Origin of the sequence: uncultured Aliivibrio sp. (assembly GCF_946479765.1) — a bacterium.
GTDB lineage: Bacteria > Pseudomonadota > Gammaproteobacteria > Enterobacterales > Vibrionaceae > Aliivibrio.
The window spans coordinates 1-57,671 of record NZ_CAMLHO010000023.1 but is presented as its reverse complement, the minus strand read 5'-3'; the positions used below and the strand labels follow the sequence as shown (position 1 = coordinate 57,671).

Genomic DNA, 57,671 nt, shown 5'->3' with positions numbered 1-57,671 from the left:
AGTAATAATATGATTTTTTTCATGAGGGTCTCATTCTATAATAGGGTGCCTAAAAGTTGGTTTAATTATAAGAACATGAAAAAAATAAACTAAATAAGTTCCACACTAATAGCAAATATTTGAATTTCATTTGATTATTTGTTGTTATAAAAATCTAAAATGTGCTGATAACTAAATATGTTTACGGGTATAACTTTATGTTTTAAAAAATAAATATATGATTTGATGCCAAATCAATAGTCAGTTATTGATTTGTTTTATAATTGCGGTAAACTTCAAACTCTGGTTGGTAAATGTTTGTTTTTTCAATGTGTTTTTAGTTGTTTATTTAAATAATCAGAACGATTTAACCGAATTATCACTAATCGTTAGGCCTAGATGCAGAAAATCATAATTGCAAATTTGGTGTTAGAACCAGAGACAAGAACATTACGCAATATTACGGGTGAAGTAATTACGCTTAGGCCTCTTCCTTATAGTGTATTTACTCTATTGTTTGAGCAAAAAGGAAATTGTCTAGACCGTGATCATTTGTTTGATGTTTGTTGGGAGGGGGCAGTAGTTACCGATCAAGCCTTAACTAATGTGATTTCAAGTTTAAGGCGCAATTTAGTTAAACTGAAAGCTCAAGGCATCGAAATAAAAACAGTGAGTAAGGTGGGTTATTTACTGCTTGTTGATGATACTTTTTCTATCGCGGATGATCTCATTACACAAGAAATAGATAACACAACGCCATCGATTTTACCATCAGTTGAAAATACACCTACACCTAGTACTGTAACTGAAGACTCTATAGCGACAGATAAAAGAAATCCGCGTTCTCGTCACTTTTGGTTAACTAAACCGTCGTTAATTTCAGTACTACTTTCATTGTGTTTATTATCAATGATTGTATTTGTATATCAATATAAAGCGGTCTCATCGGTGCCTCATTTCCTTGTCAAAGATCACTACCAGCATTTTAAAATAAACAATACCGATATTTATTTACTTAATAAGACCCGAAAATCGGTGAGTGTTGAGGCTATTCAAAAAGAGATCCAAAAATTAAACCCTGTAGAGTGCAATGCTGAAATTTATATTCGGATGTATGATTCTGCTTATGATGATGACGTTTCTTCTTTAAGGGGATACGTTTCAGCCAAAAATAGCAATAGAAATGCGAATTATTCATTGAGTCAATTTTCATATAATGATCTACCAATGATTATTGAAAAATCGTTTAATAGGGCCAAACTTGTATGCGAATAGTCAATTTTATTTTATTGTTATTTTTAGTAGGATTGCTCTCTTACTACTGGTTATTTCAGGACTCAGAATTACAAGGTACTCGTTGGACTTGTAATGAACTTTCTACTAATTTTATATCTGCGCCATATCAAAAATATCAAGAGATTGGCGAACGATATGTGCTTTATTTTGCATCCTCTTCTAACTTAACGATTTTTCAAAAAGGTAAATTAGTTTTTAAAGGCGGAGAACATGAAAAGTATGAAGTCATTATCGATGCGGATTACAAAGTGAAAAAAGACAAGATCTCAGTGAAATCTAAAAAGATTGATTGGCACCTTAAACCAAAAAATGCTCCGATTTTTATTCAAGATCTTGATTCATTAAAAGACTTTGAAACGGATTTGAATTTTATTATTAGTGATGAAAAACTGTATTTCCATAATCGTAAAAATCATGAAAATACCAATTTTGTTTGCTTTGCTTCTTAAATCAGGTTTCAGGTGTAGTATCTGAAGAAGCCAGTTTTTCAAGTTTGACTTACTTTTCTGATCATGGTGAAGATGTTATTAATGGGTTAGGGCATAAAATATTTAAAGAAAACAATACCGATCATTAGATATATATGAACGGCATTAGCATAGGCTTAACTCAATATTAATACAGCTTAAATAATGATAGATCGGATTTTTGTTGTTCAGCTAATATCGCTAATTCTTGACTCACTTGTTGTGTTTGGTGAATCGAGGATACATTTTCATTAACTAAATCAAAAGTACGAGTGGTGTTTCTTGCGATGTCTTCAGTAACAGAATATTGCTCCTGAGATGCGGTAGCTACTAATGTGTTAATATCTGAAATTGCTTGAACTGAGTTTGCAATATCATTAAATGATATTTTCACATCTTCTGATAAAACAACCGATTTTTGAATGAGTGTTACATTCTCTATCATGTTGTTATTTGCTTTCTCAGACTGAGTTTGAAGTTTAGAAATAATATCTTGTATATGCTTTGTTGATTGTTGTGTTTTGGCTGCTAAGTTACGAACTTCATCAGCAACAACGGCAAAACCACGCCCTTGCTCCCCTGCGCGAGCGGCTTCAATGGCTGCATTTAAGGCAAGAAGGTTCGTTTGATCAGAGATCGAACTAATGACACTTGTAACGTCACCAATATCTATTGCATTTACTTTTAACTCTTCAATCATTATCGCCGTTTGTTGAACTGAGATATTTATGCTCTGAGTTAATCGAATCGATTCTTCTAAATGTTTTTTACCGACATTAACATTGTTTATGGCTGATTGAGCTTGTTCTTCAGCTTGTGTCGCATTTAATGTAACTTCTTTTGAAGTGCTTGATAGTTCACTAATCGCTGTTGAAATTTCTTCGATTTGAGCCAGTTCATGTTGTGAGTTTTCAGCGGTAACTCCCATAACTACATTTGACTCTTCAGCGCTTGTTGCTAATTGCGCGCTTCCATTATCCATTTTTTGTAATATAGAATGAAATTCAATTAACATTTCATTTAAATATTTAGTGCTTACACCAAGTTCATCTTCAGATAATACTTTTGCTCTAATTGTTAAATCTTTATTTTTAGAAACTGATTCTACAATGCGTGATAATTGTACAGCTTGAGCGATTAGTAGCTTTGAAATAAAAATAGAAGAGATAATCGTTATAGTTAATATAGATAATATAATGAAAACGGTAGAATAAATAGAGCTATTAATGTTATTGTTTAGTTCAGTAATTATCACATTTATATCAATAACTAACTCATCTTCATATTGTTTAAATGCATTAATTCGATTGGTTGATGCTTGATACCAATCTGTAGCCGAGACAGTATAGTTTCCTTCTTTGTAGTTATTATTTACCATTTCTCTAATATCAGATACTTTTTTTGATACAGGGTCAGAAAGAAGAGTATTTAATTTTTTTACTTGTTGATTACTGGCATATTCTTTAAATGTTGAAAGGTGTGCATTTTGAGTTGAATCCAGAGTAACGAATGTTTTATATAGTGATAAAGAAACAGGACCTGAACTCGACAAAATATTATTTAAGCTTGCACGTTCTTTTCCTGCCGCCTCTTTAATCTCTAAAAATAATGAGTAATTTCTTAAATAAGGGGTCAGTGTTTTTTCTGTTGAATTTTTTACTATCATATTGCTTAATGATAGAAATAACCTGTTAATATCTGTGTAATATTTAGCGACGTTAGAGGATGTCATATTAAATGAATCAGCATTACTTCGATTCATATTAAGACGTTCAAGTTGCGAAAAAACACTTAGCATATCATTGTAAACAGCAGGGTGAGATAGCTGTAACTGCATCGATTTTTCTTTCAATGGTTTCAAGTATTTATTTAATACAGCATCGGTTTCATTTCGTTGGACTAACATTTCTTCTTTAAAATGAGCACCTTTTGAACTAACAAAACCAGCGGTTGCCCCTCGTTCTTTCTGAAGTTCATGAACAATTAGGCTACCTTCAATTGATATATCAGTCATTGAGCTAATATCTTGTAGTTCTGAACGAAGTGATATCGTGGTATGTAATGTACTTAGGGAAAAAAATAACATCCCAACGATTGGGAGTGTGATAATAAATAGAATTTTTTGTTTAAATGTTAATTTTTCAATGAAGTTCATAGTGTCATTCTGCATAAGTTTAAATTCTTTAATTAGTCAAGCTATTTTAATTATTGGGTCGTGCTTTTCTTATGATTTCTTAAGTTTGAGATGATTCTATATTATTGTGATTAGATAATATCTACTACTTTTGAGTATAAATATATATGTAAAAGTAATGATAAAAGAAGTATTTAATAACATGATAGAAGGGGGTTGTTAATTCAGCATTACGTAAATCAACAATTATACCTTTGCGAGTTAAGTTGGTTTGTGTTGATTCCTAAGTAATTGTGAATAAATTAGCTGAATTGTGAGTGAGTTGATTGTAAATACTCGAGTTAACTTGTAACCACTGCTACCTTTTATAGTGAGGTATTAATTTAAAAAGCGCATTAGTCACTTTAAATAGATGTTTTAGTGTATGCGCTGTAAATAGTTGGGGTATGTACTATGTTAGGAGATACAAGTTCTTATTCTCATCATCAATTTTTATCTATTGTGTTTTGTTTTATCTTATGGAGTTTTTCTTCTGTAAGTCATGCTCAGGCTCCATTAAAAGTAGGAACCTACCACTGTCCTCCCTTTATTTTCCACGACAAAGGTCAAGAGTTCGAAGGCCTAAGTATGACACTATGGGATCGTATTGCAGAAATCATGGGCGCGACTTATACCTTACAGAATTACGAACTTGATGATTTGTTATTGGCGACAGAAAAAGGTGATATTGATGTCGGTGTGTCCTGCATTTCGATCACGACTGATCGTGAGGAGCATGTTGACTTCTCTCACTCATTTTATGAAACACACCTTGCGATAGCCGTAAAAAGCCGCAGTTATCTAGATACCTTTATCAGCATCATTACCAATAATACTTTATGGAAAGCCATTGGTGTTTTCTTTGCGGTAGCGATTAGTGTTGGCTGACCACAGTATTGCTCATGAAAATTATCAAACGATGGATGAGTTATTATTAGCGTTAGAAAATGATCAAGTTGATGCTATTGTGGCTGATGATGCGGTATTACGGTACATGATAAAACAAGGTAAAAATAAGCAATTGTTTAACGAATTAGTTGTCCTTCCTTATCAATTAGAAAAGCAAAATTATGGCCTAGTGTTAGTTGAAAATAGTGAGTATGAAGAAGAAATCAACCGAGCTTTATTATAAATTCGTGAAACCACAGAGTGGCATCGGGTCTTGTTAGAATATTTTACAGAGAAGTGATTCATATTAGTGGTGCTTACATTTCAAACATAGTAACAGAACGCTGATAAAGCCATACATGTGCTTGCCCAGCGTTTTTGTTTTTTCCAACGACACGATCGATGTGTAATAACCAATTCTTCTCTTCAGAATCAACATCAATTATTTTTAAAGACGTATTATTCTGAATTATGTGATTTGGAGTAAAGCCCCAACAATGATCTAACTGTAATAAAGATTGTAACGTACTTAAATTATTGGTTGTGGTGACGGATGATGAGAAGTACGTATTCCAAGGGCTATGCATATTAGTAAAGAGTATTTGACGAAACGATTTCAACTCTTGTAATTGAATCGATTTTTGAGAATGTAAAGGATGGTTATGTGCCGCTGCAATAGTGACAGGTAAATAACCTACTAAGCCTAACTCAACGTCTTTTGGAAGAATATCTCCGGACAACATGAACCCAATTGATGCTTTTCCTTTTGACACTTGTTCGCTTATCTCTTGGTTTTCAACGGTATTAATGTGTAACTCAGTGTGTGGGAAATGCAGATAAAATTCATTGATTACATTATAAAAAGAAGGTGTTAACAATAGCTCATTAATTGCGATGGTTAAGGTATCTTCTACGCCTGCGCTGAAAGAGTGGATCATGGTTTCAATGTCTTTTGCTTGCGAGAGTAGATTAAGAGATTGAAGATATAAACGCTTACCGTGTGGCGTTAATGTTGGTATACGAGTGGAACGATCAAATATCTCAATCCCAGCATCTATTTCTAAGTTTGCGATTGCCGTACTAACGGCTGATTGCGCTTTTCCCAATTTTCGAGCAGCCGCAGAGAATGAACCGCATTCGACACAAAGTACAAGAGTTTCAAGTTGTTGGAGATTAAACATATCAAGCCATCTATTATTCAGCTAATCACTAGCTAGAGTGTATCAAAATATCACATGATAATGGATGAACGTAATTAATACTTATAAGGTTATTTTACTTAATAGACTAAGTAGGTGTTATTATCCGCCGCCCATATTCCCTTTGCATAGAAGGACAAGAGAGATGCATGATCGTGCCAGCCAAATGGTGATATTTTACGCCCTAGCCAAAGCGGGTAGCTTTACTGCTGCCGCAAAACAAATGGGCGTGTCTACCTCTCATGTAAGTAAACAACTGGGTATATTAGAAGCAGAGATTAACGTTAAGTTAGTACAACGCACGACACGTTCGTTAACGTTGACTGATGCCGGGCAACAGTTCAATTTGTATTGTGAGAAGATGTACAGTGCGATGACTGAAGCCAGCACTATTATGGATAATGAACGTGATGAAGTTGCGGGTATCTTGCGTTTAGGGCTATCACAGTCTTTTGGTACTATGCATATCATTCCTGCGATCGACAAATTACGTCACCAATATCCAGATCTTCAGGTCGAAGTTCGCTTGTTTGACCACCGTGCAGATATGCTAAAAGACGGTTTAGATCTCTGGGTAACTAACTTTGAAGATTTACCAGAAGGTTACGTAGCGCAGCGATTAGCGGATTCACATTTTGTATTGGCAGCATCGCCTGATTATTTGATTGATAAAGCTGTCCCTCATCATCCTCAAGATTTAACTGAGCATAATTGCTTAACTTATCAAGGCCGTCACCGTGACTACAGTAATTGGGATTTCAGTAAAGGCACTGAAGCATTGTGTGTCAAAGTTTCTGGAAACTATCGTGTTGATTTAGCTGAAGCAGTAAGAGATGCGGCTATTTCAGGGTGGGGCGTAGCGTATTTAGCCAGTTATTTACTTACCAATGAGTTTAATGATGGCAAACTTATTCAGTTATTACCTGATTGGAAAGCGAGCCAAAAAATGCCAATTTATGCGGTTTATCCAAGCCGTAAACACCTGCCAAGAAAGATAAGTGCTGTGATTGATTTCTTACGTGAGCACATTGGTCAACAGCCATATTGGGACAAAGCGTTAATGAAACGGGTTAAGTTATAATCAAAGAATGATGCGTTCAATATAGTCATTGATTAAATTAAATACAGCGCAATGATGTCTTTTTAATCAATGAATTAAGTTCATTGTCAACCTTGAAATAAATATATTTTCCATATGGCAACAATACCAGTCATATATTTCCTTGTTATTTTATAAATCAACGAGTTAAGATATTTACACAAAGCGTGATCTAAGTCTCATTAACGGAGTGTTAGCAAACCCGACTTGCACGCAAACCTTTGCGCATTAAAATGCAAGCTCATTTTCGATAGTACAGGTTTTTATCATGACATCTTTCCTTGGTATTTTTGCCATTTTACTATTTGCTTATTTATGTTCTACTGATCGTCGCAATATTCCTTTAAGAACGGTTTCTTTGGCGTTTGGTCTACAAATTTTATTTGCTCTGTTGGTACTGTATGTTCCAGTAGGTAAAGAAGTTTTAAACTCGCTAACCGCAGGCGTTTCGGGCGTTATTGAATATGGACAAGAGGGCATTGCCTTTTTGTTTGGTGGTTTGGCTACGGGTAAAGTCGGCTTTGTATTTGCCGTTAATGTTCTTGGTATTATCATCTTCTTCTCTGCCCTTATTTCTGCGCTTTACCATCTTGGTATTATGCCTAAAGTGATTAACTTTATTGGTGGTGGCTTACAACGCTTATTGGGTACAGGACGTGCAGAATCACTTGCTGCGACTGCTAACATCTTTGTAAGTATGGTTGAGGCACCACTTGTCGTTAAACCTTACTTGAAGCACATGAGTGATTCTCAGTTCTTCGCGGTAATGACCTGTGGTTTGGCGTCAGTGGCTGGCGGTACGATGGTTGGTTATGCATCGCTAGGTGTGGACCTTAACTTTCTAATCTCAGCGGCATTCATGTCTGCACCTGCCGGTTTATTGATGGCAAAAATGATGGTACCACCGGGTGATGAAGAGAATAATGACGATGAAATTACATCGATAGAAATCGACCACGCAACGAACGTATTTGAAGCACTAGCTGATGGCGCAATGTCAGGTCTTCGCATTGCTGTGGCGGTGGGGACAACGTTATTGGCATTTGTAAGTGTGATTGCACTATTAAATGGCTTATTAGGTCACGTGGGTGATTTATTCGGTTTCAATCTGAGCTTTGAATTGATTCTAGGTTACGTATTCGCACCTGTGGCTTTCTTACTTGGTGTGCCGTGGAACGAAGCGATCCTTGCGGGTTCATTAATTGGTAATAAGATCGTGGTAAATGAGTTTGTTGCCTTTATTCAATTGATGGAAGTAAAAGATCAACTAAGCCCACATTCTATTGCGATTGTTACCTTTGCATTGTGTGGTTTTGCTAATATCTCAACTATGGCTATTTTGATTGGTGGCTTGGGAAGTTTAGTGCCAGAGCGTCGTTCATTCATTGCTAAAATGGGTTTCCGAGCAATCACTGCGGGTGTATTAGCGAACTTAATGAGTGCCGCGATTGCGGGTGTGATTCTTTCTTTATAGAAACGCACAGTAAATTGATTAAGTAGAAAAGAGGCGCTCAATTGAGTGCCTCTTTTTTATTGGAAATAATCTTGAATTACTGAGTGAATTTTATACGCAGTGGTGGTGTTGTATTAAATTCAGCAGTATCAAAACTATCTAATTTATGGTGCTTGATAAGCGCTCGTAAATTATCAACGTAAGCTTGTCCACGCGTAGAGTAGTGAGATAAAGCTTGAACTAATTCACTGCCTGATAATTTGTTATCTTGACGTAATTGCTGACGTAAAGTCCAAAGATCTTTATATGCAGAGGTTGTGTTTAAGTTATACATATAACGAGCAGTACCAGCGAATAGGTTATCGAATGCGGCCACTTTTACATGCCCACCAGGGGTACTTAAATACTTACCGCCTTTAGATGATAGATGCTCACCGTATAAACTATTTCCGTTTACTGCAAAGTAACTGGTTCCCCAACCACTTTCGTCAATCCCTTGCGCTAAAACCATACCAATAGGGATAACATCTAAACGTAGAAGTAACTCGTCAACATTATTTGACTTAACATCATAAGATGCCATTAGGTTTTTCATCCATGCGCTTTCTTCTTGAGTCCACTTCGTTGTCGGCTGCTTAGATAACGAAATCACCTCATTTCTAACTTCTGTTATATGTTTATTTACTTCAATGATGGTCGGCAGCAATAAACGGATAAACCCTGAGGTTTTCTGCTCAACAGGCAATGAATTTAAGTCAGTAGGTAGGTTTTCTACAAAAATAGCAGGAAGACTGTCATTCTTTATTGTGGTGTTTAATTGATACTGCTGTTGCTTAAATTGATTGATAAGTGCTTCTGCTGAGGAGATTATTTGCACTTTTACATCAGGGTAAGGTTGGCTGATTTTTTCCGGAGGAGTAGGAAGGGCAGCGTTTGCAACTGATGTTACGATTAATAATGCAGGTGCAAAAATAGACGTTAGTTTTTTAGACAAAGACATAAATGGCGCTCCATTGTTCAATCAGATTATCACGTTAGATTAATCTGTGGGATCGAAAACGGTGCTAAATTCAGCACCGTTTTTAGTGTTTATGTGGAGTTAACAGTCGCTCTGTTATTCTTCTACAATAGTCACTTTCTCGATCACAATACTCTCTTTTGGAACATCGTCAAACTCACCGATAGATTTAGTTTTAATTTTTGCAATTTTCTTAACTACATCCATACCTATAGTCACTTCACCAAATACCGTATAACCCCAGCCAGCGTTAGTGGTGGCAGTGTGATCAAGAAAAGTATTGTTAGCGATGTTGATAAAGAACTCACTGGTTGCAGAGTGAGGTGCATCAGTACGCGCCATAGCGATAGTGCCGTTTAAGTTTTTCAAACCACGGTTCGCTTCGTTCACAATTGGAGCACGCATTTCTTTTTCTTGCATATCAGCAGTAAAACCACCGCCTTGGATCATAAAACCTTTAATAACACGATGGAAAATGGTGCCTTCATAAAAACCGTCTTGGCAGTATTTTAAGAAGTTTTTTGAGCTTACCGGTGCTTTTTCTTTGTTAAGCTCAATGTGAATGTCGCCAAAATTGGTGGTTAAAATGATCATATAGTTAATGTCTATTTAAAAGTTAATTGAGAAAGATTATACGTAGTTTCTTAGTTTATGTTGAACTCTTTGAATATCGCATTGCCCACTTCCACAATAATTTGGTTGCGTGAGGCCATATCTAAATTTGTTAGCATTTCATTGTATGCCTTAAATATGCATTTTTTGTCGTTTATAAATTAATCAAATTTTCGTTGGTAGCGAGGTAGCATACTTTCATTACCTAACAAACCACCTTGGTGGATGTACAGTAGAGTCTGATTGATGTTGTTGGGTAACCAATCACTCAAGCAGCGCCACATTAGCGGGTCGTATAGAAGTTCAAATTCAACGTCAGTTTGTAAGAGAAGCGTTTTCCACATCTCGTAATCGTGACAATATAACTTCCCAAAATGGTGTTTTTTCGTTGGCGTTAGAATCTCAGGATGATCTGTTTCACCAAGCTCTAAAAATTGCTCGGTAAGATAAGAATTACCACCGACACAAGCACAAGTAATCACTTTTATATCATGAGCTTTTAAGTGCTTATGAAGAAATAAAGCCGTTGTTCCTGTTCCCGATGGTAAGGCAACCGTTAGAGAATTGAGTGCTTGCTTTTTTTTCCATGCTATAAGCTCTGTCGCCAGTTGTTTTACTCCACTTTCAGCTAAACCACAGCGACCCCCTTCAGGCACAAATAACTCATGAGCGTTGGGCTGTCGAACTTGGTGGATGTAGTCGAAACTTGAATAAAGAGTACCGTCACTTTTTATCGCATCGTCACGCTCATTCAATGCAATTATATTTGCCCCTAATGCCAAGGCCGCGCGGTAGTTCCCTTTTGGATTTTCTTGTAGAAAAGAGGGAATATGATCAACGTAAAAGTCTAACTGCCAGCCTTTTAATTGAGCCAGTGCCGCTAATGAGTAAAATGAGTTTGCCTGTGGTGAGCCATAGCCAATAATCGTGGTAATCGCAGGGAAATCACCGTCTAACAATCCCATAAACTTACGAGCTTTGTTGCCAGAAAATTGAGGGTGAAGTTTATCATCGCGCTTTAAATAGAAATCGACACCATTAAATTGATGCTGAGTTACTGGGCTGTTTTGGATTTTCATGATGAGATATAAATATAGACTGTAGGAAAGGAGAAATGACCTTTCAGTGAGGTGAAAGGCCATATAAATCTGTAATGAGAATTACTTTTTCATCATTGATTTTAAAGCAGCAAACGGGTTGTGCGTTGCGCCTTGATGATCATCTTCACCGGCTTTAATTTGAGAGCCGTATTGATCATGCTCTGTGTATTTAGAGTGCTCATGATCGTGACAGAAAAGACAAAGAAGCTCCCAGTTACTGCCATCATTTGGGTTATTAGTATGATCGTGATCTTTATGGTGAACCGTTAATTCACGTAAGTTTGAATAGACAAATTCACGCGCACAATTACCACAAACCCAAGGGTACAGTTTTAATGCTTTTTCACGGTAACCAACTTCTTGACGGGCATAAGTGGCACTAGAGCCATAAAAATCTGATGACATATAAATCTCGACTGCTAAAGTTAATACAATAATTATATGGAAAGAATATACCACGTTTTTAAGGAGAATAAATGCTATCAAAACTAGAACTGAGAATTCCACCGCCGTTAGTCATGCTACTGTTTATGGTAACCGTATTTGGCTTTGATAAAATAATGCCATTTACTCTATTTTATTTACCATGGTTAACTTACGCTTCGGTTATTAGCTTAGTCACGCTTGGTGGTGTCATTGCATTGTGGGGAGTGAAAGAGTTTAAAAATGCCAAAACAACAGTTAATCCACTCAAGCCAGAAAGCAGCTCATCACTTGTTAACTCTGGTATTTATCAATACACCCGTAACCCTATGTACCTTGGTTTATTACTGGCTTTGCTGAGTAGTGTCGTTTATACCCAACATCCATTGGGTTTGGTGAGTGCATTAGGCTTTGTTCTTTATATGAATCGCTTTCAAATTGAACCTGAAGAGAAAATGCTAGTTGCGTTGTTTGGGGACGAATTTGTTGAATATACCAATCGAGTAAAGCGTTGGTTTTAATTAACGAATAATCATGATTTCGTGACAGGTTGAGTGTTTTTGTCTCTGCCATACCGCTTTTATAATGCGTATATAAGAGATCTGATTGTCGATTTTTTAGTGGAGTTTCCACAAATACAAATAGAAGTGAGTTTGTGTGCTTCAATTTCCACTAAGACAATCTTACCTTGTTTATAAGCAGCGAAAGTTTCAACCTAAAGTACTAACCATATTGATTGAACGTATCATGACTAGCATGGCCCGATCTTGACATTTCCCTGACAGAGATTTGCTGTTTTTCGTCTTAGAGGTCACGATTTAATCATAATAAATCAATTAAAATATGCTTATAAATTAAACATCATGGCTGGGTGTATTATGAAAAAGAAAATTAAACTTATTATCAAGATTACATTGTTTTTTGCTTTTTTCGGCATTGTTGGACACGTTTTTGCTGCTGAAACCTTAACTGCAAATACGGTAGTGACAAAGTCAGACCAACAAATGCGTGGAGATTCGAGCTACACCGAGCTAACTATGAATATTATTCGTCAAGATTGGACACGCAGCATGAGCATGAAGAGTTGGACTAAAGATAAAAATCTATCCTTGGTGCTGATTACGGGTCCTGAAAAAGATCGTGGAAGCGCTTCATTAAAGCGTGATAAAGAGATGTGGAGCTGGCTCCCGAGTATTGAACGTGTGATTAAAATTGCGCCGTCAATGTTAGGTCAATCATGGATGGGGTCAGATTTTACTAATGATGATCTGATTAACCAATCCTCTATTGTTGTCGATTATGATCATAAACTGATCAAAGAAGAGATGATTGATGGTGAGAAAGTATGGGTAATTGACGCGATGGCGAAACCAGATGCTCCCGTTGTATGGAGTAAAGTACGTCTATGGATCTCACAGAAGACCTTTATACAACGTAAAGTAGAATCGTACGATGAGTTTGATGAATTAGTCAACACTATGACCACCTATGATATTCAAGATTTTTCAGGACGTATGGTTGCAACAAGAATGGAAATGCTGCCAGCGGATAAGCCTGGTAATAAAACAGAAATGATCACGCATAAAACCCATTTTAATTTCTTGATTAATGAAGAATTTTTCTCTCAAGCGCAGATGAAGTCATTGCGTAATTAATGTAATGATTAGGTGGTAAACATGCTTATTAAGTTAGCTTGGCGAAACCTATGGCGACAAAAACGACGAACCTTATTAACGGCTTCTGCCTTAGCATTAGCCCTAATATTGTCGTTATTGATGCGAAGTATCCAAGAAGGCAGTTATACCGCTAATATTGAAAATGTAGCACGTTTATCGACGGGTCTTATTCAACTGCAAAACCCCAAGTTTAAAGAAAGCCAAAGCATTGATGATTTATTACCCATGAGTGATGAGTTCATTAAGCCTGCCAAGCAACAACCCAATATTGAGTTTACCCTACCAAGAATTGAAACTTTTTCCCTTGCTGCCGCCAACGAGAAATCAAAAGGTGTCATGGTTGTTGGTGTTGCTCCACAAGAAGAAAATGCCTATTCAAAGTTGGCTGATAAAGTGGTTAAAGGGGACTATTTCTCAGAAAACGACAAATCCATTTTACTGTCAGAAGGGCTTGCTCAATTTTTTAATGTGGGTGTTGGAGATGAAGTCGTGCTCTATGGGCAAGGCTACCGTGGGCAAACTGCGGCAGGTCTATATCACATCAAAGGGATTGTGCATTTCCCAATGCCAGAGTTGAATAACCAACTGATTTATTTACCTATCAAAGAAGCCTCAATGTTGTTTAGTACTGAAAATCAAGTGACTGCTTGGGTACTTCATACGCGTGATTTTTCTCAATTACCACAAACAGTAAATGATCTTCAAATAGGTTATGGCTCAACGGTTTCAGTCCGTCCGTGGAATGATCTTAGTCCTGAGATGGAACAACAGATCCAAATCGATAGGGTGAGCGGAATTATCATGATGTATATTTTATATGGCATTGTTGGCTTTGCTCTTTTTGCCACGTTATTGATGATGACATTAGAAAGACAGCGTGAATTTGGTGTTATGTTAGCAACAGGAATGGGGCGAGCACAGCTATTAAAATTGCTCGTTTTTGAGTCCCTATTTATTGCGTTGTTAGGTATAACTATCGGGTTAGTTATGGCATCACCTGTCTTAGGTTATTTATATATTAATCCTATTACGTTAACCGGAGATACCGCCAGTGCGATGCTTGAAATGGGATATGAGCCTATCATTCCAGTACTAATTAGATCATGGCTGTTCATTAACCAAATTATGATTGTCATCGGTTTATTGTTTTTGTGTTTACTCTACCCGTTATGGCGTACCTATCATTTAAATATTGTCTCGGCGTTAAAAGGAGGTTCGCATGCTGCTTAAATTGGCGTGGTGCAATGTATGGCGTAATAAATTACGTACCTCCATCATGATAGGGGCGATGGTATTTGGTATGGTTGGTGTGATATTGATGATGGGGTTTATGAATGGCATTATCGATAATCTTGTAAAAAACGCAATTCAATGGCAAACCAGCCATATTCAAATCCATCAAAAAAACTATGCAATTAATCCCGATATAAATTTAGTCATCGATGATGAGCCTCAAATTACATCCTTGTTAGAACACGCTCCAGAAGTGAAAGCATGGACAAGCCGAACCTTAGTTAACGGCATGATAGCCTCAGCTCGCAGTACCCGAGGCATTCAAGTTAACGACGTTTATTTTCTCAACTCATGATTCGCGGGTATTTAATCGAGCCAAGCGCATTATTGTGTTTGAAGATGGTCAGTTAAAAGAAGATAAATCAGTATAATGTGAGATAGATCTTGACCTTAATCTGATAGGACATAAACTTCACTGATTAGATTTATTCAATAACAGGCGTTTGAGCTCTCTCTTACGCCTGTTTCTATTCATTGACGAGGTTAAGTCATGTCTAAACGTGATTATTATGATGTCCTTGGTGTGCCAAAAAGCAGCACAGAAAAAGAGATCAAAAAAGCATATAAACGTCTTGCGATGAAATACCACCCAGATAAAAATCAGGGTGATGCTCAAGCAGCAGACAAATTCAAAGAAATTAAAGAAGCGTATGAAATCCTAACAAATGCCGATAAGCGGGGTCAGTATGATGACTACGGACATGCAGCATTTAAAAATGGTGGCATGGGCGGCGGCGGCTTTGGTGGTCAAAGCCAAGGTTATGGCGGATTTGAAGATATTTTCGGTGGTGCATTTGGCGGCGGTGGTCGTAGCCATGGCGGATTTGAGGATATGTTCTCTCAGCAACGTCGTCAGCGTTCACAAAAAGGTCAAGATCGTCAATTTAACTTAACGGTTGAATTTGCGGAAGCTATTAATGGTTGTGAGCAAGTAATCGAATTACCCGTTAATGGTGAGAATAAAAAAATCAACGTTAAAGTACCTGCCGGTATTGATGATGGTGAAAAAATCCGTTTCGTTGGTAAAGGTGAAGCTGGGACATTTGGTGGTTCAGCGGGTGATTTATTTATTCAAATTAACACCCGTCCACACTCGCATTTAAAACGTGATGGCAATGACTTAATTTGTCCAGTAACGACTGATTTTGTTACCGCAGCATTGGGTGGTGAAGTTGAGATCCAAACACTAGAAAGTCGCTTCAAGCTTAAAGTGCCAGCAGGAACTCAAAGTGGTCGTAAATTCCGAATGAAAGAAAAAGGCGTGAAAGGCCGTAAAGGAATTACCGGAGACTTAATGGTTGAGATTACCGTGGCAACCCCGACAAATCTGAACGAAAAACAGAAAGAATTATTGATGGAGTTTAAAGAGTTAGCATAAGCTTACTAAATCAATATATTTTAATAGGAGGTATGAACGATGAATAGATTATTCACAACGTTTGTGCCTTTTTTATTGCCTATTAGCGTATTCAGTTACGCTGAAATCCCCGGTTTAACGCCTGAAAAAAATTGGGATTTAGGCGGCAGGGCTAAGAGGTGAATTGCTAGATCGTAACAATAAGCGATACTCGCTTACCGTTTTAAAATGCACTCGGACTCAGATTATTTAGTGCTTTGAATCGAAGATGGGGTGTTTAATTAATTTTATGTTTAGCATCAAATGACATTTCCATAGATAAAGGTCTAATCCAAGATGTTAGATTACATTCAATATTTAGGAAATTAACAATATCAATTGCATTACCGTATGTTGTTAAATCGCTAACCACATAATAAACCATATCTATTTTATATAAGCTTAGTATGTAAGAACTGCACTTCTTGTATTCCTTTTGAGGCTCAGAGAGGGAAGAAAATGCCTGTACTCTATAGGATTCTGAGTGTGGTAAAACTTTACTATTCGCCTCTTCGACGGATGCGATTAATAATAACAATATTAATAATTTATTCATAATTACATATCTTCTTTAGAAAATTTAACCTAAAAACATCAGACTTGAAATTATGCAATTGATATTTTTATCACCAAGACAATTATAATTTATACTATTTAAGGGATCGTTGCAAATAATATGAGTTGGTAAATAAGTCCTAACATTGACTCATTATTATTAGTAAATAACGTCAATATTAAATAATCAATTCATTAATACGGATCTTTCGTATTACGATTTCATGTTTTAGGTTGGTTATCTACATCGTAATATCTCAAGCAACGCCTAAGGAATTGGGTTGCTAGAATTCGTGAGAAAGAAGGTATTTTGAACCTATATTAAATTTTTTGCAACAAGCCCGTATAATAACCTGGTTATTCTTTATGAATTTTAAATTAAATTGGTTTATCTCTTTGTTTGAACGATTTAATATTATCGTGAATTTATCTTTTTCAAAGAGAACCAAATTATGAAAATTGATTTAACTACGTTAGTAACAGAAAGTCGTAATCAAGCCAGTGAGCAAATTGATGTGTTATCAACGATGGATATGCTGACGGTAATCAATAAAGAAGATCAAAAAGTAGCGTTAGCGGTAGAAGCTATTCTTCCTCAAATTGCAGAGGCAGTGGATGCGATTGCTGAAGCATTTCAATCTGGTGGGCGTTTGATTTATACCGGTGCTGGTACTTCTGGTCGTTTAGGTATTTTAGATGCGAGTGAGTGTCCTCCGACTTATGGTTCAAACCCTGACTTAGTGGTTGGCTTAATTGCAGGCGGCCATAAAGCGATTTTAAAAGCTGTCGAAAATGCAGAAGACAACCGAGAGCTTGGTGCTTCTGATCTGCAAGATTTAGGGTTAAATGAGAAAGATGTAGTAGTGGGTATTGCAGCAAGCGGTCGCACACCTTACGTTCTAGGTGCAATGGAATACGCAAAATCGGTTGGTGCGACAGTCGCTACATTAAGCTGTAATCCAAACAGTCCAATGACTGAACTGGCAGACATCAACATGACTCCAGTGGTTGGCCCTGAAGTAGTAACGGGTTCTTCTCGTATGAAAGCCGGAACAGCACAAAAGCTAGTGCTTAATATGCTGACAACAGGCGCGATGATCCGCACAGGTAAAGTATTCGGTAACTTGATGGTTGATGTAGAAGCAACCAACGCCAAATTAGTACAAAGACAAAAGAATATAGTTATTGAAGCGACAGGCTGTTTAGAAAGCGAAGCTTCAGAAGCGCTATCTCAATGTAATAACCACTGTAAAACCGCGATTCTTATGGTGCTATCAGGACTCGATGCAAAAAGTGCAACAGAGAAACTGACCAAGCATAACGGCTTCATTCGTGATGCCCTTTCAAATTCATAAAGAGTATATTTAAGTTCAAATTAGTACCTCTATGCCTTATTACCATCATAACGAGGCATTTAGCTCCCTGGCCCTACCAGATGATTTATTGCTGTGCTGTGATACTCCTCCCAAAATGTGAATAATGGCGATTTATTGGATTGTAGGTGAAATTTTGCTTGATATGGAATTCTCGACTTTGTTTGTGAAAGAATAAATCACTTTAAAAAAGAAATAATATCTTTATTTAAAATAACTATGTTATTTATTGATATTTCGTCAAATAATCAACGCCGTAAATGTGACGATCGATAGGGCTAATCGTAAGGATAAAAAAAACTCATTGGTATCAAATTTAAGACTTTGTATTATGCAGGCAATTGAATTGAATAGACCTAGAGATAACCTAATGAAAAAACTAACATTATTAGCTGGCCTTATTGGCGGGCTATTAGCAACACAAGCACAAGCTTCTGCACCTGGAAAGCCATCATTTGATTGGGCTGATCACAAATACGCATTGGTTGATGTAGATCCAAGTGCTATTGCATATAATGAATTAGTAAAAGCACGTCGTGATTCTGTCGATATCGACATTTCGTGGAGTGTGTGGTCTGGCGATGTGGCTGAAACAGCGCGTATCTTCATGAATAATGATCTTGTATGGGAAGGTGCTGGTTCAAAAAATACAGCATCATTCCCAATTAGCAAAGGCGGCATTTACAATATGACGCTTGAGTTATGTAATGCTGATGGCTGTACCGTTTCAGATTCAAAAGAAATCGTAGTTGCTGATACAGATGGTAGCCACCTAGCACCACTAGAAACTGGTTATTTAGAAAATAATAAACCTTATGAAAATACGACCGGTAAAATTGTAGGTTCTTATTTTGTTGAATGGGGTGTTTACGATCGTAAATACAACGTAGATCAACTGCCAGCAGATAACTTAACTCACATTCTTTATGGCTTTGTTCCAATGTGTGGTGGTGATGGTATCAATGACAGTTTAAAAACAATCAGTGGTAGCTTCGGTGCTTTACAAAATGCATGTAAAGGTCGTAAAGATTTTGAAGTTGCAATCCATGACCCATGGGCTGCAATTCAAAAACCTCAAAAAGGCGTAGAAGCGTATTCTCAAGCCTATAAAGGTAACTTTGGTCAGCTAATGGCACTAAAGCGTGCTCAGCCTGATCTTAAAATCCTACCATCTATTGGTGGCTGGACGCTATCTGACCCATTCTTCTTAATGGGCGATACTGCAAAACGTGCGACATTTGTAGCTTCGGTTAAAGAGTACTTATTAACTTGGAAATTCTTTGATGGTGTTGATATCGACTTTGAATTCCCTGGTGGCGGCGGTGCAAACCCTAACTTAGGTGACAAAGAAAAAGACAGTGATATCTATATTGCTATCTTAAAAGATCTACGTGTAATGTTAGATGAATTAGAAGCTGAAACTGGTCGTACTTATGATTTAACGTCTGCAATCAGTGTAGGTGATGATAAAATTGAAGCGGTAGATTATAAAGAAGCACAGCAATATTTAGATAACATCTTCTTGATGAGCTACGATTTTTACGGTGCTTTTGATAATAACAATCTTAACCACCAAACAGCATTACATGAGTCAAGCATGAAAGACGAAACACGTTACTACACGTCTCGTGGTGTTGATCTAATGCTAGCGCAAGGTGTTGAACCAAGTAAAATGGTTGTTGGTGTTGCTGCTTATGGTCGTGGTTGGGCTGGCGTAACAGGTACGCAACCTGGTAATCCATTTGCAGGTACTGCAACGGGCCCAATTAAAGGTACGTGGGAAGACGGTGTTCTTGATTACCGTGACATCGCAAATAACCACATGGGCGCAGGCTGGGAATATGGTTATGACGAGAAAGCAGAAGCTCCTTACCTATTTAAAGCAGCAACAGGTGATTTAATCACTTATGATGATGCTCGCTCTGTAAAAGCAAAAGGTAACTATGTTAACCAACTAGGTCTTGCTGGTATTTTCTCTTGGGAAATTGATGCCGATAATGGTGACATATTAAACGCAATGCACGAAGGTTTAGGTCATGGTGACGACACGGGTGGCCCGGTTGAACCTGAAAATAAAGCACCAATTGCTAATGCTGGTCGTGACCAAGCGGTAACGGGTGAAAAATCAGTAGTTCTTGATGGTACATCATCTTACGATCCTGAGCGTGATGAGCTAACTTATTCTTGGACTCAAACAGCAGGCAACAAGGTTGCATTAACTAATGCAACATCAGCAAAAGCTGAAGGTATTGTTCCTGAAGTAGAAGAAAAAACAAGCTACACATTTGAACTAATCGTTACTGATGAGAAGGGTTTATCTGCAAAAGACATCGTGATCATTACTAACGATGCACCGAAAGAAAACCAAGCACCAACGGTAACATTACCAACAACACTAAACGTGAAAGCAGGTGCTCAGTTCACACTGAACGCACAAGCGATTGACCCAGAAAATGATGCGTTAATTTATTCATGGGTAAATACAAATGCATTTACGGTAGTAAGCGGCATGGGTACAGCATCTCTAACTCTTAAAGCTCCTGAGTTAGAAACTGAAACGGTAGCAGACATCACGGTAACAGTAACTGACGGTAACCTAGATGCATCAGCAACCACTCGTGTAACCGTGGAAGCTAAAAAAGAAGATGGTAACGAAGGTAACGAAGGTGACAATGGTCAGTGTTCAGCTACAGATCCAAACGCAGGTAATTACCCAGCATGGAACGCAGCGAACGTATACACGACTGAAACAATAAGCCATAACGGTCTTGTTTATAAAGCAAAATGGTGGGTGCAAGCCGTTGAGCCAGCTCCAGGTGTTGAAGCATGGGAACTAATCTCTGAAGCAAACCTAGGTTGGAACCCAACTGTAGCTTACTCTGGTGCCGCACAAGTTGACCATAAAGGCAGCCGCTGGGAAGCAAAATGGTGGACACAAGGTAATGAGCCAGGCGTTGATTCAGTATGGATTAATGTTGGCGAAGCTATCTGTAAATAAGCCTAAATAATTAATGCAGTATTCTGTATAGTAAATGAAAAGCCAGCAAGAAATTGCTGGCTTTTTTATGCCTGGCTAACCAACAGGAATAGCGTACAATGCCCTCAATTCTCAATAGTTAGGAAAGCCAGTGGCTATCAAACCAACCATCTACAAATTTCGTGTCGCGTTAACTGATTTGAATCGTGATCATTATGATTCAATCAACTTAACCATCGCTCAGCATCCATCAGAAAGTGAAGAGCGTATGATGGCTCGTGTATTGGCATTTTGTTTGAATGCAGAAGAGCGCCTAACGTTTACGAAAGGATTGTCTGCGATTGATGAGCCTGATATTTGGGTTCGTGAATACGATGATACGATCTCTCTTTGGATTGATGCCGGTGAACCTGATCCTGAGCGCATGAAAAAAGCATCACGTCAGTCTAAAGTCACCAAGGTGTATAGCTTTAACTCAAAATCTGAAGTGTGGTGGAAGCAGAACGAAAGCAAATACAAACAATACCCTGTAGATGTGGTTCGTTTTGATTCGGTGCAAATTCACTCATTTTCGGCATTGTTAGAAAGAACGATGGAAATGTCAGTGATGATCACGGGTGATTCAGCGTTTATTTCAGCAGCGAAAGGTGACTGTGAAGTCACATGGGAAACCTTGCAATCAGTTGAGTAAGCTGAAAAGGGTAAAGAGTGTAATACTGCTATTTCCTTTGTGAAATCTAGTTCATAATGCCTTCTGTTGTTCCGCATAACAGAAGGCATTTTTATGGAATTCCCCCTAATGGATCTCGGTTTGCTGTTGGCAATGATCCTGATTTTTATTGGCTCATTTGTACAAAGTGCAATTGGCTTTGGTTTGGCTATTGTTACCGCGCCATTACTATTCTTAATCTCTCCGAGTTACGTACCTGCACCTATTGTCATAGTCGGTTTGTTTCTATCTATTATCAACGCCTATAAATACAAAGCAAATGTCTCTTTTCGTGGGCTAGGGTATGCGTTCTTAGGCCGAATTCCCGGCTCTATATGTGGTGGTTTGTTGCTTTATTATGTAGACGCAAAACTCCTGTCACTTTGGATTGGCGTTGTCGTACTACTTGCTGTTGTTGTGAGTTTATTGCCATTTCGTATCGAGCCAAATAACTCAAGAATGACAATTGCAGGGTTCTTCTCTGGTTTGTTCGGGACGAGTTCTGGTATTGGAGGTCCGCCAATGGCGTTGTTATTGCAGCATCAAGAGGCCAATTTAATTCGAGCTAATTTATCCGCGTTCTTTGTCGTGAGCAGTCTGATATCGCTAGCGGTGCAAGTTCCCGCAGGTTATATGAGCTTACCGCACTTATATATTACTTTACCGTTATTGCCTGCTTCATATATTGGCTATTTAGTTGCGATGAAAGTAGTGGACAGAATAGATAAAGAGACAATTCGAAAAGTTTCTTTGGTGATGTGTTCAATGTCTGGTGTAGCAGCGATAGTATTAGCGTTGAGGTAGAAGAAAAGGGTTAATACCTGCGAATTCGTAGCAGGTATTAACCACAAAGATAAATTAGCTTGGTGAATTCAATCTTGTTTTAATCGCCAGTTTAACATCTTCATTTGCTTGTAAAGCTTCGTCTTCGGCCTTTTGACGCATTAATGTATCAAAGGAAACACGCGCTTCTTGAGCAAGCTCAGATGCCGCTAGTTTCGCTTCTTTAGCTGACATCGAGTCATCCGTTAATTGGCGTAACTTTTCAATGATTTCATCAGGTGCATCGCCTAAATCAACGCTTGATTCACCACGTGCTAATGCTTCTTTACGTAATTGTTTTTTCAGCATCCAAATAGCATCGTTCGCTTCACGCTCAAGATCGGCTGCTTCAATTGCGTTATCACGTAGTTGTTCAAAACGAGCCAATGCTTGGCCTTCTTTGCTCCAAGGATCAACATCTGGTAAGTCAGAAATGTTGATCACAGGATCCACGTAATCATCTTGGTGTGATAAGTCTAGCATTGCTGCTTTTACACCAGAGATCATTAGCATAACTGCGATAACCAATAGTGGTAAACCACCAACAATTGCCGCTGTTTGTAATGTTGCCAAGCCGCCCATAAACATCAACGCCGATGGCATAAATGATAAAGTGAAAGCCCAGAACAGACGGTTCCAACGCATTGGTTCTTCAGTCACGTTTGTTTGTACCACTGACGCTAAAATATAAGAGATAGAGTCAAATGTTGTTGCGGTGAAAATTACGCACAACAAGGTAAATACAGCGATGACGAAGGTACTAAATGGCAGTGTTTCTAAAATAGAGAAGATTGCGCGAGTGGGCCCTTCTGTATTTAGAATACTCACCACATCTAACTCACCCGATAATTGCAGAGATAAACCGTAGTTACCTAGAATGATGAAGTACATTGAACAGCCTAGAGAGCCGAAGAATACGGCACCAGATACCATTTGCTTAATCGTTCTACCGCGTGAAATACGAGCAACAAATAGACCCATGCTTGGTGCAAATACTAACCACCATGCCCAGTAGAAAATGGTCCAATCTTGTGGGAAGTGAGTATCTTCAAAGGTACCCATACCACCAAAAGGTTCAGCCCAAGTCGCCATGATAAAAAAGTTAGATAACATACGACCAATTGAATCTAAACCTGTCTCCAACATAAAAATTGTTGGACCACAAACTAATACAAACAGTAATAAACCTAACGCACCCCAGAAGTTAATATTACTTAAAATCTTAATGCCTTTGTCCATGCCCATGTACGACGAGTAAGCAAAGATAGCGGTACATACCATCAATACTAAAATTTGGCTACCCGTTGTTGTTGGAATGCCAAATAGGTAGCTAATACCTTCGTTAATCAGTGGTGCTGCTAAACCTAAGGTCGTTGCTGCGCCGCCCAACAAACCAAAGATAAACAATACATCAATGACTTTACCTAATTTACCAAAGCTGTTTGCTTCGCCAATAACAGGCATTAAAGCAGCAGATACTTTTAGTACTGGCTGTTTACGTACATAGAAGAAGTAAGCAATTGGAATTGCAGGGATCATATAGATACACCAAGCAATTGGGCCCCAGTGGAACAGGCCATAAGTGGCTGCCCAACGTACCGCTTCTTCACTGCCCGCTTCTAGCTGAAACGGTGGGTTTTGATAGTAGTATGCCCACTCAATAGTGCCCCAGTACAAGATACTAGCACCGATACCGCCACAAAATAGCATTGCCGCCCAAGATGCCAGTGCAAATTCAGGTTTTTCATCTGGGTCACCCAGTTTGATCTGGCCGATATCAGAGAAAACGATATAGATCATGAAGAAAAATGCCGCTAAACCTAGACCTAAATAAGCAAAGCCTAGTTTGTCGGTCATAAATGTTTTAGCAACAGCTATCCATTTAGCGCCCTCAACTGGAAATACCAGCAAGGGAATAACAACGGTACAAAGCAATAATAGTGCGCCGAAAAATGTGGGTTTATCGATAAGTTCGAAGTGCTTTTTCATTTTTATTGTCCGTAATAAAAACAGATTTAATTAAGTGCGCGCACCAATAACTCCCCGTACTGATGAGATAAGACGGGTTTAACTTTAATTAGTTGAGTATAAATAGTGTATGCGGACGGTTTTTTGTAAGTAATATAACGCTCGAAAATTATCCAAATTACGATTAGTCTGGATTGAAGATAAAATAGTGCTAATTAAGCAATCTGTCGACAAACTTACTGCTTTAATTTATAAAAAATGTGATCAAGATATCACAAAGATGTAACCAGAAAAATTAGCTGTTTAATAAATATTCTAAAGTTATCAAAAGCTTTAATTAATCACCATACGGCTGAACTTTAATACTCTAGGCATCAATAACTAGCCTTAAACAATCAAACAGTTGCATTCTTATTTTTAATGAGCGTATTCTACAAATAGATAACTAATTATAAATAGGGATGTACCATGATTTATCCTTTAACAAAGCAAGACTCAACGGTTGACCAGTACTTTTCTCATAACATCGCTGACCCATATCGCTGGTTAGAAGACGATAGCAGCGCTGAAACAGAAGCTTGGGTAACAGATCAAAATAAAGTCACGTTTGATGCCCTTTCTCATATTGATTTTCGCGATAATATTCGTGAGTTAATTGCGACAGGCCAAGATTACAAAAAGACCTCACAACCATTTAAGCGTGGTGACTACACCTACTTTTATCAGAATGACGGCTTACAAAACCAAAGCGTATTGTATCGCTCAAAAGAAGACGGAGAAATCGAAGTCTTTCTTGATCCAAATACCTTCTCTGAAGAGGGAACAACATCATTAGGCTCGGTAAGCTTTTCTAAAGACGCATCACTGGTGGCGTATTCGATATCAGAAGCGGGCAGTGATTGGCGTAAGATCTTCGTATTAAATACAGAAACCAAAGAACAAATTGAAGCACCGATTGTAGATGCGAAATTCACCGATATCTCATGGTTAGGATCTAAAGGCTTTTACTATTCTAGTTATGATAAACCGACAGGCAGTGAGTTATCAGCAAGAACGGATCAACATAAACTCTATTTTCACGAAATAGGAAAACCGCAAGCGGAAGATACCTTGGTATTTGGTGCGACTGAAGAAGAGAAGCATCGTTATGTTAGTGGCTATACAACAGAAGACGATGCGTATTTGGTTATTACGGCGGCAACATCAACATCGGGTAATAAGCTGTTTATCGAACGATTAGGCATTAATAATCCAACACGAATTACCGTGTTAGCTCATACCGATTCAGACACGTATGTGATTGAAAACGAAGATTCTCAGTTATTAATGTTTACTAACTTAGATGCACCAAACGGTAAAGTGGTTTCTTATAACGCAGTAACCTGTGACTGGAAGGATATTATCCCAGAGCAACCACAACCACTTGAGATAAGCGTTGGCGGTGGAACCTTGTTCGCAAGCTATATGGTTGATGTGTTAAGCCAAGTGAAACAATATGACTTCTCAGGCAATTTACTAAGAGAGATCGAACTACCGGGAGAGGGGCAAGTCACTGGCTTTTCAGGTAAACGAGAGCAAACTGATCTGTTCTTTACCTTTACCAATTACGTAACACCACCGACGATTTATCAATTTGATGCTAAAACGGGTCATACAGAGCTGTATTTGTCTTCTGCATCGCCGTTTGAGAGTGCGAAGTTTGAGTCAACTCAAATGTTCTACACCTCAAAAGATGGCACTCGAATTCCGATGATTATCTCGCATAAAAAAGGGATAGTCTTAGATGGTAAAAACCCAACGATTCTTTATGGTTACGGTGGCTTTAATGTCAGCCTAACGCCGAGCTTTAGTGGAGTGATGGCCAGTTGGTTAGAGTTAGGCGGAGTATATGCGGTCCCAAATATTCGTGGGGGTGGTGAGTATGGTAAAGCGTGGCACAATGCCGGAACACAGCAGAAAAAACAGAATGTGTTTGATGACTTTATTGCAGCCGCAGAACAGTTGATTGAATCTGGTTACACGGGTCCAGAGCATCTTGCAATTCGTGGTGGTTCAAACGGTGGCTTATTAGTGGGCGCGTGTATGACTCAGCGACCTGAGTTATTTAAAGTCGCATTACCTGCGGTGGGCGTATTGGATATGCTTCGTTATCACACCTTTACTTCTGGAGAAGGTTGGGCGTACGACTTTGGCACCTCAGCACAAAGTGAAGAGATGTTTAACTATCTACTAAACTACTCGCCAGTGCATAACGTAAAAGAGGGCGTTGAATACCCTGCGACATTAGTGACTACCGCTGATCATGATGATCGCGTTGTTCCGGCACACTCTTATAAGTTCATCGCTGAGTTACAAAAGAAGCAAACAGGCGAGAACCCAGTATTGATCCGTATTGATGTGAATGCAGGACATGGTGCCGGAATGCCAATATCTAAATCGATTGATTTAATGGCCGATGTGTATGCCTTTACATTGAGCAATATGAAGGTGGATCCGTTTGAGTAATACTAACTCGTCAAATCATTGTATATTTTGGCGCAATAGTTATTGTTAGTTGTACTTGCGATAGTATTTTGATAAAAAACGCGCATAATCTTGCTATACAACACTTAAAGAGAAATTACCCATGACTGATTTTCAATATTACTTTCATCAACTGCCTTGTTTTCGCTGTAAAAAAACCAAAGTAAACACTGATCTTGGTTGGTTAACCGCTGCAATGAAAGACGATGTCGTAGTACAAATGACGGCGATTATTGCTCAAGACAGCGTTGAGTCAGAAATTTCGGTGAACGTTACGTGCACTAAAGACGAAGCTCGTGATTATTTATTGCTGAATTTCTACGGTTATTCAGAAGAACAACTAGTAGATCAAGTTAAAGCAGAAGATGAGAAAGAAGTAGCGGATGAAATAGCAGAGCTACCGGAAGAAGGTAACGATACCGTAGCCTTTGAACACGAAATCGTACTACAAAGCTGTACTGATTGTGCTATTGATTAAGAGTTAAATTAGCTCTAATTATAAAAACAGTAATAAAAAAGCAGAGTGAGCATCAAGCTTCATTCTGTTTTTTTGTTTATATCAGATAGAGTTTATTGATTAAACTTAATGTTGTTCCGCTAGCTCAGTAAAAATAATTTTATGTACTTGATTAGAAACTGTCGTTTTTGTTCAATCTTAGCTTTGGCATATTCGTTAATATTTGTACATCGAAAGCGAGACGCTTCTTAGGAAATGAATTTCGACTTTCACTCTTATCAATATAAAGAAGGTAAAAAGCGATGTTAGAGATTAAACCAATCGAATCTTTAGAAGAAATTAGTCACCTAAAGCAAGCGTACTTTGCTCAAGCTACCGCACCACTTGATGGTATGTGGCACTTTGGATTTGCACCTATGTCTGCGCATTTCGGTTTTTATGAGCAAGAAACATTAGTTGGATTTTGCTGTGTCAATGACGAAGGCTACCTATTGCAATTTTATCTTGCTATTGACGCGAAGACAGACGCAAAAGAATTATTTACTCTTATTGCTGAGCAAAATAGTACAGTGATAGGTGACGTAAAAGGCGCATTCGTTAGCACTGCGGAACCTCAGTATTTGTCGCTTTGTCTGGATAATTCGTCAGCATCTAAAGTGAACGCGCTGATGTATCAACAAATCAAGCGCAGCATTGATAATAAAGAAGGTGAGCTTGAACTCAAGTTAGCAGAGCCTGAGCAACTGAGCACTTTTGTTGAATTTGCAGCAACGAATATCGGCGCGCCAGAGCAATGATTAACCGGATATTATGGCAACTTAGTCAACCGTAAAGAGCTGTTTGGTTACTGGAGCGAAGGTGAGTTACTGGCAACGGGTGAGTGTCGCTTGTTTGACGAGTTCCAAACCGAGTATGCAGACTTAGGTATGATTGTCGCACAATCTCAGCGTGGTAAAGGTATTGCAACTCAAGTTCTTCAATTCTTAGTTGCCTCTGCAAATGAACGTGGCCTAATTCCAATCTGCTCTACAGAAAGCAGTAATCTTGGTGCGCAAAAAGCCATTAAACGTGCAGGGTTAGTTGCGCAAAATCGCATTGTTCAGATTGAGTTTGACCGCGACTAAAACTACTTCCCCCTTGCTTATATCGAGTAAAGGGGGGGCTTAGATTGATACTGCGCGAAGTAACCCTGAGCAATGTTGTGAGCAGTTAGATGCTTTATTGATACCGTGGTTAGAAAAGTGTACCGAAGATCAGCACAGTAAATTGGTTAATAAAGCACTGAAGTATCTTAGTTCCTCACCAATTTCAGAATTAGGTGAACAGTTATATTGCTCGCAACGCACACTTGAAAGAAGCTTTCAACGTGTTACGGGATTAACTCTTAAACAGTGTCAATCAATGAATCGTTTGGAAGAGATGTTGGAATATGTGTATCAACGAGACTCAGCAGAGCTTGATTGGGTTGATATCGCCTTTAAGTTCGGCTTTAGTGATCAACCTCATTTGATCCACTATCTAAAGAAACAGTTAGGTTTTACTCCTAAAATCTACGAAAAAGAGCGTGATTTGGCGATTGATATTTATGGTGGCGTGAATTCAAACCAAAACATTCAGTAACGCTCTCATCACCAATTACTACCTCTTTTGTGTTGCAATACGACACTTGGGATTGAGAAAAAGAGCAATTAATCACCTATGGTGTTGATTTCTATCATGTTTATTGACATGGTCCCGCTACTCAATCAAATAGTAAATGGGGCATGGATGTCCACAACACCGTTTTTGTAGCCTCAGTCGGCTTATCTCTTCTCTTCATTATCACTCTTCTCGCATTACCTCCCGCAGACGCAAAAGCAGCCATTGATTCACTTAAAGGTTCTGTGTTGTCAAATTTTGACTTCCTCTTTATGTGGGGCGCTAACATCTTATTAATCTTTGCCATTATTTTAGCATTTTCGCCTTTGGGTAAAATTCGCTTAGGTGGTGACGACGCGAAACCAGATTATTCTAAAGCCTCTTGGATCTCGATGTTATTCGCTGCCGGTATGGGTATTGGGCTTATCTTCTGGGGTGTTGCAGAGCCAACCGCGTTCTTTACCAACTGGTTTGGAACCCCGCTTAATGTAGAACCTTTTACAGAAGCAGGGTGTGAACTTGCTCTGGGGGCAACGGTCTTCCACTGGGGCTTACACGCATGGGCTATCTATGGCATGACAGCACTTTGTCTTGCTTATTTTGTTTACAATAAAGGGTTGCCACTTTCAATGCGCTCGGTATTTTACCCATTATTGGGTGATCGAGTTTGGGGGCGAACAGGTGATGTGATTGATATCTTAACCGTATTGGTTACCTTGTTTGGCCTAGCGACTTCCCTTGGTTTAGGGGGCACACAAGCGGCTAGTGGTATCAGCCATGTTTTCGGAATAGACAATAACATCTATCTTCAACAAGCCGTTATCGTATTGATCATGGGTCTGGCGATCATTTCTGTTCTCCGTGGTATGGATGGTGGCGTTAAGTTTCTTAGTAACCTGAATATGGTTATTGCGTTTGTCTTCCTTGGTCTTATTGCTGTTTTGAATTTCACGACCGTATTGGATTCTTTGGTTACGGCTCTAACGGGTTATGTGAAAAATATTATTCCATTGAGTCAAACCTCGGGTCGTGAAGATACAGCGTGGCTGCACGGTTGGACTGTGTTCTATTGGGCGTGGTGGGTTGCGTATGCCCCTTTCTTTGGTATGTTTGTTGCTCGTATCTCTAGAGGACGCACCGTTCGCGAATTCCTTCTTTGCGTAATGCTTATTCCGACAATGGTAACCACGGCGTGGATGTCTATCTTCGGCGGTGTGGCTATTCAACAAGTTATCGATAAAGTCGGATTATTGGGCGCTCAACAAGGTATTAGCGATGTTTCTCTAAGCTTGTTCCATATGTTAGACGCTTACCCATTCGGGGATATTCTATCCTTTATTGCCGTGGCACTGATTATCGTTTTCTTTGTGACAACGTTGGACTCAGGCTCTATTGTTATTGATGGCATGACCGCCGGTGGTAAGTTAGAAGTACCCGTTAAACAGAAAGTAGTTTGGGCGGTTATCTCTGGTGTTATCGCAATGGTTATGTTGTGGATTGGTGGTACTCAATCTATTGAATCTCTGCAATCAATTACCATTATTGCCGCAATGCCGTTTACGATTATTCTCTTGTTAGGCAGTGTAAGTCTACTTAAAGGGTTATTGACGGAAGTTGAAAAGCCAAAGGCAGCCACTAAGCGAGTAAACTAATTAGGTCAGTTTGTCGTTAGTTTTATAATAAAACTCTCTGGTACTTCGTGCTAGAGAGTTAAGAGGATGTCATGGAAGCACAATCTCAAACGTATTTAGATGCATATCTAAACTCACTTACTCAAACAGAGCGTACAAAGTATCAATCATTCAGTTCTGACTATTTTTGTGGCGATGAACATAATGCTAATTTATGTGCAGAATTAATTCGAGTTGGTCAAAAAACGGCAACGTGTAGCCTTAATGTTTGGTATGAATCTGGCGAAGAGCCAATGCCAACAGTAGGGCATTTACAAGTTGTTGTTGATTGGAATGGTAATCCCATTTGTATTATTGAAATTGATTCAATTGAAACTTGTAAATATAACGAAGTTACCGCTGAGTTTGCTTATGCAGAAGGTGAGGGTGACCGTTCTTTAGCATGGTGGCGTAAAGCTCACTGGCGTTTCTTTTCAGCTGAATGCACAGAATTGAATATTCAGCCCCATGAGGAAATGGTTCTTGTATTAGAGCGATTTCATGTGGTGTATCAGTAAATAATATTCTTCAAACCATTTTTTCTACTTTGATACTTTATACTGTTAATATATCGTCATGAGGATTTACTAAATGGGTTCGTTGAACAGCAGGTTTTTTATTTAGGTTTTGATGTCATATTTATATCATTCATAGCCTCAACATTTGTGTGTATTTTTTATTCTAAATATTTGTTGTAATTCATTAAATAATTTTAGAATTAGCCATTTTACATATTGGAATAAAGCTCGCTCACGTCCTATTAGTGCTAGTTTTCCTTATCGTAAGTGATTCGAGAGCCTAGTGCATCGATATAAGCAGTTCTATTTTGGCTGTTTTATATCCAGCAATATTAGTCGGTGTTTGTAATAAACAAATCATGGGTATTTGTTGTTTTATTGTGCGTAATGTATTTTGTTTATTATGAAAAATACTTTAAAATCTGATGGTTGATATGACTGCCTGTACTTAGAATATAAGATAGTCCAACTAGTACACATTTATCGGTTAAGAAAAAACTACTACACGGTATCGCATGAGTAACAGTTTTCGAGCCAATCAGACATTAAGGTTTACTCTGATTTTAATTAATGATTATGAAGTAAAGGAATTTAAGAATGTACTCGCACAATGTTCATATTAAAAACATAAAGCAAGCTAATGAAGATGATAGATTAGCTATATTTGTCGGTGCAGGTATCTCCAAAAGCTCTGATACTGATTATATAAGCCTGCCTTCGTGGAATGATCTAATCACTGAACTAAAGTCAGATTTATCGATAACGGAAGATCTAGATTATTTAAAGCTAGCTCAACTATATTATCTTGAGTTTGGAGAGCAGACATACAACCAAACATTGAAGAAATATTTCCCTGAAGATATTACTCCATCGAGTTTACATCGCACGATTTTGAAGGTAAGCCCTCGTGTAATAATAACTACTAACTGGGACAGTATCATTGAAAATGCAATTGAACAGGAAGGCTATCTATATGATACGATATGCACGGACAAGGACTTAGTCAGTTCAACTAGCCCGAATAAATTTATTAAAATTCATGGTGATTTCAAAAATCACAATATAGTTTTTAAAGAAGCTGATTACCTCGATTATTCAAGGAATTTTCCGCTAATAGAAAACTACATCAAGTCTATATTTTCAACACATACAGTTCTGTTTTTAGGATATTCCTATAACGATATTAATCTTAAACACATAATGAAATGGGTACAAAGTCATTCCAGTTCAGCTCCTCCGATGTATTTGGTGAATTTTAAAACAGACAAGCCCCAAGAAAGCTACTTGAGAAGCCATGGGATTACCACATTAGTGCTAGATAGCGAAAGCTATTCAATTGATGAAATTCAGTATTTAGAAAAAAGGTCAGCACTAACACAATCTTTTTTAACGTCAATAATTCAAAATGATAGAGCAGTAGACCCGAACGATGAGCAGGAAGTTATTGGCTTTATATATGAGCGTATAAAGCACCTAAAACAGCTAAATTCAATAACTCATGAGCAAATACGAGTAGCGATAACAAACTGTGGATTTCGTTACGATGATGATGGCTTAAATATATTAGAGCTATTCAGGCCTAAAGAAGTCCTGACTACAGACAATAATGACATCAGCAGATCTCTTCACGAAAAATTCTTGGAGATTCTATCTCGTATAGACTTGTCTTGTGAAAGTGAAAAAGAGAAGTTTTATCGAAGAAACTCAAAACTTACAGATATCCTTTCCATCTTAGCTCTAGCTCATATTAAAGGTATTATTTTACCCAACGATGATGATAGTAAAGTTATGTACTTTGTAAACGAGAAAATCGATTCAACTCAAAACCTAGAAAAAGAAGATCGAAAGCACATATCTTTTTCAGAATATGAATGCAAAAGTAATGATTTTATAAAGGCTCTGTCATCAGAATCTTACGAGGGTTATAAATATGGAGAAGATAAATTAGCATTTAAGAAAAATTCTGAACTAATTCTTGCTTGTAAAAGGCACAAAATATACTCAATGTTACTGATCGCATTATTTAATAAAAACTCGATTTTATGGAAGCTAAAGTACTCTTTTACTACGGAAAATAGAAACGAGTTTGAAAAGGAAGTCGAAGTGGATCTTCAAGATGAATTTTTTAAATTTCCAAGATCAGAGATAAAAAAGAATCAAATTCTGTATGATTTTTTGGCCTTGCATTCTGTTCATCAAAAAGCAAATTCGTGTACAAAAAAGATACTTGAACTTACAAGAGCCGTTGAAAGTATAAAAACTGGGGGAATTAGTTTTAACAGCAACGCAGATGAACCCACTTCCACACACATTAATTTGCTAATGTTTGCATTGAAAAATCACATAATGATTGATCAGTATGCCCCATACAAAGCCGTCATGAGAGATTTCGTTAAGATTTCAATACTCCGTCAATCAGTCAAAGAGGTAGTAAAACTCAATCAATATGAATTTTACTCAGCTATCCAATTCTACTCATCAAAAGAGCTACAATCAGAGCTTAGTGTTTTTTCTAAAAATGAGGATTCTAATCAACTTCGTCTAAATGCTAGTGATGAGTGTTCAGAATGGATTACTTCTACTATTTTGACAAACTTAACAGATCGGTTAATAAAAGATCAAAATTCGTTGGACGGTCATGAAAGTAAATTTGAAAACTGCGTGAGATTACTTGCATTTATTGACTTGAGTGATACTCATATTTCAAAAGTTATGAGTGAATTTTCCCGAATAATTACTAGTAGTTCAACAACAATCGGAACTTATGAGGCAATAAACGAATTTTTAGCACACCAACACAATTTATTTGAACGGGAGATCGAAACTGACGTTTTGATACAGATGTTAAACACCTTAATTGACAAAATCACTTCCAAAACAGCTCATGGTTGGGACCAGCATGCGATACTCAATGGTTCCATAAACAATTTATACGATTATATTGGGGTTGTAAAAGGCGAATACATTGATGAAGCTCGAGTCCGTCGGCTGATCTCGGAACTTAAAAATTACAAGCCAGAAGAGCAACGTAAATTTTCGAGATCTTTGCTTTACAGTATTTTTAATATTTCGAATTCTAATGTTAGAAATACCATTAAAGGGTTTATTAAGGTCGTAATCTCTCAGCCTAAAACAAAGGGTATAGATGATTGGGAATTTGAACTTTGGTCAGTCGCAGTGGGCTTTAAAGATTTTGAGGCAGAGGCTGTTACGAAGTTAGATGAGTATTTGGAACAGTTTCGTGATGGGAAAATGTTTTCATCACAGTTATATTCACTCAAAAACTTAACTCAATATTTAATTGGTGAGAAAGAAATTGATATATTAGAAGGGCTAAACAAAGAGTTAGGCGTTCTAATTGAACAGTATAAACACCGCCCAAACTTTTCATCAATTTGAATATGCGCAGAAATAGAGATGAGTTAACCCTTAGATCATCGCGGTTGTCTAGGTTTAGTGACAGAATATATGAAAATTATTATATTTTGTTTAATGCCTACATACCGAGATAAAGATAAGGATCTAACATACTTTTACTCAAAAACAATTTAGTAACTCCAACCACACAAAAAAGGTCGCTCATTTGCGACCTTTTCTTTTCCCTACAAAACCCTCAAAGCTCTTTCTTTAAGCTCTTCCGTATACCCATTAATCTTCCAATGCTCTGGGCTCCAGCCTTTTACAAAGCGTTGAAAATCAGCCCAAGCAACACTGAACAGTGGTCGCCACTCTTGTTCAATATCGTTACTTGCTTCGGTGTGGCCTAAACGCAGTAGGGCGGTTTTAAGTTGGCTAAAGTAATGATCTAATAATTCATTCTCAAGCTCTGCACATTGTTCTGGCATAACCGCACTGCTGATAAATAAGATCACATCCTTCATGCCGCAGCCTTTTCCTACGTATTGGAAATCAACCGCAGCTACTTGATTACCATCTTTAGAAAAACAGAAGTTCGCTAACTTAGCATCACCATGTACCAAGGTTTGATAGCGGCTGTTTTTAAGTGTTTCATCAATCTTAACTGCGGTTTGCTTTAATGGTAAATCAGTTAAGGCTTCAAGCTCATCAGGGCGCGTATCTAAATGCCAATAAGTACCTGTTTGCCATAAGCCAACAGGCTCAACATTAAGGTGGGCTGCATGAAAGGTCGCAAGCCAGGTTAAGCAGGCTTTGGTTTCGTTTATTGAGGCGCTGGTTTGTAATGGTCCAGTTTTTACGATTGGAAATCCGCAGGTCGCTAAATCTTCTAATACTAAGATTAACTCGTTATCACGTTGCTCTACGTATAAACAGCGCGGCACAGGACAATGGGTAGAAACCGCATTGGCGTAAGTTTGATACCAATTGAGTTCCACTTGGTATGAGTCGAGTTTACGTTGGTGTGATAAATCTGTATTCCAACCTCTAGGGTGCACTTTAGGCTTGGGTAAGGTGATCTGTTTAATGATGATAGAAGAGGTGGGTGCTTGGGTTAAATGCAAACGCACCAATTCCCCATAACCGCCCCACAAGGTTTGTAGGGTATCGGTTTGGGTAATTGATGCGTTTTCGAAACCCGAAATACGTGATAAATCAAACATGTCGAGTTCCTTTATTCATCTAGTTTAACGTAGATTATTTATGGTTTGAGAAGTTTTCGCCTTTTGCCATGCGATCATACATGATCACGTTCACAGCAGCGGCTAAGTTCATGCAGCCATTGGTCGGAACATAAATAGTCTCACGGCAGAAATCAGTGATCTCTTTCTTCAATGTACCGTCTTCTGGGCCAAAAATGTAAAACGCACGTGGTGGGTGCTTGTAATCTGGCAGAGGTTTTGCGCCTTCAATAAGGTCAACCGCAACAGGCACGCAATCTAAAGGAATGATGTCTTTTAGATCTTCAACGCCGATCAATGGAACGTTAAGATGCTGGCTTTTTGTATCCGTACAAAACTGCTTTGCGATATCGTAACGTTTACCTGTGTAAAAAACAGAGTTTACATTATAGCAGCCTGCCGCTCGCATTACCGAGCCTACGTTTTCAGGTGTTTTTGGGTTTACCAATCCAATACAAGAATAGCCTTTAGTCATTTTACCGTTTTTCCAATACAAAATTTGCGCGAAGTATACCTAAATTAAAGGGATTCATATAGACTCATTGGATAATTTCCTAGGAAGGTGAAATATGAAAACGGTTGCAATTCTTGTTGATGTGCAAAACATTTACTACACCACGCGTGATGTCTACCAACGTCATTTTGATTACAACGCATTATGGGCAAAAGTAACCGATGGTCGTACCGTCGTCGGTGCTAATGCTTATGCCATTGCGCGTAGTGATGATAAACAGAAGCAATTTCATAATATCCTTCGTGGTATTGGTTTTGATGTGAAGCTAAAACCTTTTATTCAGCGTCGTGATGGTTCAGCAAAAGGCGATTGGGATGTAGGTATTGCTCTTGATGCGATAGAGATGGCTGAGCAGGCGGATATTGTGGTTATTTTGTCGGGTGATGGCGATTTTGACTTACTCGTTAAGCGAATTCAGTCACGTTTTAATAAAGAAGTTGAAGTGTATGGCGTGCAGAATTTAACCGCTAATTCTCTTATCGAAGCAGCTGATCGCTTTATTCCAATTGAAGATAACTTGTTATTATAGAATAAGTTAATCTTAGTATTCTTGACGGTATCGTTATGAAGTACTGCTTATACTCCTCGTCTACGCCTTAGAGCTCCTACTGGATTTTATAGAGTTAGGGAGGAGGGAAGGTAAATAGGAACTTTTTATAATTGAATGATGTTATGTAATGGATAAAAAATAATGGATCAGCAAACACAATGGCATTCAGTTGAAGTTCCTGCGATGAGTAATGTCATCCTACATGCTTTTGATTGGAATTATGACTACATCACAGAGCAAGCCGAATTGATTGCCAGTTTAGGGTATCGCTCAGTGTTGGTGTCGCCTGCAATGAAATCATTAAGCTTACCTTCTGGTTCAAAGTGGTGGCAGAGATATCAACCACAAGATTACCGTCTGATTGATAATCCTCTTGGCAACACGCTTGATTTTAAACGCATGGTTGAGCGATTAGCTGAACTAAGCATCTGGGTTTATGTTGATGTGGTGTTTAATCACATGGCCAATGAATCGGATATTAGAGCGGATCTTGAATACCCAAATCAGTGGGATAGAGAAGATTACGCCCGTGATCCAGAAAAGTATGAAGCATTAAAATTATTTGGTGATTTATCTGAGCCACTGTTTTCTGAATCAGATTTTGTCGAAGCCTTTGGGATCGAAAATTGGAACGATAAGTGGGAAGTTCAGAATGGCCGCATTTCAGGTGGACCTCATGATCCGGGGTTACCAACGTTAACCGATAATGATCATGTTATTGAGCAACAGCGTTCATACCTAAAGGCGTTAAAACAGATTGGTGTGAAAGGCTTTCGTATTGATGCGGCAAAACACATGACGCTTGAACACTTAAATAAAGTGTGGGATGAGGAAATAACCAAAGACGTACATATTTTTGGTGAGATCATTACTGATGGTGGGGCGACAAAAGAAGAATATGAGACGTTTTTGAATCCTTATCTGCAAGGCACGACATTGGGAGCGTATGATTTCCCCTTGTTTAATTCTTTGTATCAGGCCTTAGAAAACAAAGGCTCGTTTAAGTCATTAATTGATCCTTATTGCTACGGCATGGCACTGTCTCCACTGCGCGCAATTACGTTTGCCATTACTCACGATATTCCAAATAACGATGTGTTCAAAGATTTAGTCATGAGTGAGTCGAATGAATGGCTTGCTTATGCTTACCTATTTGGTCGAGAGGGCGGAATACCATTAGTGTATTCAGAGCTTGAAACCAGTGGGATTAAAAATAAGCAAAATCAACCGCGTTGGAAAGAAGAGTGGAAAAGCGCTCGTATGATTACGCTAATGGCATTTCATAACCAAATGTATGGGCAAGAGCAACGAGTGGTAGAGGCCAGTGATGATCACTTAGTATTTGCAAGAGGTGAGAGTGGTTTGGTAGCATTAAATAAATCAGACCATAATATCGAGGTAAATCTTGCGGTGAGATCGGATGTGGTGTGGTTAGAGAATACCTCTAATAGTTATTACGCCCCTCAGCAAGGTAATCTTCGATTCTTTATCCCTGCGAATTCCTACATGTTATTTTCACGCTAATGTAATACCAAAAGATGAAACGGTATAAAAAAGCGCTTAAGCGAATATAAAAAAGGTGGATACATTATCCACCTTTTTTGCGTTTTTAGTTTGGTGTTTTTTAGAATCTAAACTTTAAACTGATGCACGATATCACTTTGTTGGTGTGCTAATTCATTCAATGTAGAGCTGACATTAGCGATATCATTCATTGCGGTTTGGTTCTCTTCTGCAATGTGGCTGATGTCCTCTAAACTGCGTGCAATCTCTGTGGTGGTTGCACTTTGTTCGTTGGCTGCTTGAGATATATGGTTGCTCATGTGGCTTATCTCATCAATTAAGCTTTGGATCATCACCATCGCATTATTGGCTTCGTTGGTTTGCGTAACGCTTTGTTGCATATCCACAACACAACTTTCAATGACGGTTGTGGTGGTTTTAGAGCTTGATTGAAGGTTCGCTATCATGACTTCAATTTCTGACGTTGATTTTGCAGTACGCTGAGCAAGAATACGTACTTCATCGGCAACCACCGCAAAGCCTCGACCTTGCTCACCAGCACGAGCCGCTTCAATCGCCGCATTTAACGCTAATAGATTGGTTTGCTCTGCAATTTTATTGATCACATCCAAGATAGATCCAATTTCACTGCTGACTTTCTGTAAATTACCCACCGCTTGTACTGACTCATCAAGGCGGCTTGATAACTGTTCAATCGTTTGTAAGTTACTTTGCATAACCTGTTGACCATGCTCTGAAGCGGCTTCAACTTCTTGTACTTTTAATAGAGAACTTTCTGAGCTTGAGGCAACTTCTACAACCGAATGTTCCATTTGAGTCATCGCGGCCGCAACGCTAGTGGTTTTTTCTCGTTGATTAAGCAGTTGTTGTTTGGCTTTTTCTGCGGTTGAACTGTTATTTTGAGCGACTGTGGTTAACTCATCAGAGGCCGCACTTAATTGCAGTAACAATTTTTGTAGGTTGTCTGCCAAGGTGTTGATGTGACGAGAAACTCGGCTGAACTCCGTATTGTTTTTAGTTTCAATTCGTTGGGTCATGTCGCCAGAGGTTAATGACTCTAAAATACGTAACATATTTTTTAATGGAGTGCGTACTGATGAGGCAAGGTGATAACCAATAAAGGTAGAAAGTAATGAAACCACAATACCCAGAATCACGGCTTTATAGAAACTCTGCTGATAAATATCATCAGCCACTTGCAACGATTGCTGTAGATCTTGGTTTGCTAATTTATTAAACGAGGTTAGTAAAGCTAGAGCACTGTCAATTTGCTGAGCAAGATTAGATATATTGTTATACAGCGTGTCTTTGGCATTTAAGTAGGCAAAGTGGGTATTTAAAATCCCTTCTTTTTTACCAACCTCTAAGCTGAATTGATTGACTGATTTATCAAATATTTCTTTTAATTGTGGAAGTTGATTAATAAGGCCGCGATAAGCGTAATTCAAATGAGCGACGGCTTTTTTGTTTTGATTCACTGCTTTTTTTACAAACTCAACGTCATTGCTTGCTAATGCGTCAGAGGTGATTAGCTCGGCATCTTCCAATTTTACAAAATAGCTTTTTGCTATCATTTTAACCGCAATGCTTTCTTGGTCGTTCACATACTCTTTCATGCGTACGCTAAGCTCGGTATAAAGACGCTGAAAGTTACGGATAGATTTTTGTTTTGCATCCTCGGCAAGTAGCAATGCTTGGTAATTATTCATCGCCACTCTTGCTTCGTTGAAATAGGCTTGTTGAATAACAACGAGTTCAGATCGTTGTTGAGCCCCAGTGTTTTTTTGTTCTGCTACGTTAACTAAACGAGTGAAAGTGGCATTAAAGGTTTCTTCAGCAGCACTAAATTGCGCTCTTGATTGCTGCATTTGAGCAGCGTCACGGGTGGTTAGAAAGTCTTTAAATGATTTGTCAGCAGCCAGTAGAGAAACGCTGGTTTCATTAGATAGGCTAACTAAAGGCAAAGAGTCTGAAGAGACTGATTTCATTTGATTATGGATATTACTCGTTCCGTTGAGCATTAGAATGACGGTCGTAATAAACAAGATCACGATAAGTGAAAATCCTGCATACATCCGACGTACTACCGAACTGTTCATGTTCTATCTCTCTATAGTATAAATTGAATTAAGACTAGGGTAATGAGTCGATTAGTTGCGCAAGTCTTAATATAGTGACAGTGAACATTCATGATATGATTATTTTGAGGATAAAATTGCGAGTCTGTTTATAAAATTAATAATAAAAATAAATACCCCTCCAATAAACCGTGTGCCGTTTTATTAATTTGAGAAGGTTTTGTGTCTAACTTCATGGTCAAGTTATTGTTTTTGAGTAATTTGTGACGCATACTAAGATTAATGATGAAAAATAGAATATTTGGTAATATTGGAGAAGCTTCATGGCTGAAGAAACGATTTTTAGTAAAATTATTCGCAAAGAGATCCCTGCGGATGTGGTTTATCAAGATGATTTAGTTACTGCGTTTCGTGATATTAATCCACGCGCACCAAGCCACGTATTAATTATTCCTAATAAGTTGATCCCAACTACAAATGATGTAGAAGCAGAAGATGAGCTAGTAATGGGTCGCTTATTTACCGTGGCTAAAAAAATTGCGATTGAGGAAGGCATTGCTGAAGATGGATATCGTTTGATTGTAAACTGTAATCCACATGGTGGCCAAGAGGTATACCATATTCATATGCATCTAGTGGGCGGTCGTCCATTAGGCCCTATGCTGCTAAGTTAATAGATCTCTATAAAGGCTCCTATATTCCGGAGCCTTACTTTTTTCAACTGAGAGTTTTTCTATTTTAATGACGTCGATATTAAAAAAAACCATCGTACTTTCTTTCACTCTGTTGTTATCAGGGTGCGCCAATCTATCTGTTGGAAATTTATTTAGCCACTATTCTGCTCAGACGGATGAGACTTATCTGTTGGTAAAGAATGGCGAGGCTAAACAAGCGTATAGCGAGGAAGCCCCTGAAGTCGGTGGGCCTATCCTAGATAATCTAGAGCGCGGTCGAGTTGCCTTATTGAGTGAGCAATACGCTGAAAGTAAAGTGAATTTTGAGGGGGCAGAACAAGCAACCAGAATGCAAAGTGACCAAGCGGTGATTTCGGTATCAGATTCTGCTAATCAAGTTGGCTCTTTGGTAACGAATGATAACTTGATCGATTATAAACCCGCCGATTATGAATTGGGTTATTTGCATCTTTACCTTTCATTGAATTATTTAAAAAATAACGATTTAGAAGGCGCATTGATTGAAGTTAGAAAAGCAAATTACATTCAAGAGCAAGCCAAGAGAGATCGTGAGAAAGAGTTACAATCTGCTGAGAAAGAAGCAAAGAAAAAAGGGGTAGATGCTAACGTTGGTGCGATTTTAGCGAACTATCCAGACGTAGGTAATAAGTTGGCAGCGGTACAGAATGGGTATCTTTTCTATTATTCTGGTTTATTGTTTGAAACCAACCGAAATTACAGTGATGCCTATATTGATTATAAGCGAGCACTTGCAGTCGCACCCAATAATAAAACGGTGATTGAATCAGTCCAGCGATTAGCTCGCCGACTTGGAATGCGTAATGACATTGCACTATTAGAAAAACAGTATGGTGCGTATCAAGTGCCAAGTCGTACTGAAAGCCGTGTCATTATTATTGATGAGCAAGGTATTTTACCACAGCTCTCTGATTGGCGATTACGATTACCAATGTGGGATAGTCAAGGTAATTTCGTTCAATATAACCTAGCATTACCGTATTACAAAAAGATAAATCGAGATGTTTTTCTTCCACTTAATGTCAATAATACAGCAGTAAAATCAGATCAAGTGGCTGATGTTATGTTAATGGCTCGAAATGATCTCAATGAGCGTATTCCTGCAATGGTCATTAGACAAGCGTTGCGTGTTGTGGCTAAAGATGAATTACGAAAAACATCAAGAAACACCAAAGAAGAAGAGTTAGCTAATGCAGTATTAACTATCTTTAACTCATTAACAGAGCAACCAGACACGCGTAGTTGGCAAACATTGCCATCAATGATCAGTGTGACAAGCATGAATGTTGATGCGGGTGAAAACAAGATTCAATATCAAGGAAGTAAGCTCAACTTTACCGTCAAAGAAGGCCATACTGTGGTCGTTTGGGTATCAAGGCAAGGAAACGCTGTCACATGGTGGCATAAACAATTAGGAGAAATATAATGAAAAAATGGCTTATCGTTTTGCTATTACCATTGGCACTGGCTGCTTGTAGTTCAAGCCAAACTGCGGGTATTAGTGTTGATAGCAGTACGCAAAAAGTACTTTTTGGCGATAATGTACTTGGACACCGTTTATCAGTGGAGCAGATCAGTACTCAAGATAATAATGGTTTAGTTCGTGGTATTGTGTCAGTTACAAGTAAATTCACAGGGGATCAACAGCTTCAGTATCGTTTTTACTGGTATGATGCTCAAGGTTTAGAAGTGAATGGTTCTGATTCACCTTGGCGCACTTTTATTGTTCGTGGTTTAGATACCATGAGTATTCAAGGGGTAGCAATGAAGCCTGAAGCAACTCAATTTAGAGTTCAGATCCGTACATTAGAATAATTTAAAAACACTCACTAGAGGAAAATAAAGATGAAGAAAAGTGTAATTGCATTACTAGGTTTAGCGGTATTACTCGGTGGCTGTTCTAATAAAGTAAGCTACGGTGACGCTCAAGCAGTTGAAACAACAACAGTAGATTTTGGTTCAACTGATCTACAAAAGATTGCGGGAGAGATGACTGAGAGCATGCTTTCTTCTGGTGCTGTTGCCCAAATTACTCAAGGTAATCGTCCAATTGTTTTTGTTGAAAGCATTAAGAACAAAACAAGCGAGCACATTGATACAGAATCAGTAACTGACTCAATCAGTACTAAATTGCTTAACTCTGGTAAGTTCCGTTTTGTTGATATGGATCGTGTTGAAGCGGTTCGTACGCAACTGAATTTCCAAAATAATGATGAGCTAGTAAATCAAAATACTGCGATTCAATTTGGTAAAATGGTTGGCGCTCAATACATGCTTTACGGTAACCTGTCTAGCATCGTAAAAAATGCGGGTAGCGATAAAGACGTATATTACAAAATGACAATGCGTTTAATGGATTTAGAAACAGGCCTCATCGAGTGGGCTGATGAAACTGAAATCCGTAAACAGCAAGAGAAAAGCCTATTAGGTTGGTAATTACCCCAACTCTAATTTGAACATTTAACAAAGCCAGAGTAGGAAACTGCTCTGACTTTTGTGTGTATGAAAACTTATTTATTTTCTTTCAATCAAAGCTTGGGAAAAGTGACGGAAAGGAGTATAAATAAGGCTAGATAAATCAAAGAGAGAAATGCTATGAAACTTAACAAGTTAGAAAACAAAAATCGCCGTATTCGTAAAAAATTATACCTAGGTGAGTTTGCGCTTCTTGGTTTTGAAGTAAGCTGTGTTACTAAATTTAAAGACTTCGATCAGTATGATGTGTTTGTAGATGAATTCATTGATTACATCAACAGCATCGATTTATGCTTCTGTGGTGGTGGTCTTGAGCTATTTGAAGGCTTTGTATGTTCAGTTGAGCGTTACCATTCAGCAACAGCAGAAGAGCAGCTTTTAGTTGCTAACTGGCTAGACAGCCGTTCTGAAGTAAGTAAAGTTGAGATCAGCGAGTTACTTGACGCTAACTACCTATAAGTATTATTCGAACTTGCTCTGTGACTTATTTAGTCATTAAGACATAATTGATTAATAGAAATAGAAATAGAAATAGAAATAGAAAAACACCCTCATCCATTAGGTTGAGGGTGTTTTTTTGTCTATGGATAATTTATTTTGATTGATAAGCGTGATTTTAACTAACTTTAAAGAAGCTTACTTCATTTTTTAGTTCTTCAACTAAAGTAACCATTTCACGATTAGAGTCAATAGCATCATTCATTCCTGCTAAATTATCTACAACCATATTTTTAATATCGTTTACATTTTGAGCTATGTTTTGATTTACGGTGGATTGTTCTTCAGAGGTTGTTGCTACCGAAGAGTTAATATCAACAAGTAAGGATACTTTGCTTGATATATCATTGAAAGCACTTTCAATTTCATCTGAAATGACGGCAAGTTCGCTAGTTAACTGAACGTTACTTTCCATTGCCCCCGCCGCTTTCGTTGCTCCAGCCTGTAGTGTAGTAATGATATTTTGTATATCTTCAGTCGACGTTTGAGTTTTCACCGCTAATGCACGAACTTCATCAGCAACGACAGCGAAACCACGGCCTTGTTCGCCAGCTCGTGCGGCTTCAATAGCAGCATTCAATGCAAGTAAATTGGTTTGGTTTGAAATATTGCCAATAACATCTACAACAGAACTGATGTTATCAGACAATGTTTTAAGCTCTTCAAAAATACCCGCAGATTCTTTGACAGAAGATGATACTTGATTAACGATTTGTGATGATTGTTGTAATGTATTTAAGCTTGAAGACGATAGAGTTAGAGTTGCGCTGGTTTCACCTTCGGCTGTTAATGCATTAGCTGCAATGCTATGTGCAGTTGTTGCCATTTGGCTAATTGCGGTAGCTACCTGATCAATATGATGAAGCTCTGTTTCAGAACGGTTAACATTATGAGTAGCGATGATGGATATCTGCTCTTGATGTTCTGATAATTTGTTTGTAATGGCGCTAGTACTAACCATTACGGTATTAACACGATGCTGTAGCTGGGTTAATGAATTGGTGATTAGATCAATTTCATTGCCAGTTTTAGGTATATTGATTGATTGAAAATCCCCGTTTGCCATACGACCAATGCTATCAACAACAGTTTTAACGTGAGACAGTTCGTGACGTACAACAATAAATTGAGCAAGGGTTAATAGTACAGCAATAGTGATTAACACAGCAATTAAAGCGGTTTGTATACTTCTTGCATTGTCTGATGTCATTGTCTGGTTGGTGAAAATGTAACCAGTAACACCATGAGTAAATGGTGTTTTAAATAGGCTATATAGAGAACCAGAAGGGGTATCAAGAACCATTGGTTTGTCTTGAATTGCTTTATAGGTTGGTCGAACTTCAAATAAGTTTTTAGATAACCAGTCTTGAGAGCTATTATCTATAGCGATGATATAACCATCTTGAGTAGTTAGCGCAAATTCAATACCAGTATTTGGCATCAATGTGTTTAAATCGACAACGACAGCTAATACACCGACAACTTTTTTATTGAATAGAAGAGGAGTACTAACGGTCATTTCATATCCACCATCATTAGATAGATAAGGGTCAGATATGTTTGATATATTATTATCTCGTATAATAGTGTTAAACCATTCACGATTTTCTTTAATCGCATTAAAAGTAGGGTCCAACCATTAGCCGATACAGAAAATACATCGCCATTTAATTTAGTTAATATGACGTTCTTATAGGCTTTGTTTGCTTTTACGATATCATTTATGTTATTTAAAATTAGAGGTTCATTAAATGGTTCGTTAGGGTTGAGTTCTATCGCGGCAGATAAAGAGGACACTGTACCAAGTAGCCCATCAATTGCGGCGTTATAACTAGATTCAACGACATTTAAAGCTAAATCGTTTGCATGAGCCATATTTACCTCTTTATATTCCTTTAAGAATTTTTCAGAGGCGATAAGTGTAAGTGTTAAAATAATTAAGATAACAATACAAAAGATAGACGTGATTTTTTTTATCATTTAAATGATTCAGATTAATATGGTATTAGAATGTATTTTACATGTTATTTATTCTTATTCCATATTTATCTAGATTAAATGATCTAATTTTACTGGTTGGGAATCTGCTGTTATGTCTTTGTTTTAATTGGTTTTTTATTTATCGTTGCCAGCATTATAACAACTTAAGTTACATCAAGTTACATTAAGTCGTTATTATCTGCTTTGTTAGTAGATGTGTAAGTTAGTGGTATTTCAATTATTTCTTTACACAAACAATAATAGCATTACCTGAGTTATCATTTAATGGTATTATTTTTTCATAATCATGTTCAAATAAGTGAACCTCAAAGTAAGGTTCTAGCAGTGTTTGCAGCTGTTCAAAATCAACCGCAACCATTGGGTGCTTATCATCCCAAATTTCTGTCACGCCATCTGTTGTTTTTTCTATTTTAAGCAATAAGTGTTGTTGCTCACCTTCACCACAATAGTTCCAACCTGATTGGAAGGTAAATTGGCTACCTTCATGCTCTACGGCGTGTTTTACAAATGAGCGATTGTCGATTTTGTTTCTTGCTACAGAGTTAAAGCACAGTACGCCTTCAGCCTTTAATGCAGCATGAGCACTGGCAATGCATTCTGCCAGTTTTTCAATATTTGCATTGTAATGAATTGAATAAAGAAAACAGGTGATTAAATCTAAAGGTTCATCAACCGTAAAGTTACTCATATCATGTAAAATAAATTCAGCATCAGGGTTACGCAGCTTTGCAAGGTCAAGCATTGGTTGATTAATGTCTAAGCCTTTTGCTTGATATCCGTAGTTAATAAAATGTTTAACGTGTGGACCTGTGCCACAAGCTAAATCGAGATAATCTCTTCCTTGATTACCAAAGATTTGATGTATACGACGGACAAAATTACTTTGTTCTTGATAGTCGATATCAGCACACATTAAATCGTAATAGCCAGATAAATCAGTATATAAAGCGTTAGAGGACATCTCTCGATCCTAAATAACACCAGTCTACTTTAAGTGTATGATTAACCGCTTATTTGGAAAGGTATGTAATAAGTACGTCAGGTGAGAGCTGTATAATCGTTAAACCTCAAGAGACGCGTAGGCCGCGGATATTAATCCAAAAAATCAAGTTTGAATAGATATAATTACGAATAATGCAAAATCAATTTATGGCGTAATTTTGAGACAAAATCAAACGGAATACACAGTTGTGATAGACTTATCTAACACTATGTTATGTCGGTATTTTTTGAGCAGGACTATGGATATTAATTTTAATGAATTTGGATTAAACCTTCGTAAGATATCATTACTATCTGGTGGGTTAACCAATGCTTGTTTAAAAGTAGAAGCAAAAGAAGGAACTTTTGTTTGGCGTCCTGTTTCAGATCAAGCGAAGTTACTTGGTGCAGATCGAGATAAAGAACGTGACATCTTAATGGCGTTACATGCGGTACCTTTTACCCCAAGAGTACATAACTCGAATGAACATGGTTTATTAGTTGAATGGTTTGATGGGGAAATGCTTGCCCTTGATAAAGCTCAAAACGTTGCCGTTGAGCTATTAGTCTCCGTTCACCAACTGACAACAGATGACTTCACTGATGAGCTTAAAAATGATGTGATGAGTTTGAAATTACGTATTTTGAATTACTGGTCATCATTAGAAATAGAAAATCAAACAAGAGAAATGCAAACTTACGTTGATTATTTTTCTAAAAAAGAAGAACGGGCTTTGTTTACACCTTGTTTATGCCATTACGATATTGGCGCTTATAATATAATTGTAAAAGAAGAAGGCCATGGCCTAATTGATTGGGAGTACGCTTCTATCGGTGATCCGAGTCAAGATTTAACTACGATGATTATTGCGAATCAATTTGCTGTTGATGAGGTTGTTTTTAATTACTGTCGTCAACGTAATTTTGACATCGAACCTTGGCAAAAAGCGGTGGCCTATTGGACGCCTTGGGTGTGCTTTATGGGGGCACTATGGTTTTCGCTAGGCCATCAATTGCTCAAAGACCATTGTTATCAAGAGTTGGCTGAGCGAGAAATGAACAAGCTAAAGAAATTATTACCTTTAATTCAGAAATAAATCAGTAATAATCTAGGGTAGATCACTGTTCTCATTATTGCTCAAGCTAAGGGCTTTAAAACCTTATTTTTCATGGTAGATTAAATTTACTATATGGAAAATTCTTATTCAGGAACAGGGGGAATACATGATTATTTACCTTCACGGCTTCGACTCAACCAGCCCGGGTAATCATGAAAAGATTATGCAGCTTCAGTTTATTGACGAAGATGTGCGTTTTATTAACTACAGCACTTTGCATCCTAAACATGATATGCAGTATTTATTAAAAGAAGTCTATAAGGTTATAGAGCAAGCTGGTGATCCAAATCCTATTATTTGTGGTGTTGGTTTAGGTGGTTTTTGGGCTGAACGCATTGGTTTCTTATGCGGTATTCGCCAGGTGATTTTTAATCCTAACTTGCATCCAGAAGTGAACATGGAAGGTCGAATCGACCGGCCTGAAGAGTACACAGATATCGCGACCAAGTGTATTGAGAAGTTCCGAAATAAAAACAAAGAAAACTGTTTATGTATTTTATCGAAAAGTGATGAAATCCGTGATAACTCAGCGACGGCAATAGAGCTTGAACCTTATTATCAAATTATCTGGGATGAAAACGAAACGCATAAGTTTAAGAAAATCTCTCAGCATCTACAGGCAATGAAAGCCTTTAAAGAAGCAGAAACGCTGATTTAGTGCCTGTTTTTATAAATTCGATGTAAGAATAAAAAGCCTCAGTAACATAATAAAAACCTCACAATATCGTGAGGTTTTTTGATCTAAACCAAAGAAACGATCTCCTGTTACAAAATAATACAATTTTCCCATTTATTTCACACCTCAAAAGAAATCTTCTATATAACATCTATATCTGCTTGATAACATCTGAAATAGGGAGATATAATGCAAAAAATAATGAAAAGAAGCATACAGTGCTCATTTTTAAATTTTTTGATTCGATATGTTCGGATTGATCCCCTTTTTATTCTTTAGAGGAAAATTGTAATGACTAAAATTGTTATTGTTGGTGGTGGAGCTGGTGGTTTAGAACTTGCTACTAAATTTGGTCGTACACTAGGTCGCAAAGGCCGTGCAGAAGTAACCTTAGTTGATCGTAAAACAAGCCACTTATGGAAGCCATTGCTGCATGAAGTAGCGACAGGCTCGTTAGATGAGGGTGTTGATGCTATTAGTTATCGTGCTCATGCTAAAAATCATTCTTTTGATTTTCAAATGGGCAGTTTGTGCGATATCAACCGTGACCGCAAATTTATTACTCTAGCTGAAATTAAAGATGAACATGGAGAGTTACTCATCCCAACAAGAGAGATTGAGTACGATTATTTAATCCTTGCGATTGGCTCTACGTCGAATGATTTCAATACTCCAGGCGTTCGTGAAAATTGTATTTTCCTTGATAGCCCAGAGCAAGCGCATCGCTTCCGTACGGAAATGAACAATCAGTTCTTAAAACTTCATATGCATCCAACACAAAAAACCGTTGATATAGCGATTGTTGGTGCAGGTGCAACGGGTGTTGAGCTTTCTGCTGAGCTTCATAATGCGATTAAAGAGCTACGTTTATATGGTTTTGGGGATTTAGATTCTGCAAAATTGAATGTAAGCCTTGTTGAAGCGGGTGAGCGAATTCTCCCTGCTCTGCCTCCTCGTATTTCGTCTGCTGCGCACAGTGAGTTAACAAAACTGGGTGTAAACGTTAGAACGATGACTATGGTAACTAAGGCAGATTCTGAAGGTTTACACACTAAAGATGGTGATGTTATTCCAGCTCAAATCATGGTGTGGGCTGCGGGTATCAAAGCGCCAGATTTTATGAAAGACATTGCAGGGCTTGAAACAAACCGCATTAATCAACTTGTCGTTAAGCCAACACTGCAAACGACTCGTGATGACGATATTTTTGTTATTGGTGATCTAGCATCGTGTGAAAAGCCAGAAGGCGGTTTTGTGCCACCTCGTGCGCAAGCGGCACATCAGATGGCAAGCCATGCATTTAAAAATATCGTTGCTAAGATGACTGACCGCGATATGAAACCGTATATTTATAAAGATCACGGTTCTTTAGTGTCGTTAAGTAACTTCTCAACGGTTGGTAGCTTAATGGGTAATCTAACTAAAGGCTCTATGATGGTTGAAGGTCGTATTGCGCGTATTGTGTATATTTCACTATACCGCATGCACCAAATTGCATTGCATGGTGTCTTTAAAACAACCTTGATCATGTTAGTTGGCCGAATTAACCGAGTACTACGTCCGAGCTTAAAACTTCACTAATTTAAGCCATTTTAAAAACAAATCGGTAAGAAGGCAGAAATACTTTGGTGTTTCTGCCTTTTTTTATGATGGAATAACAAAAAACGTGCGCTAACTCACCATAAATCATTTATAATGCGCGGCTAAATTATTGTTCACTGAATACATAGACTATTCGCTTAAGGAATCCACTTTATGTCATTTTCATCTCAAGGTTTCGCACCTGAAGTCGTAAAAGCATTAACTGAATGTGGTTATCAGAAATTAACCCCAATCCAGCAAAAAGCTATTCCTTTGGCACGTAAAGGTCATGATATTCTAGCAAATGCTCAAACAGGTACAGGCAAAACTGCCGCGTTTGCATTGCCTGTGATTCAGCTATTACTTGATTCGAAAAAAACAGCAACGCGTCGTTCAGCTCGTGCGTTAATTTTGGCTCCAACTCGTGAGCTAGCAGAGCAGATCGCATCAAACATTGCTGACTACACAAAATACACAGCATTATCTGTAACCGCGGTATTTGGCGGTAAAAAAATGTCTTCTCAAGAGAGAGCATTGGATCCGGGCGTTGATATCTTAGTGGCGACTCCTGGTCGTCTTCAAGAGCACATCGAAGAGGGTAATATCTCTATCGCTAATCTTGAGTTTTTAGTGTTTGATGAAGCAGACCGCATGTTAGATATGGGTTTTGTTAACGCAATTCGTAATATCATGATGGAAGTGAACTCAGCACCACAAATTATGTTGTTCTCTGCGACGTCTTCAGCGCAAATGAATAAATTAGCTAGTGATATATTACGTCGTCCAAAGCGTGTTTCGGTTGACCGTGAAAATATGACGGCATCGACTATTGCTCACGTTGTTTACCCAGTAGACGAAGAGCGTAAAACAGAATTATTATCAGAACTGATTGGACGTAAAAACTGGCAGCAAGTTCTGGTATTTGTAAACTACAAAGAAACGGCAAATAATATTGTTAAAGAGCTTAAGCTTGATGGTATTAAAGCGGTTATTTGTCACGGAGATAAAGCTCAGAGTGCTCGTCGTCGTGCATTAGAAGAGTTTAAAGAAGGTAAAGCTCGTGTAATGGTTGCAACGGATGTTGCTGCTCGTGGTCTTGATATTGTCGATTTACCACACGTAATTAACTACGATATGCCTTTCTTAGCAGAAGATTATGTTCACCGTATTGGTCGTACTGGCCGTGCTGGTAAAAAAGGTCATGCGATCTCTTTTGTTAGTCGTGAAGAAGAGTTAACAGTGGTTCAAGTTGAAACGCTAATTCAGCAACGTATTCACCGTGTAGTTCAAGCGGGTTACGAGCCTAAGAGCCGTGATGCTTACATTGAAAAAGTGAACACGAAAGCTGGATTTAAAGATCGCAAAGGTCGTACGAATAATGCAACGAATGTGAATCAAGATCAGTCTTCAGCAGAGCGCCGTATGCGTTTGAAGAACGTAATTCAGAAGAAAGCTGGTATAACTAAGCTTAAAAAGTAGGATTAAAAATGGAACGTGATTACACTTTTTCTTGCTTGGTAACAATGCCACGTCATGATCTTGAAGAGTTCAGCCACCGTGTGATTAGTCGCATGGTTCCTGAAGAGACAATAAAAGAGATCTTTACGTTTGAACAAGAAGAAGTAGCCAATCAAGATCGTATGCAAACGGCTCAATTAGATGCCATGCTTCGTCTTGCTGCCGTTGCTCTTGGTGAAGTGACTCACGCATTTTCTGAGTCTGAAAACTCACAACAAAATAGCTTACGTATGATGCGTCTTGTTTTGTGGCATGCTTATGCAATGTTATTTAATTTAGAAGAAACAGTATCGTTAGAAGAGCATTGTGAATTGGTTGAGAAAATCTTAGTTAAGCCACCAACAGATGCGTTGAATTGGTTACCAATACTCTCTAAATTACTTGGTGATTACGCCGCAATCGCAGCGAAACAAAAGTAACGCTATCAATAAATACAAAGCAAGTAAGTTCAAATTATAAAAACGCCAGTGGTTATTATCACTGGCGTTTTTTATTTGGGCTTTTAATATGCATGTTATAGGGGGAAGTTATAACATTACTTTAAGATTGGAGACTCTCTTCTTCAGTATCAATTTGGCCTTTATTTTTTGATTTCACAATAACAAGACCGGCAATAACCAGAGCTGAAACCACACCAGTAATGGTTGATAGTATCATTGGTAAACCAAAGCCTAGTTGACTGTTACTTAGAATGAACGTAATACAAACGCTTGTCATAAATATCGCAGGTACAGTTGAAACCCAATGCAGTTTATTATGACGAACCAAGTAAGCCGTTGCAGTCCATAACATCATTACCGCTGTTGTTTGGTTAGCAAAACCGAAGTAGCGCCAGATAATACCGAAGTCAACTTGTGTTAAGACTGCACCAAGAACAAACAGTGGAAGCGCCATTAATAGACGGTTACGAAGTGTTTTTTGTTCCATATTGAAATATTCAGCAAGGATTAATCGGCTTGAGCGGAATGCAGTGTCACCCGATGTGATTGGTAGGATAACAACACCTAAGAAAGCGAGGATGCCACCAAACGTACCCAAAAGACCAAATGAAGAGGCATAAACGACGTTTCCAGGGCCCCCATCAGCAACAGCAGCTTGAAGCGCTTCCATCCCATCAAAGAAAGACAGAGCGATAGCACACCAGATAAGAGCGATAATGCCTTCACCAATCATTGCACCGTAGAATACGAAGCGACCATTCTTTTCATTTTCCATGCAGCGTGCCATAAGAGGGGATTGTGTTGCGTGAAAACCAGAGATAGCACCACAAGCAATGGTGATAAATAGAGCAGGCCATAATGGTAAATCGTTCGGGTTCATGTTGGTAAACATTTGGCTCGGTTCGTAGCTACCAAGAACTGAGTGATCACTTGATAATGCAATGGCTGAAATTAGGCCAACAGACATGAAAATCAATAGAGCGCCAAATAATGGATAGAAGCGACCGATGATTTTATCTACCGGCACGATCGTCGCCAAGATATAGTAACCAAAAATGATAACAACCATTGATGTCATCGTGACACCTAAATCAAATTGGTCATTCATTAGGTTTGTTAGCATACTTGCTGGAGCAGAAACAAAGACAACACCAACAAGAAGAAGTAGAACAATCGCGAACACATTCATAAAGTGTTTTGCGCCATTGCCTAAGTATTTTCCGGTAATCGTTGGTACTGAAGCCCCACCATTACGAATAGAAAGCATACCAGAGAAGTAATCGTGTACTGCGCCTGCAAAAATACAACCAAGTACAATCCATAACATAGCTGCAGGGCCGTAAAGGGCACCCATGATTGGGCCAAAAATTGGACCGACACCTGCAATGTTTAGAAGTTGAACCAGATAGACTCGTGGTGTCGACATTGGAACAAAATCAACGCCATCAGTTTTAGTATAAGCGGGGGTTTTTCTGTCTTCTTTGATGCCGAAGATTTTTTCAATAAAGGCACCATAGATGAAGTAACCACCGATAAGTGCAGCGACGCAAGTTAGAAACCAAATCATAATTTATTCCTTGTTTGAATTACTGGTTAATTAAATAAACAAATTGATATGTTGGTTATCATACTGATGGGCGTAAAGAGTTCACGCCCTGAAAAGGTGAGTGGTTGTGATAAGAGGCTAAGTGGTGTTATTTAATGTTAAGTGGTTTTTGGTTCGTATTAAGTGGTGAGAATCTATGACATTCGATTAACTTTGAATGCCAAGGCGCTCTTTAATTTCTTTAAGATAACGTCGGCTGACTTGGGCTACGTGACCGCTTTGCGTTACAATGTCACTTGTGCCATTGTCATGCAATTTAATCTCTCTAATGAAATGGGGATTAATTAAAAATTGGCGGTGACAGCGGATCAATGGCGTTTTTTCTTCAAGGACTTTTAGAGTCAGTTGAGTGCATGCTTTTTCTGTTTTTGTCAGCAACTCAACCCCAGATGCTTGAATGCTAGCCACTTCAATATCATGAGAGGGCAAAAGAAGAATGCGGTTGTGACCAGAGCAGGGGATCAATTCAATCTCTGTTTGAGCAATAGGGGATAGGTCTTGTTTTATGTCTGCGGCTAATAATCGCTTTACGGTTTTTTGAAGGCGACAAGGTTCAATCGGTTTAAGTAGATAATCAAAGGCATTATCTTCGAAGGCTTTTACGGCAAACTCATCATAAGCGGTAACAAAAACCACATTCGGCATGCTCTCAGGAGCTAACATACTGATCAGCTCCATTCCTGTGATCTTAGGCATTTGAATATCAAGAAAAACAACATCAGGTTTGAGTCTGTTTATTTGTTTTAATCCATCAATGGCATTGCCGCACTCTGCAATAATATTAATGTGACCAATCTCATTTAATTGTTCTATTAACTCTTCGCGGGCAAATAGTTCGTCGTCAATCACAATGGCTTTAAGCATGATGCATCGTCTCTAATGGTAAGTGAATAGTGGCTTTGGTTTGTTGGTTTTCAATGCAAGACATTGTTAACCCAAACGCCTCACCAAATTGATTTTTTAATCGTTTATCAACAATGTTTGTTCCTAAACCATCGCTGTTTTTCTGTTCAACGTATAACCCTGCATTATCTATGACTTCAAGAATAATTTGATGATGGGATAAATAGGCTTTGATCGTGATCTCTCCATCTTCAAACATATTTGATGTTCCATGTTTAATCGCATTTTCAACCAAGGGTTGTAATGTAAAAGTGGGTAACTTAAGTTGATTCAGCTTCTCGTCGACGTCCACCGTCACTGTCAGTCGATCTGCAAAACGAGCGAGTTCGATTTCTAAATAAGATTGTACGTGATGTAATTCTTCTTTTAAGGTGACTTGCTCAAAGTTCTGTTTTAAATTTTGGCGGAAAAATTGAGATAAATGCTGAATAAGCTCTCTCGCTCGATTTGGATCGCGGCGAATAACGGCACTAATGGTATTTAATGCATTAAATAAGAAGTGAGGGTTTACTTGAGCTTGTAATAAACGCAGTTCAGCTTGAGTTAGTAGCGTTTGTTGTTGCAGGTATCGACCAGTTAGGATCTGGTTTGATAGCAGTTTAGCAATACCTTCACCTAATGTTAGGTTGATATAGGAAAATAATTTCAGTTTTGGTTCATACAGTTTAATGGTGCCAATAACCTCATTATTTGCCCCAATAAGCGGAATAACCAAGGCAGAACCAAGTTTGCATTTATCATTAATTGAACATTGATAGGGGTGTTCGTCACCATCGATGTACATTACTTTACTTTGTGTTATTGCTTTTCGTGTGTAGTCAGAAGCGATAAGGGTTCCTGGTAAATGATGGTCGGCACCGATACCAATAAAGGCCAATATTTTTTCTTTGTCTGTAATTGATACTGCACCGACCCCGGTTTCTTCATAGATAATTTGTGCAATTTGTTTGCTGTTTTCTTGGTTAAATCCTTGGCTTAATATCCCAACCGAGCGTTGTGCAATATTAAGCGCTTTATTAGAGAAAGCCGCAGAGTATTTTTCATAAATGGCTTTTCTATCTTGGATGATACTCATGAACATGGCAGCACCAACCGAGTTAGCAACAATCATTGGCAAGATAATAGAAGAAACAAGTGCATAAGCTTGATCAAAAGGCTTCGCTACAATAAGAATGATCGTCATTTGTAGTAATTCAGCGATAAACGCAATCATTAACACGGTTCTTGGTCTAAATAGCTGTTCAATTTTATTTTTTCTAACGAAGTATAAATGGAACAAACCACCAAGTAGTCCTTCTGATGTGGTTGATATAGCACAAGCAAGGTCGGTGAACCCGCCCATAGAATAGCGATGTAGACCACCAGTTAGTCCAACAAAAAAGCCAACGAAAGGACCGCCAAGAACCCCCCCCATTACCGCGCCAATAGCCCGAGTATTTGCGATAGCATCTTGAATAGCAAGACCAAAATAAGTACCAAGAATACAGAAACCAGAAAAGATGATGTAACAAAGAAAGCGGTGGCTCCAGCGTCCTGAAATAGTGGTTATAGGCAAAAACAAGGGTGTTTTACTGAGTAGATAAGCCAGTACAAGGTAAACACTTAATTGTTGTAAAAGGGAAAACACCAATTCCATGACGGCTCTCTATAAATAAAGCAGGAGTTTGTAGTGTAATTGGAAATAGATAGGGTGTCTAAATAGAAGGCGGAAAACTGAGTGTTATCAATTATAAAATAGGTACAAAATGACTTAAATGTAAGAATGCAATAAGTGAAATGTAAGATTTCATTATTGGTAGTTGTGATGTTGAGCACGTATAAATAGAATGCTTATCCTAAACATTTTTTTAATCATTACACTTTTTTTTGAGGCTCCAGCATGTCAAATAAACTTGCGAATCCAGCACCATTAGGCTTAATGGCTTTTGGTATGACAACTGTGTTATTAAACCTGCATAACGCTGGTTTCTTTCCTTTAAATACTGCGATCTTATCAATGGGTCTTTTTTACGGTGGCATCGCGCAAGTAATTGCAGGCATCATGGAGTATAAAAAAGGTAATACATTTGGTACTACAGCATTCACTTCTTACGGTTTCTTCTGGCTATCATTAGTTGGTCTAATTCTTATGCCTGAAATGGGCCTAGGCCAAGCAACATCACCTGCTTTCATGGGGTGGTATCTTGCAATGTGGGGTGTTCTAACATTCTTCTTATTCTTAGGTACGTTCAACTACCCACGCGCTAAGCAGGTTGTATTTGGTAGCTTAACTATTTTGTTCGCATTGCTTTCAGCTCGCGATTTTACTGGTAGTGTTTTAATTGGCCACATGGCTGGTTATGTTGGTATATTCTGTGGTTTAAGTGCAATGTACTTCTCTATGGCTCAAGTAATTAATGGTGAGTACGGTCGTACTGTATTACCTGTTGGTGAAATGAAAGCGAAAGAAGCAGTAACCGTTACAGCATAAGTTTTTGCTTATAACTGCCTGTTTGTAGAATAAAAAAAGGCCGCTTACTAATTATTAGTAAGCGGCCTTTTTTTGTATTTAATGCTTTTATTTTTTTTATTGGTATAGGCTCAATAATGCTTCTTGGGTGTTTGCTCTTTTTCTT

The 57,671-nt window shown here is 38.2% G+C and carries 47 protein-coding genes and 7 pseudogenes (1 of these 54 running past the window's edge); 36 read left to right on the top strand and 18 right to left on the bottom strand.

The window, feature by feature from the left end; all coding sequences use genetic code 11:
- Positions 1 to 23 carry the 5' portion of a porin family protein gene (locus Q1K78_RS10475; RefSeq protein WP_300177926.1) on the bottom strand. 592 nt of this gene lie to the left of the window's left edge, so the window shows 23 of its 615 coding nt (coding positions 1-23); it begins with the start codon at positions 21 to 23; its stop codon lies beyond the left edge, outside the window.
- A gap of 355 nt (positions 24 to 378) precedes the next feature.
- Here Q1K78_RS10475 and Q1K78_RS10470 point away from each other — a divergent pair, with 355 nt between their 5' ends.
- Together Q1K78_RS10470 and Q1K78_RS10465 are read left to right on the top strand one after the other, a co-directional pair.
- The gene (locus tag Q1K78_RS10470; protein WP_300177923.1) at positions 379 to 1,254 is read left to right on the top strand and encodes a winged helix-turn-helix domain-containing protein; all 876 of its coding nucleotides are present in this window, start codon (positions 379 to 381) and stop codon (positions 1,252 to 1,254) included.
- Positions 1,245 to 1,724 (top strand): hypothetical protein, encoded by a 480-nt coding sequence (locus Q1K78_RS10465; protein ID WP_300177920.1) that lies wholly within the window; start codon positions 1,245 to 1,247, stop codon positions 1,722 to 1,724. Before Q1K78_RS10470 ends, Q1K78_RS10465 begins: the two co-directional genes overlap by 10 nt.
- Before the next feature lie 166 nt (positions 1,725 to 1,890).
- On the opposite strand, the gene Q1K78_RS10460 is transcribed toward Q1K78_RS10465, so the two are convergent.
- Entirely contained in the window at positions 1,891 to 3,897 is a 2,007-nt protein-coding gene (locus tag Q1K78_RS10460; RefSeq protein ID WP_300177935.1) for a methyl-accepting chemotaxis protein, read from the bottom strand.
- Between the two features lie 432 nt (positions 3,898 to 4,329).
- Here Q1K78_RS10460 and Q1K78_RS10455 point away from each other — a divergent pair.
- Positions 4,330 to 5,047: pseudogene (locus tag Q1K78_RS10455) on the top strand (transporter substrate-binding domain-containing protein).
- 73 nt (positions 5,048 to 5,120) lie between these two features.
- Here Q1K78_RS10455 and Q1K78_RS10450 read toward each other — a convergent pair.
- A complete protein-coding gene (locus tag Q1K78_RS10450) occupies positions 5,121 to 5,984 on the bottom strand; it encodes a LysR family transcriptional regulator (protein WP_300177917.1) in 864 nt (287 codons plus the stop codon).
- A gap of 163 nt (positions 5,985 to 6,147) precedes the next feature.
- Between Q1K78_RS10450 and Q1K78_RS10445 the strand changes: the two genes are divergently transcribed.
- The gene (locus Q1K78_RS10445; RefSeq protein ID WP_300177914.1) at positions 6,148 to 7,083 is read left to right on the top strand and encodes a LysR family transcriptional regulator; all 936 of its coding nucleotides are present in this window, start codon (positions 6,148 to 6,150) and stop codon (positions 7,081 to 7,083) included.
- Positions 7,084 to 7,369: 286 nt separating this feature from the next.
- Positions 7,370 to 8,575: a NupC/NupG family nucleoside CNT transporter gene (locus tag Q1K78_RS10440; RefSeq protein ID WP_300177911.1), complete on the top strand. Its 1,206-nt coding sequence runs from the start codon at positions 7,370 to 7,372 to the stop codon at positions 8,573 to 8,575.
- Between the two features lie 76 nt (positions 8,576 to 8,651).
- Here the strand turns inward: Q1K78_RS10440 and Q1K78_RS10435 are convergent, their stop codons facing one another.
- The 4 genes from Q1K78_RS10435 to Q1K78_RS10420 form a co-directional block, all read right to left on the bottom strand.
- Positions 8,652 to 9,554, bottom strand: coding sequence for a glucosaminidase domain-containing protein (locus Q1K78_RS10435; protein ID WP_300177908.1), 903 nt, complete (start codon positions 9,552 to 9,554; stop codon positions 8,652 to 8,654).
- A 114-nt stretch (positions 9,555 to 9,668) separates the two neighbouring features.
- Complete coding sequence (locus Q1K78_RS10430) at positions 9,669 to 10,166, bottom strand: peptidylprolyl isomerase (protein WP_300177905.1); 498 nt, start codon at positions 10,164 to 10,166, stop codon at positions 9,669 to 9,671.
- Between the two features lie 179 nt (positions 10,167 to 10,345).
- Entirely contained in the window at positions 10,346 to 11,263 is a 918-nt protein-coding gene (locus Q1K78_RS10425) for a 1-aminocyclopropane-1-carboxylate deaminase/D-cysteine desulfhydrase (protein ID WP_300177902.1), read from the bottom strand.
- An 81-nt stretch (positions 11,264 to 11,344) separates the two neighbouring features.
- The gene (locus Q1K78_RS10420) at positions 11,345 to 11,689 is read right to left on the bottom strand and encodes a YajD family HNH nuclease (RefSeq protein WP_065591705.1); all 345 of its coding nucleotides are present in this window, start codon (positions 11,687 to 11,689) and stop codon (positions 11,345 to 11,347) included.
- A gap of 71 nt (positions 11,690 to 11,760) precedes the next feature.
- Here Q1K78_RS10420 and Q1K78_RS10415 point away from each other — a divergent pair, with 71 nt between their 5' ends.
- From Q1K78_RS10415 to Q1K78_RS10390, 7 genes and pseudogenes are all read left to right on the top strand, one after another.
- Entirely contained in the window at positions 11,761 to 12,228 is a 468-nt protein-coding gene (locus Q1K78_RS10415) for an isoprenylcysteine carboxylmethyltransferase family protein (RefSeq protein WP_300177897.1), read from the top strand.
- A gap of 154 nt (positions 12,229 to 12,382) precedes the next feature.
- Positions 12,383 to 12,478: pseudogene (locus tag Q1K78_RS17390) on the top strand (LysR family transcriptional regulator); the annotation flags it as partial.
- A 107-nt stretch (positions 12,479 to 12,585) separates the two neighbouring features.
- Positions 12,586 to 13,362 carry an outer membrane lipoprotein-sorting protein gene (locus Q1K78_RS10410; RefSeq protein WP_300177895.1) on the top strand — a complete coding sequence of 259 codons (777 nt, stop codon included), beginning with the start codon at positions 12,586 to 12,588 and terminating at the stop codon, positions 13,360 to 13,362.
- A gap of 21 nt (positions 13,363 to 13,383) precedes the next feature.
- Positions 13,384 to 14,613 carry an FtsX-like permease family protein gene (locus Q1K78_RS10405; protein WP_300177892.1) on the top strand — a complete coding sequence of 410 codons (1,230 nt, stop codon included), beginning with the start codon at positions 13,384 to 13,386 and terminating at the stop codon, positions 14,611 to 14,613.
- Positions 14,603 to 14,953 (top strand): annotated as a pseudogene (locus Q1K78_RS10400) (ABC transporter permease); the annotation flags it as partial. The gene Q1K78_RS10405 and the pseudogene Q1K78_RS10400, both read left to right, overlap by 11 nt.
- A pseudogene (locus tag Q1K78_RS10395) lies at positions 14,946 to 15,047 on the top strand (ABC transporter ATP-binding protein); the annotation flags it as partial. The pseudogenes Q1K78_RS10400 and Q1K78_RS10395, both read left to right, overlap by 8 nt.
- 119 nt (positions 15,048 to 15,166) lie before the next feature.
- Complete coding sequence (locus Q1K78_RS10390) at positions 15,167 to 16,054, top strand: DnaJ C-terminal domain-containing protein (RefSeq protein ID WP_300177886.1); 888 nt, start codon at positions 15,167 to 15,169, stop codon at positions 16,052 to 16,054.
- 256 nt (positions 16,055 to 16,310) lie between these two features.
- Here Q1K78_RS10390 and Q1K78_RS10385 read toward each other — a convergent pair whose 3' ends face one another.
- Positions 16,311 to 16,628 (bottom strand): hypothetical protein, encoded by a 318-nt coding sequence (locus Q1K78_RS10385; protein WP_300177883.1) that lies wholly within the window; start codon positions 16,626 to 16,628, stop codon positions 16,311 to 16,313.
- A gap of 451 nt (positions 16,629 to 17,079) precedes the next feature.
- Here Q1K78_RS10385 and murQ point away from each other — a divergent pair, with 451 nt between their 5' ends.
- The 4 genes from murQ to Q1K78_RS10365 all read left to right on the top strand — a co-directional run bounded on the left by murQ (position 17,080) and on the right by Q1K78_RS10365 (position 22,490).
- Positions 17,080 to 17,982, top strand: coding sequence for an N-acetylmuramic acid 6-phosphate etherase (gene murQ, locus Q1K78_RS10380; protein ID WP_300177880.1), 903 nt, complete (start codon positions 17,080 to 17,082; stop codon positions 17,980 to 17,982).
- 388 nt (positions 17,983 to 18,370) lie between these two features.
- Complete coding sequence (locus tag Q1K78_RS10375; protein ID WP_300177878.1) at positions 18,371 to 20,998, top strand: glycosyl hydrolase family 18 protein; 2,628 nt, start codon at positions 18,371 to 18,373, stop codon at positions 20,996 to 20,998.
- 130 nt (positions 20,999 to 21,128) lie between these two features.
- Positions 21,129 to 21,668: a YaeQ family protein gene (locus Q1K78_RS10370; protein WP_300177876.1), complete on the top strand. Its 540-nt coding sequence runs from the start codon at positions 21,129 to 21,131 to the stop codon at positions 21,666 to 21,668.
- Between the two features lie 93 nt (positions 21,669 to 21,761).
- Entirely contained in the window at positions 21,762 to 22,490 is a 729-nt protein-coding gene (locus tag Q1K78_RS10365; protein ID WP_300177874.1) for a sulfite exporter TauE/SafE family protein, read from the top strand.
- Positions 22,491 to 22,544: 54 nt separating this feature from the next.
- Here Q1K78_RS10365 and Q1K78_RS10360 read toward each other — a convergent pair whose 3' ends face one another.
- Entirely contained in the window at positions 22,545 to 24,497 is a 1,953-nt protein-coding gene (locus tag Q1K78_RS10360; RefSeq protein WP_300177871.1) for a BCCT family transporter, read from the bottom strand.
- 447 nt (positions 24,498 to 24,944) lie between these two features.
- On the opposite strand from Q1K78_RS10360, the gene Q1K78_RS10355 reads away from it, so the two are divergent.
- The 7 genes and pseudogenes from Q1K78_RS10355 to Q1K78_RS10325 all read left to right on the top strand — a co-directional run bounded on the left by Q1K78_RS10355 (position 24,945) and on the right by Q1K78_RS10325 (position 34,681).
- Positions 24,945 to 26,981, top strand: a complete 2,037-nt coding sequence (locus tag Q1K78_RS10355; RefSeq protein ID WP_300177868.1) for a prolyl oligopeptidase family serine peptidase — start codon at positions 24,945 to 24,947, stop codon at positions 26,979 to 26,981.
- 121 nt (positions 26,982 to 27,102) lie between these two features.
- Positions 27,103 to 27,477: a hypothetical protein gene (locus Q1K78_RS10350; RefSeq protein WP_300177865.1), complete on the top strand. Its 375-nt coding sequence runs from the start codon at positions 27,103 to 27,105 to the stop codon at positions 27,475 to 27,477.
- A gap of 281 nt (positions 27,478 to 27,758) precedes the next feature.
- Positions 27,759 to 28,580, top strand: a pseudogene (locus Q1K78_RS10345) (GNAT family N-acetyltransferase).
- A 52-nt stretch (positions 28,581 to 28,632) separates the two neighbouring features.
- Positions 28,633 to 29,076, top strand: a pseudogene (locus tag Q1K78_RS10340) (AraC family transcriptional regulator); the annotation flags it as partial.
- 131 nt (positions 29,077 to 29,207) lie between these two features.
- Positions 29,208 to 30,746, top strand: a pseudogene (locus tag Q1K78_RS10335) (BCCT family transporter); the annotation flags it as partial.
- Between the two features lie 71 nt (positions 30,747 to 30,817).
- On the top strand, positions 30,818 to 31,282 hold the full coding sequence (locus tag Q1K78_RS10330; RefSeq protein ID WP_300177862.1) for an ASCH domain-containing protein: 465 nt from the start codon (positions 30,818 to 30,820) through the stop codon (positions 31,280 to 31,282).
- 597 nt (positions 31,283 to 31,879) lie between these two features.
- Positions 31,880 to 34,681 carry an SIR2 family protein gene (locus Q1K78_RS10325; protein WP_300177859.1) on the top strand — a complete coding sequence of 934 codons (2,802 nt, stop codon included), beginning with the start codon at positions 31,880 to 31,882 and terminating at the stop codon, positions 34,679 to 34,681.
- Between the two features lie 203 nt (positions 34,682 to 34,884).
- On the opposite strand, the gene Q1K78_RS10320 is transcribed toward Q1K78_RS10325, so the two are convergent.
- Both Q1K78_RS10320 and Q1K78_RS10315 read right to left on the bottom strand, forming a co-directional pair.
- Entirely contained in the window at positions 34,885 to 35,862 is a 978-nt protein-coding gene (locus Q1K78_RS10320) for a phosphotransferase (protein WP_300177856.1), read from the bottom strand.
- A gap of 34 nt (positions 35,863 to 35,896) precedes the next feature.
- Positions 35,897 to 36,355 carry an RNA methyltransferase gene (locus tag Q1K78_RS10315; protein WP_045101852.1) on the bottom strand — a complete coding sequence of 153 codons (459 nt, stop codon included), beginning with the start codon at positions 36,353 to 36,355 and terminating at the stop codon, positions 35,897 to 35,899.
- Positions 36,356 to 36,449: 94 nt separating this feature from the next.
- On the opposite strand from Q1K78_RS10315, the gene Q1K78_RS10310 reads away from it, so the two are divergent.
- Both Q1K78_RS10310 and Q1K78_RS10305 read left to right on the top strand, forming a co-directional pair.
- Positions 36,450 to 36,923: an NYN domain-containing protein gene (locus tag Q1K78_RS10310; RefSeq protein ID WP_300177848.1), complete on the top strand. Its 474-nt coding sequence runs from the start codon at positions 36,450 to 36,452 to the stop codon at positions 36,921 to 36,923.
- A 162-nt stretch (positions 36,924 to 37,085) separates the two neighbouring features.
- Positions 37,086 to 38,468: an alpha-amylase family glycosyl hydrolase gene (locus tag Q1K78_RS10305; protein WP_300177845.1), complete on the top strand. Its 1,383-nt coding sequence runs from the start codon at positions 37,086 to 37,088 to the stop codon at positions 38,466 to 38,468.
- Positions 38,469 to 38,575: 107 nt separating this feature from the next.
- Here the strand turns inward: Q1K78_RS10305 and Q1K78_RS10300 are convergent, their stop codons facing one another.
- Positions 38,576 to 40,567 carry a methyl-accepting chemotaxis protein gene (locus Q1K78_RS10300; RefSeq protein ID WP_300177842.1) on the bottom strand — a complete coding sequence of 664 codons (1,992 nt, stop codon included), beginning with the start codon at positions 40,565 to 40,567 and terminating at the stop codon, positions 38,576 to 38,578.
- Between the two features lie 302 nt (positions 40,568 to 40,869).
- Between Q1K78_RS10300 and hinT the strand changes: the two genes are divergently transcribed.
- The 5 genes from hinT to Q1K78_RS10275 all read left to right on the top strand — a co-directional run bounded on the left by hinT (position 40,870) and on the right by Q1K78_RS10275 (position 44,193).
- Positions 40,870 to 41,220 (top strand): purine nucleoside phosphoramidase, encoded by a 351-nt coding sequence (gene hinT, locus Q1K78_RS10295; RefSeq protein WP_060990770.1) that lies wholly within the window; start codon positions 40,870 to 40,872, stop codon positions 41,218 to 41,220.
- 67 nt (positions 41,221 to 41,287) lie between these two features.
- On the top strand, positions 41,288 to 42,685 hold the full coding sequence (locus Q1K78_RS10290) for a hypothetical protein (protein WP_300177836.1): 1,398 nt from the start codon (positions 41,288 to 41,290) through the stop codon (positions 42,683 to 42,685).
- Complete coding sequence (locus tag Q1K78_RS10285) at positions 42,685 to 43,074, top strand: YcfL family protein (RefSeq protein ID WP_300177832.1); 390 nt, start codon at positions 42,685 to 42,687, stop codon at positions 43,072 to 43,074. Before Q1K78_RS10290 ends, Q1K78_RS10285 begins: the two co-directional genes overlap by 1 nt.
- 30 nt (positions 43,075 to 43,104) lie before the next feature.
- The gene (gene lpoB, locus Q1K78_RS10280; RefSeq protein WP_300177829.1) at positions 43,105 to 43,695 is read left to right on the top strand and encodes a penicillin-binding protein activator LpoB; all 591 of its coding nucleotides are present in this window, start codon (positions 43,105 to 43,107) and stop codon (positions 43,693 to 43,695) included.
- A 159-nt stretch (positions 43,696 to 43,854) separates the two neighbouring features.
- Positions 43,855 to 44,193 carry a YggL family protein gene (locus tag Q1K78_RS10275; protein ID WP_300177826.1) on the top strand — a complete coding sequence of 113 codons (339 nt, stop codon included), beginning with the start codon at positions 43,855 to 43,857 and terminating at the stop codon, positions 44,191 to 44,193.
- A 157-nt stretch (positions 44,194 to 44,350) separates the two neighbouring features.
- On the opposite strand, the gene Q1K78_RS10270 is transcribed toward Q1K78_RS10275, so the two are convergent.
- From Q1K78_RS10270 to Q1K78_RS10260, 3 genes are all read right to left on the bottom strand, one after another.
- Positions 44,351 to 45,751 carry a methyl-accepting chemotaxis protein gene (locus Q1K78_RS10270; protein ID WP_300177823.1) on the bottom strand — a complete coding sequence of 467 codons (1,401 nt, stop codon included), beginning with the start codon at positions 45,749 to 45,751 and terminating at the stop codon, positions 44,351 to 44,353.
- Positions 45,748 to 46,107, bottom strand: coding sequence for a hypothetical protein (locus Q1K78_RS10265; protein ID WP_300177821.1), 360 nt, complete (start codon positions 46,105 to 46,107; stop codon positions 45,748 to 45,750). Before Q1K78_RS10265 ends, Q1K78_RS10270 begins: the two co-directional genes overlap by 4 nt.
- Before the next feature lie 343 nt (positions 46,108 to 46,450).
- Complete coding sequence (locus tag Q1K78_RS10260; RefSeq protein WP_300177818.1) at positions 46,451 to 47,194, bottom strand: class I SAM-dependent methyltransferase; 744 nt, start codon at positions 47,192 to 47,194, stop codon at positions 46,451 to 46,453.
- 280 nt (positions 47,195 to 47,474) lie between these two features.
- Between Q1K78_RS10260 and Q1K78_RS10255 the strand changes: the two genes are divergently transcribed.
- The 5 genes from Q1K78_RS10255 (at position 47,475) to Q1K78_RS10235 (ending at position 52,526) form a co-directional block, all read left to right on the top strand.
- Positions 47,475 to 48,311, top strand: coding sequence for a phosphotransferase (locus Q1K78_RS10255; RefSeq protein ID WP_300177815.1), 837 nt, complete (start codon positions 47,475 to 47,477; stop codon positions 48,309 to 48,311).
- A 127-nt stretch (positions 48,312 to 48,438) separates the two neighbouring features.
- Positions 48,439 to 48,990: an alpha/beta hydrolase YcfP gene (gene ycfP / locus Q1K78_RS10250; protein ID WP_300177811.1), complete on the top strand. Its 552-nt coding sequence runs from the start codon at positions 48,439 to 48,441 to the stop codon at positions 48,988 to 48,990.
- Between the two features lie 309 nt (positions 48,991 to 49,299).
- On the top strand, positions 49,300 to 50,589 hold the full coding sequence (locus Q1K78_RS10245) for an NAD(P)/FAD-dependent oxidoreductase (RefSeq protein ID WP_300177808.1): 1,290 nt from the start codon (positions 49,300 to 49,302) through the stop codon (positions 50,587 to 50,589).
- Positions 50,590 to 50,763: 174 nt separating this feature from the next.
- Entirely contained in the window at positions 50,764 to 52,068 is a 1,305-nt protein-coding gene (locus tag Q1K78_RS10240; RefSeq protein ID WP_300177806.1) for a DEAD/DEAH box helicase, read from the top strand.
- 8 nt (positions 52,069 to 52,076) lie between these two features.
- Complete coding sequence (locus Q1K78_RS10235) at positions 52,077 to 52,526, top strand: exoribonuclease R (protein WP_300177803.1); 450 nt, start codon at positions 52,077 to 52,079, stop codon at positions 52,524 to 52,526.
- A 121-nt stretch (positions 52,527 to 52,647) separates the two neighbouring features.
- Here Q1K78_RS10235 and Q1K78_RS10230 read toward each other — a convergent pair whose 3' ends face one another.
- The 3 genes from Q1K78_RS10230 to Q1K78_RS10220 form a co-directional block, all read right to left on the bottom strand.
- Positions 52,648 to 54,114 (bottom strand): carbon starvation protein A, encoded by a 1,467-nt coding sequence (locus tag Q1K78_RS10230; protein WP_300177800.1) that lies wholly within the window; start codon positions 54,112 to 54,114, stop codon positions 52,648 to 52,650.
- Positions 54,115 to 54,300: 186 nt separating this feature from the next.
- A complete protein-coding gene (gene btsR, locus Q1K78_RS10225) occupies positions 54,301 to 55,017 on the bottom strand; it encodes a two-component system response regulator BtsR (RefSeq protein WP_300177797.1) in 717 nt (238 codons plus the stop codon).
- Positions 55,010 to 56,692 carry a sensor histidine kinase gene (locus tag Q1K78_RS10220; protein ID WP_300177794.1) on the bottom strand — a complete coding sequence of 561 codons (1,683 nt, stop codon included), beginning with the start codon at positions 56,690 to 56,692 and terminating at the stop codon, positions 55,010 to 55,012. The genes btsR and Q1K78_RS10220 overlap by 8 nt, the downstream gene beginning before the upstream one ends.
- A 243-nt stretch (positions 56,693 to 56,935) precedes the next feature.
- On the opposite strand from Q1K78_RS10220, the gene Q1K78_RS10215 reads away from it, so the two are divergent.
- Positions 56,936 to 57,526, top strand: coding sequence for an acetate uptake transporter (locus Q1K78_RS10215; RefSeq protein ID WP_300177791.1), 591 nt, complete (start codon positions 56,936 to 56,938; stop codon positions 57,524 to 57,526).
- Positions 57,527 to 57,671 lie beyond the last annotated feature (145 nt).

Coding starts and splice junctions, on each gene's coding strand:
- Q1K78_RS10470 (WP_300177923.1), top strand. CDS start 379: ATGCAGAAAATCATAATTGCAAATTTGGTGTTAGAACCAGAGACAAGA.
- Q1K78_RS10465 (WP_300177920.1), top strand. CDS start 1,245: ATGCGAATAGTCAATTTTATTTTATTGTTATTTTTAGTAGGATTGCTC.
- Q1K78_RS10460 (WP_300177935.1), bottom strand. CDS start 3,897: ATGAACTTCATTGAAAAATTAACATTTAAACAAAAAATTCTATTTATT.
- Q1K78_RS10450 (WP_300177917.1), bottom strand. CDS start 5,984: ATGTTTAATCTCCAACAACTTGAAACTCTTGTACTTTGTGTCGAATGC.
- Q1K78_RS10445 (WP_300177914.1), top strand. CDS start 6,148: ATGCATGATCGTGCCAGCCAAATGGTGATATTTTACGCCCTAGCCAAA.
- Q1K78_RS10440 (WP_300177911.1), top strand. CDS start 7,370: ATGACATCTTTCCTTGGTATTTTTGCCATTTTACTATTTGCTTATTTA.
- Q1K78_RS10435 (WP_300177908.1), bottom strand. CDS start 9,554: ATGTCTTTGTCTAAAAAACTAACGTCTATTTTTGCACCTGCATTATTA.
- Q1K78_RS10430 (WP_300177905.1), bottom strand. CDS start 10,166: ATGATCATTTTAACCACCAATTTTGGCGACATTCACATTGAGCTTAAC.
- Q1K78_RS10425 (WP_300177902.1), bottom strand. CDS start 11,263: ATGAAAATCCAAAACAGCCCAGTAACTCAGCATCAATTTAATGGTGTC.
- Q1K78_RS10420 (WP_065591705.1), bottom strand. CDS start 11,689: ATGTCATCAGATTTTTATGGCTCTAGTGCCACTTATGCCCGTCAAGAA.
- Q1K78_RS10415 (WP_300177897.1), top strand. CDS start 11,761: ATGCTATCAAAACTAGAACTGAGAATTCCACCGCCGTTAGTCATGCTA.
- Q1K78_RS10410 (WP_300177895.1), top strand. CDS start 12,586: ATGAAAAAGAAAATTAAACTTATTATCAAGATTACATTGTTTTTTGCT.
- Q1K78_RS10405 (WP_300177892.1), top strand. CDS start 13,384: ATGCTTATTAAGTTAGCTTGGCGAAACCTATGGCGACAAAAACGACGA.
- Q1K78_RS10390 (WP_300177886.1), top strand. CDS start 15,167: ATGTCTAAACGTGATTATTATGATGTCCTTGGTGTGCCAAAAAGCAGC.
- Q1K78_RS10385 (WP_300177883.1), bottom strand. CDS start 16,628: ATGAATAAATTATTAATATTGTTATTATTAATCGCATCCGTCGAAGAG.
- murQ (WP_300177880.1), top strand. CDS start 17,080: ATGAAAATTGATTTAACTACGTTAGTAACAGAAAGTCGTAATCAAGCC.
- Q1K78_RS10375 (WP_300177878.1), top strand. CDS start 18,371: ATGAAAAAACTAACATTATTAGCTGGCCTTATTGGCGGGCTATTAGCA.
- Q1K78_RS10365 (WP_300177874.1), top strand. CDS start 21,762: ATGGAATTCCCCCTAATGGATCTCGGTTTGCTGTTGGCAATGATCCTG.
- Q1K78_RS10360 (WP_300177871.1), bottom strand. CDS start 24,497: ATGAAAAAGCACTTCGAACTTATCGATAAACCCACATTTTTCGGCGCA.
- Q1K78_RS10355 (WP_300177868.1), top strand. CDS start 24,945: ATGATTTATCCTTTAACAAAGCAAGACTCAACGGTTGACCAGTACTTT.
- Q1K78_RS10350 (WP_300177865.1), top strand. CDS start 27,103: ATGACTGATTTTCAATATTACTTTCATCAACTGCCTTGTTTTCGCTGT.
- Q1K78_RS10330 (WP_300177862.1), top strand. CDS start 30,818: ATGGAAGCACAATCTCAAACGTATTTAGATGCATATCTAAACTCACTT.
- Q1K78_RS10325 (WP_300177859.1), top strand. CDS start 31,880: ATGTACTCGCACAATGTTCATATTAAAAACATAAAGCAAGCTAATGAA.
- Q1K78_RS10320 (WP_300177856.1), bottom strand. CDS start 35,862: ATGTTTGATTTATCACGTATTTCGGGTTTCGAAAACGCATCAATTACC.
- Q1K78_RS10315 (WP_045101852.1), bottom strand. CDS start 36,355: ATGACTAAAGGCTATTCTTGTATTGGATTGGTAAACCCAAAAACACCT.
- Q1K78_RS10310 (WP_300177848.1), top strand. CDS start 36,450: ATGAAAACGGTTGCAATTCTTGTTGATGTGCAAAACATTTACTACACC.
- Q1K78_RS10305 (WP_300177845.1), top strand. CDS start 37,086: ATGGATCAGCAAACACAATGGCATTCAGTTGAAGTTCCTGCGATGAGT.
- Q1K78_RS10300 (WP_300177842.1), bottom strand. CDS start 40,567: ATGAACAGTTCGGTAGTACGTCGGATGTATGCAGGATTTTCACTTATC.
- hinT (WP_060990770.1), top strand. CDS start 40,870: ATGGCTGAAGAAACGATTTTTAGTAAAATTATTCGCAAAGAGATCCCT.
- Q1K78_RS10290 (WP_300177836.1), top strand. CDS start 41,288: ATGACGTCGATATTAAAAAAAACCATCGTACTTTCTTTCACTCTGTTG.
- Q1K78_RS10285 (WP_300177832.1), top strand. CDS start 42,685: ATGAAAAAATGGCTTATCGTTTTGCTATTACCATTGGCACTGGCTGCT.
- lpoB (WP_300177829.1), top strand. CDS start 43,105: ATGAAGAAAAGTGTAATTGCATTACTAGGTTTAGCGGTATTACTCGGT.
- Q1K78_RS10275 (WP_300177826.1), top strand. CDS start 43,855: ATGAAACTTAACAAGTTAGAAAACAAAAATCGCCGTATTCGTAAAAAA.
- Q1K78_RS10270 (WP_300177823.1), bottom strand. CDS start 45,751: ATGACCGTTAGTACTCCTCTTCTATTCAATAAAAAAGTTGTCGGTGTA.
- Q1K78_RS10265 (WP_300177821.1), bottom strand. CDS start 46,107: ATGGCTCATGCAAACGATTTAGCTTTAAATGTCGTTGAATCTAGTTAT.
- Q1K78_RS10260 (WP_300177818.1), bottom strand. CDS start 47,194: ATGTCCTCTAACGCTTTATATACTGATTTATCTGGCTATTACGATTTA.
- Q1K78_RS10255 (WP_300177815.1), top strand. CDS start 47,475: ATGGATATTAATTTTAATGAATTTGGATTAAACCTTCGTAAGATATCA.
- ycfP (WP_300177811.1), top strand. CDS start 48,439: ATGATTATTTACCTTCACGGCTTCGACTCAACCAGCCCGGGTAATCAT.
- Q1K78_RS10245 (WP_300177808.1), top strand. CDS start 49,300: ATGACTAAAATTGTTATTGTTGGTGGTGGAGCTGGTGGTTTAGAACTT.
- Q1K78_RS10240 (WP_300177806.1), top strand. CDS start 50,764: ATGTCATTTTCATCTCAAGGTTTCGCACCTGAAGTCGTAAAAGCATTA.
- Q1K78_RS10235 (WP_300177803.1), top strand. CDS start 52,077: ATGGAACGTGATTACACTTTTTCTTGCTTGGTAACAATGCCACGTCAT.
- Q1K78_RS10230 (WP_300177800.1), bottom strand. CDS start 54,114: ATGATTTGGTTTCTAACTTGCGTCGCTGCACTTATCGGTGGTTACTTC.
- btsR (WP_300177797.1), bottom strand. CDS start 55,017: ATGCTTAAAGCCATTGTGATTGACGACGAACTATTTGCCCGCGAAGAG.
- Q1K78_RS10220 (WP_300177794.1), bottom strand. CDS start 56,692: ATGGAATTGGTGTTTTCCCTTTTACAACAATTAAGTGTTTACCTTGTA.
- Q1K78_RS10215 (WP_300177791.1), top strand. CDS start 56,936: ATGTCAAATAAACTTGCGAATCCAGCACCATTAGGCTTAATGGCTTTT.